Genomic DNA, 54407 nt, shown 5'->3' with positions numbered 1-54407 from the left:
CGCCCGGCGAATAGACCGGCGTGCCGGTCAGCGGCTGACCGGGAATGACGACGGGGCTGGCGGACGGCAGCGCCGTGGCATTTGCCGGCGTGCCCGGGCGCGGGCCGGTGAGGCAATTGGCCGCATCGTTCTCATGGCCCGGCAGCATGTGTCCCCGGGCGTATTTCACCTTTGGCCGGCCCCTGCCGTCCTTCGGGTCGTAGAGCACCACCAGCAGCACGCAGGCGTCGTCGGCATATTGCCAGACCTGGGCCGGCGGTTCCTTGCGCAGCAGCCGGGGCTGGCCGTAGCGGGCGCGCACCCCGTCCTCGTCCAGGTCCATCAGTTCCCTGGCGCGGGTTTCGATACTGGGAACGACAGGCTTTGCGGCGGCCGCGGAGGTCTGCTGGGCGGCCGGTGCCTGAGCCGCGTCCTTTTTCCTCCGGGCGTCCGCGGCGTCCGCCGTCATGGCGACGATCGCCGCCGCCAGCACCAGGGTCCTATGTCCTCGCAACCGTCGTCACTCCCTTGAACACGTGCACCATCAGCGCCGTTCCGACCAGCGGCGCCACCAGATTGAGCACCGGAACGCCAAACATGATCGCAATGAGGCAGCCGGCCAGGAAAATCCGCCCGGTGGAGCGTCGCCTGAGCGCCCGTTCCGATGCGGCATCCATATGCCGTGCCGCCACCATCCCGAAATATTCGCGTGAGAGCAACCATCCATTCAGCGCCAGGTAGAACGCCGCGGCAAGGGGCGTGAATGGCAGCAACACGAGATAGACCGGCAACGCCAGGAGATTGGCGGCGAGCAGCCGCAGGCCCGCCCGCACGCCCTGCCACGCCCCGGCGAGCAGCGGCAGCGCCCGGCCTGGCGGCTCGGCCGGATAATAGCGGCGCTCGGTGACCTCGGCGATGTCATCGGCGAACAGGCCGACCACCACGCTGGCCAGTGCCGGAAACAGCAGCAGGGCGCCGAACAGCGCCGCCGCCACGCCCGCCACGCGGATGATCCAGTCCAGCACCCGGTGACTGCTGCCCGGCAGCATGCCAGCCAGCTCGAGCCCGGCCCAGAATGCAAGGGCGGCCAGCGGCACGGTCAGCAGCAGAACCTTCAACGCCGTCGCCCAGAAGGCCGGCACGGCGAACAGGCCGAAGCTCTTGCGCAGCGCGTCGATCATGCTGGAAAGGACATGGCTGAAGGGACCCTTGCACCGTGCGGTTGCACGCCGGAGGGCCCAGCCTATACTCGGCCCAACGCAACCGCCAGAAAGTCCCCCCATGCACGAAATCGATGTTGTCGGCATCGGCAATGCCATCGTCGACGTTCTCTGCCAGGCCGATGACGCCTTCCTCGAGCGCCACGATCTGACCAAGGGCGCCATGATGCTGGTCGATGCCGAGCAGGCCAGCCGGCTCTATGCCGCCATGCCGCCGGGCGTCGAGGTCTCGGGCGGCTCGGCAGCCAACACCATGGCCGGCATCGCGGCGCTCGGCGGCAAGGGCGCGTTCATCGGCAAGGTGCGCGATGACCAGCTTGGCGAGGTATTCGCCCACGATATCCGTTCGATCGGCCTCAGCTTCATGACCCCGCCATTGCTGGAAGGCGCGCCGACCGGACGCTGCCTGATCGTGGTGACGCCGGATGCGCAGCGGACCATGAACACGTTCCTCGGCGCGGCGATCGACCTGACCGCCGAAGACATCAATCCCGAGGTGATCCGCGCTGCCAAGATCACCTATCTGGAAGGCTATCTCTGGGACCCGGAAGCCGCCAAGGCCGCCTTCCGCAAAGCGCTGGACGTGGCCCATGCCGGCGGCCGCAAGGTGGCCCTGACCCTGTCGGATTCTTTCTGCGTCGACCGGCACCGGGACGAGTTCCGCGCCCTGGTCGACCAGGTCGATATCGTGTTCGCCAACGAGGCGGAAATCCTGTCGCTTTATCAGGTCGCCACCTTCGACGAGGCGCTGCACGCGGTCCGGAAAGCCGGGACGCTGGCCGTGCTGACTCGCTCCGAGCAGGGTTCGGTGATCCTGGACGGCGACGACGTGCACGTGATCGGGGCCGAACGCGGCGTCAACGTCCTGGACACCACCGGCGCGGGCGATCTCTACGCCGCCGGTTTCCTGGCGGGCCTGACCAGCGGCAAGCCGCTGGCGCAATGCGGCCGCATGGGCGCCATCGCCGCCGCCGAGGCCATCAGCCACATGGGCGCCCGTCCGCAAGTCGACCTCGCGGCGCTGGTTGCGGAAAAGCTTGGATAGACGGTCTTAACCCCGGCCGCCTCAAGTGTAGTAGTCGGCACGCTGGTTCGCCGGCAACGGCCGCAGTTTCGGGTAAAGCGGATGACGGAGCGGGTCGCCGGCTTTCAGTTGCAGTGAAAGCCCCGGCGTTGCCGGTGCCGTCCTGCGCGAGGCAGGACGGGATGCATAGACTACATCATCGCCAAAGCATCGAACGGACAGTGTACGCCGCACCCGACCCTCATTCGTCTGGCCGCCACCGTGGAGCAGTCCCGGATGAAAGACGACCACATCGCCCGGCTCGATAGCCCACGACACAATGTCCCATTTGTCTCGCTGGGCCTCGATGTCCGGCAGCGGTGGGAATTCCTCGCCGTAATATGGCGCCGTCGGATCGTCCGCGACCGAAGGGTTGAATCCATCGAACAACGGTTTGCGATGCGAACCCACGACGAATTCCAGGGATTCGTGCTTGGGAATGGTGTCGAGGGTAATCCACATGGACGCAAGTTGATTGCCCGCGACCGGCCAATAGGTCAGATCCTGATGCCATGGTGTGCGGTTGCAATGTCCGCCTTCCTTGACAAAGACGTGATCGAACAACAGCCATACATTTTCCGAACCGATCATTCGCCCAAGCATGTCGACGATTGGCGAATCATAAAGCAACCGCTGGAACTCGGGCGTCACGCTGAAATTCCGGGTCGCATCGAGAAACTCGCCCGGCTCTCCGGCAAAGAACGTGAATTTGTGGGGACTGAAGTTTCCCAGGACCCGTTGAATGCCCAGTTCGATCAACGCCAGCCACTCCGGGTGGATGGCCTGACGCAGGAAGACCACGCCGTCGCGCTCGTACTGTGCCACCACCTCCGGCGTGATCTGACTTTTCCAGGCCTGCATCGGGTCATCCTTCACGGACATGTCTCTCTCCCTCAGTGAAAGCGATAGGTCAGCTGGAACATGACTTCCCGGCCACGCTGCACACCGACGGTGACGTCCGAGAAAGTCTGTCCGGGCGTGCCTGCCGGCAAGCCCGACGATCCGCCGGTGAGCGGCCTGCCGAGGCCGGTAAAGGCAATGGCCTCATTGGTCAGGTTGCGGCCGATGACCGCGAATTCCCAGTGATCCATGGCATCGCGCACCCGTACGCTGGCATCAAGCAACACAAAGGACTTCTGCATGGCGCCGGGTGAGGCCTTCTCGTCCAGCAGGTACTGGTCGGAGTACGCGGCATCTCCGGTCAGCGTCAGGTTCCAGTTATCATCAACCGGCATGTCGTAGCTGAAGCCCGCGCGGAATGTCCATTCCGGCGCCTTCAGCAGCTTCTCTCCTGAACGATCCTGCGAGGTAAAGCGACCATTGGACGGGTTTGGAACCCGGTTACAGCCTGCTTCAATGGACTGCCCGGAATAGCAGCCCACGAGAAAGTCCACGTAGTGTCCGTTGTTGTACGAAGCCGCCCCGCGCAAGGTCAGGCCGTCGGTGGCCAGCCAGGTGATCTCGGTTTCAATACCGGTGGTGCGGGCTTTACCGGCGTTGCGAATCTTGAACTGGGTGGTTTCCGTGTCCAACTCCTGCACCTGCAGGTTTTCGAAGGTGTAGCGGTAGGCCGTGGCGTTGAACTGCAGCGTGTCGTCCAGCAGGCTGGTCTTGGCGCCGATCTCGAAACCGTTGGAGGTTTCGCTCTTGAAGGTCAGGTCTTCCCGCTCGGCGCTCGAGTTGGTCAGCAGGAAACTGTTGTCGAAACCGCCTGACTTGAATCCCTGCCTGTAGGCGCCGAAGAACGTGAGTTCGCCGGTTGGCCTCCAGGTCAGTGTGGCTTGGGGCGACACGTTGGAATCCTTGAACGTGTTCTGCAGGCTCCGGTCCGTCAGCGCGCCGCGCAACAGGCTGTGCACGTAGGTCGACTGAAGGTCTGAATCCTTGGTCTCCCGCGTATATCGGGCACCGCCCGAGAATTCGATGCTTTCGGTGATATCCCAGGTGGCTTCCGCGAACGCCGACCAGGTTTTGCCGGTGGTCGTCGATATCTTGTCGTAGGACCAGTACCTGCCGGTGAGCGGATCGCGAGGAGCCGCAAAGATGCGCGCCGAGTTGCGGAACGAAAAATCGACGTCCTGGAAATATGCACCGAACAGGAAATTCACCGGCCCGTCGAACGTGGTGACGGCGCGCAGTTCCTGGCTGAAGGCGCCATGACGCTCATTCTCGTAGACGCCGACCTGGCCTTGCGCCGAGAACTCCGAATTGCCCATATACTGGTTGTCATACCATGTGTAAGCGGTGATCGAGGTGAGGACGACGTCCTCAAGCGTGTAGTCGGCCTGGAAGGCTGCCGAGAATGACTCGAATTCAGACCACTGCTCGCCGCCTTTCTTCCTGAATGCTTCCGGCTCACCAGAGAGCAGTTCATCCGGGAAATCGGCCAGTGACTGAGTGAAGTTCTGCTTGCAGTCGTCAAACGGGTCGTTCACGCCGAAGATCGGCTGCGGTTGCCCGTTGGGTCCGTAACAGACCTTCTGTTGCAGGGTGCTGTAGCGGCTGGCATCCGTATTGCGGGCAGCCGATACCTTCAGCTTGGCCTCGAAATTATCGTTGGGCGTGAACTTGAGGGTGACCCGGCCAAGATATTCCTTCTCATTGGGTAGCCGCTTGTTGAGCGCGCCGGGAATAACGAATCCCAACGGATCCTCACCGACGATCGGCTCGGCCTGATTGCGGATGAAGCCTCTGAGCTGGGAATAGCGAAACGCGATCCGAATGCCGAACGTATCCGAGACAGGCATGGAACTGACGACCTCGGTCACCAGCTCGCGGGCCTCGATCTCATAACCGACGCGGCCATAGCCTTCGAATTCCGAGCCCGGGTCGGCTGTCGTCAGCGAGATCAGACCGGCCGAATTGTTTTTGCCGAAATAGAGGGCCTGCGGACCCTTCAGCACTTCGACGCGGTCCACATCGAAATATCCCTGCTGGACCCAGCGGCCGCGCGCATACGAGACGCCGTCGACGACGATGCCAACCGCCGGATCGAAGCCGGCGCTGCCACCGTTGGTGCCGATGCCGCGCAAATGCAGGGTCGGACCGCTTCCGCTGATACCCCTGCCGACGATCAGATTGGGTGTCTCGGTGCTGACCTTCTCAAGGTCGTTGAGATTGTACATGTCCAACGCCGCTCGATTGAAGCCGGTGGCCGCAACGGGAACCGCCTGCAGCGATTCCGCGCGCTGACGGGCCGTGGTTACAACTTCCTCGATGCGTTTATGTGTCGAAACAGCGTCAGGCCCCGAACTCTGTGCGGCAACGCTGGTGGCAAATGTTGCCGAGCAAATCAGGGCTGCAATCGCCCCTGAAGGCAGGCGTTTCATCATGACTCTCCCCATTATTTGCACTGCGGCGTCTCCCCAGACTCGCGGCGCATCCAAATTTAGAATACATACTCGGGTTCTAATTTGGTAATAAAAAGCCGTCTGGCCGCTTCAGTTTGCCCGTAAATTGGCGCTGTGCATAACCGATCAACGTGCAACAGTAAGCAGGCGCCGCATTGACCCGCGATGCAGATGAGACGGAAAAACCACCTTCACATGAACTTAGGCCAGACAACAAAATGGAACCTCGACTCGAAATGGGTTGTTCCACCGCAGCAGGCCCGCAGCCGCAAAACGCTTGAGGACATCCTCGGCGCCGCGGAAAAATTATTCACCGCCAAAGGCTACGAAAACACCGCGATCAGCGACATCGGTACCCTGGCCGGCGTTTCCACTGGATCGATCTACAGCCGCTTTGCCGACAAGGATTCGATTCTGCAGGTCATCCACGACAGCTTTTCAAAGGCCCTGACCGATACCTCGGCCGATGCCTTTTCTCTGGAGGAGTGGCGCAACCACAGCGCGGCCGAGATCATCATGGCCATGGTGGACCGCTTCTTTTTCGCCTACCGCAACTATCCGGGCATCCTCTGCCTGATCGAGCGTCAGCGGCTGGTCAATCCAGCGGTCGATGAACGCGCGCGGAAGTGGAACAACCTGTCGATCGCCAGATTCCAGAGCCTGCTCACCGGCCATGCGGACGAAATTCCTCATCCGGACACCGACCATGCGGTTACGGTGGTCCATTATCTTCTGCATCAGACGCTCGCTATGACAGCCCTGTTCGAGCAGGAAAAGGCTTCACCGCCCTTCCGGCTGGCGGATGACCGGTTCGAGCGTGACATGATGCAGATGGCGCTGCGCTTTTTCGGATTGCCGGACGACACCGGCACCTGGACGCCGCATGCCTGGCAGCGTCTGATCGGGTGGTAAGATGCGGATCAGGATGATCTCTGTCCCAGCGCCCGCACCTTGATGCGCCAGATCGGACAGGCCTCAGTCGGCTTGACCGGCTTCGGGGCCCTCGCCGTCCAGCAATTGCTGGAGTTCGGATCGGGCGCGGCTGACGCGGCTCTTGATGGTGCCGATGGCACAGTCACAGATGCTGGCGGCCTCCTCGTAGGACATGCCCGCCGCTCCCACCAACATGAGCGCCTCGCGCCGCGACGGCGACAGCTTGTCCAGCGCATCGCGCACCGCCAGCAGGTCCATGTGGCCGGGTTGAGCGGCCGGGGCCACCATATCGGGTTCGTTGCCGGTGGATTCCTGCTCGAACTTCCGGCGGCGCAGGCCACTGAGAAACCTGTTGCGCAGGATGACGAAAATCCACGCCTTGAAGTTGGTGCCCGCCTGGAACCGGTCGCGCGCCGCCCATGCGCGCAGCAGTGCATCCTGGACAAGGTCATCGGCCTGGGACGGCGACCGGCACAGGCTGCGCGCATAGCCGCGCAGATGGGGCACCACGTCCTCAAGCAGACGCGCGAAGGCGCCGTCGGAATGCACGGAGACCTCGGCGGCACCGTGCCCAACCGTCTCCACTTCGTCCGCTGCTTCGGCCCTGCGCTTCATCAAACCCTCGACGCCCAACAACCCGTGGTTGTCCTTCACGGGTCGATAACGTCCGTGTGAGGGAAATGTGTCCGAAGAAGTTCGGGAAACGGAAAACGCCGGCCTTGAGCTCAGGCCCTGACCAGCATGGGTCCGAGTCGCTTGCCGCCAAAGATATGGATATGCAGATGCGGCACTTCCTGGTGCGAATCAGGGCCGTGATTGGCCAGAATCCGGTAGCCGGGCTCGGTCAGCTCCAGGTCGGCCGCGACCTTGCCGACGGCGCGGAAGAACCCCAGCGTCAGGTCGTCGGGCGCGTTGGCGGTAAAGTCCGCCATGGAGACGTAGGGCCCCTTGGGTATGACCAGAACGTGAATCGGCGCCTGGGGGTTGATGTCGTGGAACGCCAGGGCATGGTCGTCCTCGTAGACCTTCTTGCAGGGGATTTCACCGCGCAGGATCCGGGCGAAGATGTTGTTCTGGTCGTATGCCGTCATGTCGTCCTCGCCTTCTTTTCCTCGATGCCGGAAATGCCCTCGCGGCGCGCCAGCTCGGCGAACACCTCGTCGGGGGTAACCCCCTTGGCCGACCACAGCATCATCAGATGGAACAGCAAATCGGCGGATTCGGCCACGGTCTCGGTCTTGTCCTTGGCGACGGCGGCGACGATGGTCTCGATGGCTTCCTCGCCCATCTTCTCGGCGATCTTGTTCAGGCCCCGCTCGTGCAGCCGGGCCACATAGCTTTTCTCCGGATCGCCGCCCTTGCGGGACTGAATCGTCGTGAACAGCCGGTCGATCATGTGTTCCTGGGCCATGCCGAAACCTTATGGGTCGATGGGGCGGATGGCAACGCCCGCGGCCGCCATGTGCTGCTTGGCCTGGGCGACCGAATAGGTCCCGAAGTGAAAGATCGAGGCGGCCAGCACCGCGGTGGCGTGGCCGTCACGGATTCCCTCGACCATGTGATCGAGCGTGCCGACGCCGCCCGAGGCGATCACCGGAATGCGCACCGCATCGGCGACGGCACGGGTCAGCGGGATATTGAAGCCCTGGCCGGTGCCATCCCGGTCCATCGAGGTGAGCAGGATCTCGCCGGCGCCGTTGGCTTCCATATGGCGCGCGAAGGCGACCGCGTCGATGCCGGTGGCGGTGCGGCCGCCATGGGTGAAGATTTCCCAGCGGCCCGGCGCCACCTGCTTGGCGTCGATCGCGACGACAATGCACTGCGAGCCGAACTTCTCGGCCGCCTCGCGGACAAAATCAGGGTTGTTGACGGCGGCGGTGTTGATCGAGGCCTTGTCGGCCCCCGCCAGCAGCAGGTTGCGCACATCGTCGACGGTGCGGATGCCGCCGCCGACGGTCAGCGGCATGAAGCACTGCTCGGCGGTGCGGCGGACCACGTCCAGGATGATGCCCCGTTTCTCATGGCTGGCGGTGATGTCGAGAAAGCACAGTTCGTCGGCGCCGGCAGCGTCATAGATCTTGGCCTGCTCGACCGGATCGCCCGCGTCGCGCAGATCGACGAAGTTGACGCCCTTGACCACCCGGCCATCCTTGACGTCGAGGCAGGGAATGATGCGCGCCTTCAGCATGTAAAGAGCGCCCCCAAAACACCGGCGTCATCCCCGCGCACGCGGCAACGACGGGAACAGGTAAGGGCGAACCTCATCTCAGCAGCTCCAGCGCCGCACCGGGATCCAGCCTGCCGTCATACAGCGCGCGTCCCGAGATGACGCCCTCGAACGGCGCGCCCGTGGCCTTCAGCGCGGCCAGGTCATCCAGCGACGCGACGCCGCCCGAGGCGATCACCGGAATCTTCGTCGCTCGCGCCAATGCCGCGGTCTGTTCCACATTGACGCCGGTCAGCGCCCCGTCGCGGTCGATGTCGGTGTAGATGATGGCCGCGACGCCCGCATCCTCGAACTGGCGCGCCAGATCGACCACGGTGATGGTCGAGGTCTCCACCCAGCCTTCGACGGCCACCATGCCGCCGCGCGCGTCGATGCCGACGACGATGCGGCCGGGAAAGCGCTTGCAGGCCTGCTTCACCGTGGCCGGGTCGCGCAAGGCCATGGTGCCCAGGATCACCCGGCGCACACCCTTTTCCAGCCACATCTCGATGGTCGCCATATCGCGGATACCGCCGCCCAGCTGCACCGGCAGTGTGATCGCCTGCAGGATCGACTCGACGGCAGGCGCGTTGACGGGCTTGCCCTCGACCGCGCCGTTCAGGTCGACCAGGTGCAGCCACTGGAAACCGGCCGCCTGGAACTCGAGCGCCTGGGCGGCCGGGTTCTCGCCATAGACGGTCGCCTTGTCCATGTCGCCATAGAGCAGGCGCACGCACTTGCCGTCCTTCAGATCGATGGCTGGAAACAGGATCACGGTGTCCACCTCAGGAAGTTGGCGATCAGCCGCAGTCCCGCCGCCTGACTCTTTTCAGGGTGGAACTGGCTGCCGATCATGTTGGCCCGGCCGACCAGCGCCGTGACCGGTCCGCCATAATCGGCGGTGGCCAGCAGATCGCCCGGATCGGTGGGCCGGAAGGCATAGGAATGCACGAAATAGACATGTTCGCCGCTCTCGATGCCCTCGAGAACGGGATGAGCGCGGCACAGCGCCAGGTCGTTCCAGCCCATATGCGGGATTTTCAGCTCCGGATCCGCCGGCGCCAGCGGCTCGACCGCGCCGCGCAGCCAGCCAAGGCCGGGATGGCGGCCATGCTCGAGGCCCCATTCCGCCATCAGCTGCATGCCGACGCAGATGCCGAAGAAGGGCGCCTTGCGGCCATGTACGGCGGTCTCGAGCGCCTCGCCCATGCCGTCGATGGCAAGCAGGCCCCGGCGGCAGTCGGCAAAGGCGCCCACGCCGGGCAGCACCACGCGGGAGGCCGATGCGATCACCGCCGGATCGGCGGTGACGACAATGTCCTGTCCAGTGCCCGCCTCGGCGGCCGCACGGGCGAATGCCTTTTCGGCCGAGCGCAGATTGCCCGAGCCGTAGTCGATGATCGCGACGGTTTCAGCCGTAGCCATGGCCCTGTTCTCGCGGGGTTTGGTTGTTGGGGCATATGCCCGCATCAGGCGGGCGTGACAAGTTCAAACTACGCCGGGATCGCCGGCGCGGCGGAATGGAGCCCGGCCTCAGGGACTGCTGCCGGCGGCGCCGCGGCAAGCTGGTTGAGGCGTTTGCCGAAATAGCGGATCTCGGCCTCGTCGATGGACTCACCGGTGGCGACACCGGTCTCGACAAAGCCGCGCCGGGTCAGCGCCGCGCGGTAACAGTCCCGGCCGAAGATGCCGGCGCCGATGCCGATCACCACCTGGATGGCGATGTGGAGATATTCCGGCACGCCCAGCGCCGTCTGGCCGAAACCCAGCAGCAGGAACAGGCCCAGCACCGCGAATCCGGCCAGCCAGGCCCGGTGCGCCCACAGCCACAGGAAGGAGAACAGGAAGGCCCAGATGCTGAAGCCCTCGCGGACAAACTCGACCTCGCCCTCGACGCCGCCCTTTTCGTGAACGGTATAGAGCTTGGTGCCGGCCATCAGAGGCTCCCGCCGAGCACGCCCTTGGTCGAGGGCACGGCATCGGCCTTGCGCGGATCGACGGCAAGCGCCTGCTTCAGACTGCGGGCAATGCCCTTGAAGCAGCTTTCGACGATGTGGTGGTTGTTCTCGCCGTAAAGATTCTCGATGTGCAGCGTGCAGCCGGCCGACTGGGAGAACGCCTGGAACCATTCCTTGAACAGTTCGGTGTCCATGTCGCCCAGCTTGGGCTTGGAGAAGTCCACCTTCCAGATCAGGTAGGGACGGTTCGACATGTCCAGCGCCACGCGGGTGCAGGTTTCGTCCATGGGAATGATCGCCGAGCCGTAGCGCTCGATTCCCTTGCGGTCGCCCAGCGCCTGAGACACGGCCTCGCCGATGGCGATTCCGGTATCTTCGGTGGTGTGATGGAAGTCGATATGCAGGTCGCCCTCGGCGCGGACCGTGAGGTCCATCAGCGAGTGGCGCGACAGCTGCTCGAGCATGTGGTCGAGGAAGCCGATGCCGGTCTGGACGTCATAGCTGCCGGTCCCGTCGATGTTCACCTCGACGGATATCCGGGTTTCCTTGGTGTTTCGTTCGATCTTGGCTTTGCGCATGTCGCATTCTCATACCGGGAACCGCGGTTATTGTGTAGTTCTGTTTTCCGGCGGGACAAGGCTAACCGGTCGCCGGATCCCCTGTTGCAACCCCTGTTCAAGGTCCCTATGTAACCAGCCATGTCCGATAATACCTCCTGGCACGGAACCACCATCCTTTCGGTCCGCAAGGCCGGCACGCTCGTCATGGCGGGCGACGGCCAGGTCTCGATGGGCAACACCATCATCAAACCGAACGCCCGCAAGGTGCGGCGGATCGGCGACGGCGGCATCATCGCCGGCTTCGCGGGCGCCACCGCCGATGCCTTCACCTTGTTCGAGCGGCTCGAGGGCAAGCTGGAAAAGCACAGCGGCAATCTGACCCGCGCCTGCGTCGAACTGGCCAAGGACTGGCGGACCGACCGCTATTTGCGCCGGCTGGAAGCGCTGCTGGCCGTCGGCGACAAGGATACCAGCCTGCTGCTGACCGGCACCGGCGACGTGCTGGAGCCCGGCGACGGCATTATCGCCATCGGCTCGGGCGGCAATTACGCGCTGGCCGCGGCCAAGGCGCTCTATGACCTGGACCTGAGTGCCGAGGACATCGTGCGCCGGTCGATGAAGATCGCCGCCGAGATCTGCGTCTTCACCAACGAGAATCTCACCGTCGAAGTGCTGGAGGGCAAGTGAGCGCCTTTTCACCCCGCGAGATCGTCTCCGAGCTCGATCGCTACATCGTCGGCCAGAATGACGCCAAGCGCGCCGTGGCCGTGGCGCTGCGCAACCGCTGGCGCCGCCAGCAGCTGCCCGACAGCCTGCGCGACGAGGTGCTGCCCAAGAACATCCTGATGATCGGCCCGACCGGTGTCGGCAAGACCGAGATATCGCGCCGCCTGGCCAAGCTGGCGGAAGCGCCGTTCATGAAGGTGGAGGCCACCAAGTTCACCGAAGTGGGCTATGTGGGCCGTGATGTCGAATCGATCATCCGCGACCTGCTGGAGCTGGCCATCGTCATGGTGCGCGAAAAGAAGCGCAAGGAAGTACGCGCCCGCGCCGAACTGGCCGCCGAGGAACGCGTGCTCGACGCGCTGGTCGGTACCGATGCCCGGCCCGACACCCGCGAGAAATTCCGCCAGAAGCTGCGCGCCGGCGAAATGGACGACAAGGAAATCGTCGTCAAGGTGGCCGATAATGCCGGCGGCAACCTGCCGACCTTCGACATTCCGGGCATGCCCGGCGCCCAGATGGGCATGCTCAACCTGAACGACATGTTCGGCAAGATGATGGGCGGCCGTACCCGCGACAAGCGCACCACCGTGCTGGAAAGCCATCCCCTGCTGGTGGCCGAGGAAAGCGACAAGCTGCTGGACGACGAGGACGTCACCCGCGCGGCCATCGACGCGGTGGAGCAGACCGGCATCGTATTCCTGGACGAGATCGACAAGATCACCGCCCGTTCCGGCGAGCGCAGCGGCGCCGACGTGTCGCGCGAAGGCGTGCAGCGCGACCTGCTGCCGCTGATCGAAGGCACCACGGTCAGCACCAAATACGGCCCGGTCCGGACCGACCACGTGCTGTTCATCGCCTCCGGCGCGTTTTCGATCGCCAAGCCGTCCGACCTGTTGCCGGAACTGCAGGGCCGCCTCCCGATCCGGGTGGAACTCAAGGCATTGAGCCGCGACGATTTCCGGCGCATCCTGACAGAACCGGAAGCCTCGCTGATCAAGCAGTACAAGGCGCTGATGGAGACCGAAGGCGTGACCCTCGACTTCACCGATGACGGCATCGACGCGCTGGCGGAAACCGCCTACGAGGTGAATCTGTCGGTGGAAAACATCGGCGCCCGCCGGTTGCACACCATCCTGGAGATGGTGCTGGACGAAATCAGCTTCGACGCAACCGACAAGCCAGGCACCACGATCACCGTCGACGCCGCCTATGTCGATGCCCAGGTGGGCGAGCTGGTGCGCGACACCGACCTGTCGAAGCACATCCTGTAATGGCGGCCGCCCGCCACGGTACCGAAGCGGACCTGGCGGCGATCACCGAGATCTACAATTATTTCGTCGCCAATACGGTGATCACCTTCGACACCAGGCCGTTCCGCGCCTCGGACCGGATCGGCTGGTTCAACCAGTTCGCCCGGCAGGGCCCGCATCAGATATTCGTAGCCGCAAGCGCCGGCAACGTCATCCAGGGCTTCGCCTATTCAAGCCCGTTTCGTGACAAGCCGGCCTATGAAAAGACCGTAGAGGTGGCGATCTATCTGGCGCCCCATGCCGACGAGCAGGGCATCGGCAGCACGCTCTATGGCGCGCTGTTCTCGGCGCTCGACCGGGAGCCGGCATTGCACCGCGCCGTGGCGTTGATTTCCCAGCCCAATCCCGGATCGGCCGCGCTGCATGAGAAATTCGGCTTCAGGACCATCGGCGAACTCAGCGAGGCCGGGTTCAAGTTCGGCCGCTATATCGACATCCTGTTGATGGAACGGGCGTTTTCGGCCTGACACCCACCCTTCGGGGTGAGAGCCAATCAGCGGATTCGTCGCAGCACCACATAAAGCGCGCCATCACCGCCGTGCTGGGCACTGGCAGGATTCCAGGCCACGACCCGCGCCCGGTTGTCGCCCTCGGACAGCCATTGCGGGACAAGGTTGCGCAGGATGCCGGTGCGCGGCTCGGTCCAGGCGTGCTCGCCGTCGTCCTTCTTCGCGCCGCCCTTGCCGGTGACCACCAGCACCACCCGCTTGCCCGCTTCCTGCGACCGGGCAAGAAACGGCCCCAACGCGCGCCAGGCCTTTTCCTGGGTCATGCCGTGCAGGTCGAGCCGGCCCTCGACAGGCAGTTTGCCGCGCTGCAGCCGCTTGGCGCGGGCGCCGTCGAGACCGGCAAGCGATTGCGGTGCCGGCGCGGCGTGGCGCGGCGGCATGTCGAAGACGGGCTCGGCCGCCCAGCGGCGGGCCGGATGGTCGCGCACCGGAATGTCGCGCGGATGGCGCCACGCATCGAAGCGCACGGCCTTGCCGCCCTTCAGCGGCGCCACGTCCCGGGTCACCGCCGCCCAGAGTGCTGCGTCTTCCGGCCTGAGAGGCTTGCGGGTCATGGTCCCGGCTTTTGCCGGAGCGCCCGCGCGGCCGGCCCCTGGGGCAGCAGGATATAATAGCGGCCCCGGTCCTTCATGGCGCCCGCGGCTGACTCGGCCCTGTCACCCTCGCCCCAGTAGAAGTCGCCGCGGACAATGCCGCGAATGGCGCCGCCGGTATCCTGGGCGACCACCAGCCGGTTCAGCTTGCGCGCGCCGTCGTCGCTTTCCACGTCGAGCCACAGCGGTGCGCCGAGCGGCATATAAGTGCGGTCGACCGCCATGGACCGGCCACCGGTGAGAACCACGCCCTGCGCGCCAATGGCGCCTTCGGCATGCTGTTCCTCGAAAAACACATAGGAGGCGTTCTCGTCCATCAGCGCCTTGCCTGCACCGGGATGCTCGTTCACCCAGGCGCGAATGCTCTGCATGCTGGTCTCTTCCCGGGTCATCTCGCCGCGCTGCACGAGCAGCCTGCCAATTGCCGTATAGGGGTGTCCGTTCTGTCCGGCATAGCCGAGCCGGACCATGCCGCCGTCGGGCAGGCGCACAAGGCCCGAACCCTGGATTTGCAGGAAGAAGGCATCGACCGGGTCTTTCAGCCACATGATCTCGAGGCCGCGGTCCGCCAGCGCGCCGCCGACGATGTCGCCGCGCGAGGCGAACGGCACCAGCCTGTTTCCATCCAGCTTGCCGGCGATGCGCTCGCCCTTGAGGCCGGGGCGGAACAGGCCCAGATCGACCATCACCAACTCGGGCGGCACCGCGTGGAGCGGCACAGTGTAGGTTTCGTCGCGGCTGCGGCTGCCCTGCACCATGGGCGCGTAATAGCCCGTGAACAATCCCTTCGCCTCACCGCCGCTGCGCACCGCGAACGGGCGGAAGCGGTCTTCGAAAAAGCGCCGGGCGGCAATGGGGTCACCCGGCCTGAGCGCCTGGGCATCGCGGCAATCCCCCTGCCACTCGCCCACGGTGCCGGCAAAGCCAGCGCCGTCCATGGGCTTGCCGGGCGGTTGCCTGAGCAGGGTCTCGCACGATTTCAGGAAGGCGCGCAACGCGGCGGCCTGGTCGTCCCGGTCCCAGCCTTCAAGGTCGGCCCAGAAAACCTGCCTGAGTTCCATTGCCGGCTGCTCGCCGGGCGCAAGCGTCCCAGGGCGTGTCAGCAGCCAGATGCCCGCAGCGGTTATCGCAGCAAGCAGAAGCAGGACAAGAATGAAGGGAGATCTGGTTTGCACCGCCGGCCGGCCCTCGCGGCCCGGTCAGTCGCGGGAGTCGGTAGCGACAAGGGCCCAGTTCGGGTCGCGGGCCTTTACCTGGCGCGAGAACGTCCAGACGTCCGTCACCGTTTCGGTGTCCGACGGATTGCCCTCGATGATCCGGCCTTCGCTGTCGCGCACGACGCTGATCAACTCGGCCTTGATCATCACGGTCACATCCGCCGTGCCGTTTTCCAGCCTGGCGTCGGTGATCTCGCTCTGGAGGATATCGACGATCGTCGTCTGCATGGTCTGGTCCGCGGCCTCGCGCTCGGCGATGGCCGCCTCGAAATCACGCAGCACGTCGGGACTGAGCAGCGACCGCAGGGTTTCGCGGTCGCCTTCGGCAAATGCCGTCGTCACCATATCGTAGGCTGCGCGGGCCCCTTCGAGGAACCCGTCCGGATCGAAGCTGTGATCGGCAACCATGATCCGCGACAGCGACTTGCCAAGCGGGGTGTCACGGTCGAAACCGGTGGCGGCGCCCGCAGGCGGCGCCAGCGGCGCGCGGTCGCGGCCCGGAAGATCGACAGTCTTGGCCTCGGCCGGAGACGACGCGCGTTCGAGGCCCGCCGGATTCTCCTGGCGGTGCTCATTGCCGGTCCGGCGGCCGAGCACGCTCACCAGTCGCAGGATGATGAATCCCGCGAGCAGAGCCAGAAGTATGAGGTCGAGTCCGCCGCCCATGTTACTACGTATAGCCTTTCGCTTCGGCACGTCCGGTTGAAGGAACCCATATCCGATCCCAGGTGACAAGGTGTCGGTGGGCCGCCCGCAAGGCGCAGGGCCGTATCGACCATAGATAATTCGCAGTTGCCGAAAGAACAAGCATGCTGATTGCCCTCGTCCTGATATTCGTCGCGATCCCGGCGCTGGAGATCTACCTGTTCGTCCAGGTCGGCGACCTCATCGGCGCGGGTCCGACCGTGGCGCTGGCGTTCCTCGCGGTGGCTGTGGGCATGGCGGTTATCCGCATGCAGACGCCGCGGGCAATCGGCCGGGCGCAGGAGAGCCTGAGGCGTGGCGAGGCGCCGGTCACCGACGTGCTGGACGGCATCGCGCTGATCGGCGCCGGCGGCCTGTTGATCCTGCCGGGCTTCTTCACGGACGTGCTCGGCCTGTTGCTGCTGGTTCCCTGGGTCCGCCGGTCGCTGGGCTATGCCGTACTGCACCGGGCGCTCAAGCCCGCCCAGGCCCGCGCGGCAGCGGCGGGTGTCGTCGATGGCGAGTTCGTGGTGATGGACACCTCCCGTTCGCCGGATCCCTCGAGCAACCAGCCGCGACTGCCGCCAGCGCCATAAGCCGGTTGAAGCGCCACCGCGCCGCCGCTAAAGTCCGCGCGCTTCATTCCAGCGAGGATTACATGAACGACAAGAACGAGCAGGCGGAGAACCAGGGCGGCCAGGTCGTCCTGTTGACGCAATATGTGAAAGACCTGTCGTTCGAGAGCCCGAACACGCCAGCGATCTTCCAGACCAACGAGGAGCAGAAGCCCCGCATCGACGTCAACGTGTCGGTCCGCGTCAACCAGGTGGGTTCCGAGGGTTTCGAGGTTGTCATGACGGTCAACGTCAAGGCGACCAGCGGCGACATGGTCGCCTTCCTCGTCGAACTGGAATACGGCACGCTCTGGGGCATTCGCGGTGTCCCGGAAGAGCACCTGCCGCCGGTGCTGCTCGTGGAATGCCCGCGCCTGATGTTCCCGTTCGCCCGGCGCGTGCTGGCCGACGCCATCCGCGACGGCGGCTTTCCGCCGGTACTGTTGGAGCCCGTGGACTTCGCCGCGCTGTACCGCGCCCAGCACCTGGCCGATGCCGAAACCGGCAAGCCGAACTGAGCGCCGCCGCCTGAGTCGCCTCGCGGCCCGATCGCTATTCCTGAAGCCAGAGCGCGCCCTTGATCGTTGCGATGAACGCCGCGTGTGCGGCCAGTTCCTCAATCGTCGGCGCATGCGGGCGCGGCGGACGGATGTTGCGCTGGACGGCGACACTGATCTGCGCCGCCTGAACCGACAGCACAAGGCCCGGCTGACGGCCGCCGATCAGCTCCAGATAGACCTCGGCCAGCAATTCCGAGTCGAGCAAGGCGCCGTGCAGGGTGCGGCCACTGTTGTCGACGGCGAAGCGCCGGCACAGCGCATCGAGGCTGTTGTTGGCGCCGGGAAATTTCCGGCGCGCCAGCGCCAGCGTGTCGATCACCCGCTCGCCGGGAATGAGCGGCCGGCTGGCGCGCTGCAGTTCGGCGTTGAGAAAGGCCATGTCGAACGAGGCGTTGTGAGCGATCAGCGCGCCATCGTCGATGAAGGCAAGGAAGTCGTCCGCAACCTCGGGAAAGCGAGGCTTGTCGGCAAGAAAGTCCTCGGACAATCCGTGCACCTGAAAGGCGCCCGCCGGCATGTCCCGGTCCGGATTGAGATAGACGTGGAAGCTGCGCCCGGTGGGCATGTGGTTGACCAGCTCGAGACAGCCGATCTCGACCACACGGTGACCCTGCAGCGGATCGAAGCCGGTGGTTTCCGTATCGAGGACGATTTCGCGCATCTATCTCCGCCGTAGCAGGATTCGGCCCGGCCAGACCCGGGCGCGGCCGGTTTCCCGGATGGTGCGGAGGATACGCTCCACGGCCTGCCGTGCAAAGGCCTTGCCGAGGCCGGAATGCACCACGAAGTCCGCCTTCCGGCGCTTGACCCGGTCCGGAGTCTGCAAGGCGAGCACATGGTTGAGGCGATCCTCGGTCATGCCCGGCCGGGCGAGTACCCGGCGCCGCTGCACCTCGGCCGGTGCCGAGACGACCACGGAATAATCCACGTAGCGGTCGCCTCCGGTCTCGAACAATAGGGGAATATCGAGCACCACCACGGCCTCGCCGCGCGCCTGCGCCTGTTGCAGGAAGCGACGCTGGGCCCGGCCCACCAAGGGGTGGACGATGCGCTCGAGCTTGCGCAATTCCTCGGGCTTGCCGAATACCCGCTTGCCCAGTTCGGCCCGGTCGACGGCGCCATCCCGGACCACGCCCGGAAACGCCGCTTCGACCGGCTTCACCGCCGCGCCGCCTTTGCGCATCAGCGCATGGACCGCCGCGTCGGCGTCGTAGACGGGCACGCCCGCGCGCCGGAACATGCGGGCGGTCTCCGACTTGCCCATGCCGATGGAGCCGGTCAGTCCGATCAGGATCATTTTCCCCCCAGGTCGCTGACAATCAGGTTACGAAGCGCGGGTGTCACTTCCGGACGGACGCCGAACCAGGCCTCGAAGCCGGGCGCGGCCTGATGCAGCAGCATGCCCAGACCGTCCACCACGAGGTTGCCGCGCGCCCGCGCCGCGGCCAGCAGGTCGGTTTCCAGCGGCACATAGACGATGTCGTTGACCAGCGCGTCCGGAGGCAGGTCATCGAGCCGCAGCTCCAGCGGCTGCTGTCCCTGCATCCCCATGCTGGTGGTGTTGACCAGTAGCGCCGCGCCGGCCAGCGCCGCCTCGCGTTCATCCCACGCGACGACCTCGACCTTCCCCTGCCCCAGCACCCCGGCAAGTTCCTCGGCACGGCCGCGGGTCCGGTTGGCGAGGCGAATCTGCGGCACGCCCGCATCGAGCAGCGCCACCAGCACCGCCCGTGCCGCCCCGCCTGCGCCCAGCACCACGGCGGGTCCGGCCTCGAGGCGGAGCTCTGGCGCCTGGACCAGGAACCCGGCATGTCCGGCGCCCCTCGAATCCTCGGTGAATTGCGCACGCAGCGCGCTGTTGGCCCCGGCCGTCAGATTGGCAAGAAAGCCTTCGGCATCCGTATTGGTGGCATGGATAGCGCCGTCCCTGACGACCAGGGTGTTGGCCGCGCCGATGCGGCGGGCGAGGTCATCCACGACATCGGCGGCTTCGAGCGCCGCGTGCTTGTGCGGCACCGTGCAATTGCAACCCGCATAGCCCTGGCCCGGCAAAGCGCGGATGGCGGCGACCGCCTCCTCCGGCCGCACCGGCAACAGGCCGTAGCTGCCGGCAATGCCGTACAGCTCGAGCCAGTAGCCGTGAATAAGCGGCGAGCGGGAATGGGCGACAGGCCATCCCATGACGCCTGCCTTGATGGGTTCCGCGGATGACACTCAGGCCTCGATCAGTTGGCGGTGTCTCAGAAAAGCCAACAGCGGCAGCAAAGGCAAGCCCAGGATGGAGAAGAAATCGCCGCTGACCCGCTCGAACAGCTGCGCGCCCCGGCCTTCAAGCTGATAGGCGCCGACGCTCAGCAGGGCATCGTCGCCGACGGCCGACAGATAGGTCTCGATAAAGCAGTCGCTGAATGGCCGCATGACAAGCTCCGGGCGTTCACTATGCCGCCACAGCACCTCGCCGTCGCGAACCAGGGCCGTGGCGGTGCACAGATGGTGGGTCCGGCCGCGCAGGCGCCGCAGATGGCTGCGCGCCTCGTCGAGGTTGGCCGGCTTGTCGAACAGCGCGTCGCCGCAGACCAGCATCTGGTCCGCACCGATGACTACCGCGCCGGGATACGCCGGCGAGACGGCGACGGCCTTGATGGCGGCAAGCGCTTCGGCGACGGCCATGGGGTCGGCGCCTGCCATCTGCCGCTTGGTGACGAATTCATCGACATCTGCCGCGCACGTATCGAATTCCAGTCCGGCCTGGCGGAGCAACGCAGCGCGCACCCGGCTGCCCGACGCCAGCACCAGCCGGTTCATTCCCTGTCCAACTCTTCCTGCCGGCGCTGATAGAGACTGTAGATCGCGGCGGCGGTCTCCTCGATGGAGCGGCGGGTGACGTCGATGATCGGCCAGCCCCGTTTCAGATACAGGCGGCGCGCCGCGGTGATTTCCTCGGTCACCGCCTCAGGATCCGCATAGGCCGTATCCTCGGGCTCGGACAGGGCGCGCATCCGGGTGCGGCGGATATGCACCAGCCGATCGGGCGAGACCGTGAGCGCCACGATCAGCGGCCTTTTCAGCCCGTCCAGCTCCTCTGGCAGCGATACGCCTGGCACGATCGGAATATTCGCAACCTTCAGGCCCCGATTGGCCAGATAGATGCCGGTCGGCGTCTTCGATGTCCGGGACACGCCCAGCAGGATGATGTCGGCCTGATGCAGGTCGTCGGTTCGCAGACCATCGTCGTGGGCCATGGTGAACCCCATGGCCTCGATGCGGCCGAAATATTCGGCGTTCATCTCGTGCTGCTGGCCGGGACGGCCCGAACCCTCGGCACCGAGAAACCGGCCGAAGGCGTCCATCACCGGATCGAGCACGGCGATCGACAGCATACCCAGCGCGCGGCAGCCTTCCTCGAGTTGGGTGCGCAATTCGCGGTCGACCAGCGTGTAGAGCACCAGGCCGGGCGTGCGCTGGATCGCGGCAAGCGCCAGCTCCATCTGCTTGGTGCTTCTGAGCATGGCGTGCATGTGTTCCATGGCATCGAAGCCTTCGAACTGCGCGAGTGCAGCCTTGGCCACGGAACTCAGCGTTTCGCCGGTGGCGTCGGATACCAGATGGAGGTGAAATCGTTGCATGAACCGCCCAATTTTTCGCTGTGCACGAACTGTGCATAACCTGGCCGCGATGGCAACAATTGCAGCCCGGTCAGTGAGAACGGGGATAAACCGGTCAAAGAGTGAATCGGTTGAACAAGATTCGCGGTGGGCCTGTGAATCACGGTAAGGACGTCGCGCCGGGACTCTTTTATCCCCATGATTCACACCAGTGTGTCGGGCGGATTCATTCGATAGCCGTGGACTTGTCCACCATAGCGGCGAGCTGCCGAAAAACCGGGCATAAAGGTGGTCAGTATGCAGTCAAGTATTGTATGACTGCGCAACCCCCGTGACTCACAGGCATCCACTACAACTACTACCTTACCCCTATAAAAAATCTTTAAGGAAAGAGGCGCGTGAACAAGCCTTCCACCGGCAAGCGTCTGATCGACGCGCTGGCCCATCGTCCCGTGGACCGGCCACCTTTCTGGTTCATGCGTCAGGCTGGCCGATATCTGCCGGAATACCGCAAAATCAGGGCACAGGTCGGCGACTTCCTGGAGCTGTGCTACAGCCCCGAAGCCGCTGCGGAAGTGACGTTGCAGCCGATCCGCCGGTACGGCATGGACGCAGCGATCCTGTTCGCCGATATCCTGCTGATCCCCGACGCGCTGGGCCAGAAACTGGAATATCGGGAGGGTGAAGGTCCTGTACTCGAGCCGATCCGGACCGGGGCCGGCGTGGCCGCGCTTGACCCCGCCACCATCCATGAGCGGCTATCACCGGTTTATGAAACCGTCAGCCGGGTAGCCGGCGCGCTGCCGGACGGCACCGCGCTGATCGGGTTTGCGGGATCGCCCTGGACGGTAGCCTGCTACATGGTCGAAGGACACGGCTCGAAGGAATTCCAGGAAACCAGGTTGTGGGCCCTGCGCGATCCGCAGGTGTTCGGCGCCCTGATCGATGTTCTGGTTGAGGCAACGACAGCCTATCTGGGCCATCAGATCGAGGCCGGCGCGCATGCGGTGCAATTGTTTGACAGCTGGTCGGGCGTGTTGTCCGAGGATCAGTTCGCCCGCTGGTGCGTGGCGCCGACACAGGCCATCGTCAGCCAGCTGAAGCAGCGCTATCCCGATGTGCCGGTGATCGGATTTCCGCGCGGCGCCGGGTCAAAAACGGCGGATTATGTCGCCGCTACCGGTATCGACGGTGTCGGAATCGATACCTCCATGCCGGTGGGATGGGCAGCCCGGACGTTGCAGAGCACAGTCGCAATCCAGGGCAACCTGGATCCTCTGGCTGTCGTGACTGGCGGCAAGGCGATGGAAGACCAGGCACGGCACATTCTCGGTACATTGTCGAACGGACCTTTCATCTTCAACCTGGGCCATGGCATCGTGCCCCAGACGCCACCCGAACATGTGGCGGCGCTATCCGAGCTGATCAGGAACTGGCGCAACGCCTGATATTGCGGGAGACCATCGATGCCCCTGTTTCTGGCTGAAATTCAACCCTGGCTCCTGGCGCTGCACATCATTGCGGTGATCGCGTGGATGGCGGGCATGCTCTATCTGCCGCGGCTGTTCGTCTACCACTCGGGCACCATGCCGGGCTCGGAGGCATCCGAGATATTCAAGGTCATGGAACGCAGGCTGCTGAAGGCGATCATCAATCCGGCCATGATCGTGGCGTTCATCCTGGGCGTGCTGCTGCTTTGGGCCAGCGACTGGACCTTTCTGAAACACGGCTGGATGCATGGAAAACTTGCTCTCGTGTTCCTGATGTTTGGGGTGCATGGCGTGATGGCGGGCCATGTGCGGCGATTCCGCGAGGATCAGCGGGCCAGGACCGCCCGGTATTACCGGGTGATGAACGAAATTCCGACCGTGCTCATGATCGGGATTGTGCTACTGGTGGTAGTCGGCAGCCGGACGTGACGCCCTGTTCGAGCGCTTTCCGGGTGTCGCTATTTTTGCTGGACAAGGCTTGAACCATTGGCCATTGTGGCCATATCTCATGGCAGTAATCGCTGTCGCACCCCTTTCCGGGGTCTCTCGGAAAAACACTCCACAGAACCAGTACGACCAACCGGTGGGACGCAATGAGTTGGCATTTGCCACTTGATCCCGGGTCGGTCGCAACAGTTCCCTCCTTCCAGAAGGCAATCGGATATTCCGATGAATCTACAAGAACTTAAGGGCAAGTCGCCGCCTGACTTGCTGGCGTTCGCCGAAGAGCTCGAAATCGAGAACGCTTCGAACATGCGCAAACAGGACATGATGTTTGCGATCCTCAAGCAACTGGCGTTTCAGGGCGAAGAGATCACCGGTAGCGGTGTGCTCGAAGTGCTGCAGGACGGGTTCGGTTTCCTGCGGTCGCCCGAGGCGAACTATCTGCCCGGTCCCGACGACATCTATCTCAGTCCGACCCAGATCCGCCGTTTCGGAATGCGGACCGGCGACACCATCGAGGGTCCGATCCGGGCACCGAAGGACAGCGAGCGCTATTTCGCACTGCTCAAGGTCAACACCATCAATTTCGAGGATACGGAGAAGGCCCGGCACAAGGTCAACTTCGACAACCTCACGCCGCTCTATCCCGACGAACGGCTGGTGCTGGATCGCAGCGATGCCAAGGGCGATTCGAAAAACGAGGATCTGAGTTCCCGGATCATCGATATCATCTCGCCACTCGGCAAGGGCCAGCGCGCCCTGGTCGTGGCGCCGCCGCGTACCGGCAAGACCGTCTTGCTGCAGAATATCGCGCATTCCATCAGCGCCAATCACCCGGAAGTCTATCTGATCGTGCTGCTCATCGACGAGCGGCCCGAGGAAGTGACCGACATGGCGCGCTCGGTAAAGGGCGAGGTCATCAGTTCGACCTTCGACGAGCCGGCAACCCGGCACGTGGCTGTCACCGAGATGGTCATCGAGAAGGCCAAGCGCCTTGTCGAGCACAAGCGCGACGTGGTGATCCTGCTCGATTCGATCACCCGCCTGGCACGTGCCTACAATACCGTTGTGCCGTCGTCCGGCAAGGTGCTGACCGGCGGCGTGGACGCCAACGCCCTGCAGCGGCCCAAGCGTTTCTTCGGCGCTGCCCGTAACATCGAGGAAGGCGGTTCGCTGACCATCATCGCCACCGCGCTGATCGACACCGGCAGCCGCATGGACGAGGTGATCTTCGAGGAATTCAAGGGTACGGGTAACTCGGAAATCATTCTGGACCGCAAGGTTTCGGACAAGCGGGTGTTCCCGGCGATCGATATCCTGAAATCCGGCACCCGCAAGGAAGAGTTGCTGGTCGACAAGGGCACCTTGTCGAAGATGTGGGTGCTGCGCCGCATCCTCAACCCGATGGGTACGGTCGATGCCATCGAGTTCCTGCTGGGCAAGGTCAAGGACAGCAAGAACAACGCCGATTTCTTCGAGTCGATGAATACCTGATCTGATTGCCGTTCCCGTCACGCGGGGACGGCGTTCGGACACCTACGCCCCCCTGAGCGCCACGGATTCCATGGTGTGATCATTGCCCTTGCGCAGGATCAGGTCGGCGCGCTGGCGGGTGGGCAGGATATTGCGGCGCAGATTCACCAGATTGATGGTCTCCCAGATCGAGGTGGCGGTGTCCTGCGCCTCGGCCTCGGTCAGCATGGCATAGCGATGGAAATAGGATTGCGGATCGCGGAACGCGGTTTCCCGCAGGCGCAGGAAGCGTTCCACATACCATTGGTGCAGATCTGCCTCGGTGGCGTCGATATAGATCGAGAAATCGAAGAAATCCGACACATAGGGCATGGGCTCGGAGGCGGCCGGGCTGGTCTGCAGCACGTTGAGTCCCTCGACGATCAGGATGTCAGGCACATCGACCACCAACCGTCTGTCAGGCTGCACGTTGTAGACCAGGTGTGAATAGGTCGGTGCCGACACGTTGTGCTTGCCGGCCTTCACGTCGGCCATGAACGCCAGCATGGCATGGAGATCGTAGCTTTCGGGAAAGCCCTTGCGGTTCATGATGCCGCGGCGTTCCATTTCCTCGTTCGGCAGCAGAAAGCCATCGGTGGGCACCAGGTCCACCCGGGGATGATCCGGCCAGCGGCTAAGCAGTGTCCGCAGGATGCGGGCCGTGGTGCTCTTGCCAACCGAGACGCTGCCCGCCATGCCGATGATGTAGGGCACCTTGCGCGACTCGAGGCCGAGGAACCGGTTGGTGGCGCGAAACAGCTGCTGCGAGGCGGCGTAGTGCAGGTTGATCAGCCGCGACATGGGCAGATAGATGTCCACCACCTCGTCCATGGAGATGGGCTCGTTGAGGCCCTTCAGCTGGTCGAGTTCTTCAGGCGACAGGGTGAGCGGCGTATCTTCACGCAGCCGCGACCATTCGGCGCGGGTAAACGTCCGGTACGGCGAAACAATAGGTGGTGTCTTGCGATTCATTGGGCCTGCTTGGCCTGTACGGGGTCGGGCGGACGTCAGGCCGGCTCGTCAGGCAGGATGACGGTGGAACCGGTATGTTTGCGGCCTTCCGCGTCCCGATGCAACCGAACGATGTCGTCCAGCCGGTAGGTCTGATTGATTTCTATGCGGACGGCGCCCCGGCGGATGACATCGAACAGCGCGCTCACGGCCTTGTCGCGTTCGCCGGACTCTGCGATGTAGGCATTGATGCCGGGCCGCGTGACGTAGAGCGAGCCCTTTGCCGCGAGGATGCCCAGATTGACGCCGGTGACGGCGCCCGATGCATTGCCGAAGCTGACCATCAGGCCGCGTGGACGCAAGCAGTCGAGCGAGGCTTCCCAGGTGTCCTTGCCAATGGAATCGTAAACCACCGGTACGCCCTGCCCGCCGGTCAACTGCCGCACCCGGGCCGGGATGTCGTCGCGGCCGGTGATCAGGACGTGAGCGCAGCCATGTGCCAGGGCGATCTCGGCCTTGGCCTCGCTGCCGGCGGTGCCGATGACGGTGGCGCCGAGATGTCTTGCCCACTGGCAGGCGATGAGACCGACGCCGCCGGCGGCTGCATGGAACAGGATGGTGTCGCCGGGCTGGACCTCGTAGGTCCGGCGCAGCAGGTATTCAGCGGTCAGGCCTTTCAGCAGCGAAGCGGCGGCAACCTCGAAGGTAATGTCCGCGGGAAGACGGATCAGGGTGTCGGCCGGAACAATCCACTTCTCGGCATAGGCCCCGGGACCGGCGCTGATGGTCGCCACCCGATCACCGACCCGGAAATCGCTGACGCCGGCACCGACGGACTCGACGATGCCGGCCGCCTCGTTGCCCATGCGCGCCGGCATCTTCATGGGATAGACGCCCGCGCGCTGGTAGGTGTCGAGGAAGTTGAAGCCGATAGCCGCATTGCGCATGACGACCTCGCCTGGACCGGGTTCGGCCAGTGCGAGTTCGCGCAGTTCCATGACCTCGGGCGGGCCCTGACGGTCGATGATCACGGCCCGGACCATCGGGCTAGTCGAGATTGGCGGCGAAGAAGTCGAGTGTGCGCTTGTTGGCCAGGTCGGCATCCGCCTTGTCGTAATGCTCACCGCCGGTCCGGGCGAAGGCGTGATCACGGCCCGGATAATCGTGCAGGGTGACCCTGGCATTGGCGTCGAGGCCCGCATGCATGGCGGCCTGCGCCTCCTTGGGCACGAAGCCGTCCTCGGACGCCACATGCAGCAGCAGCGGCTTCCTGATGCCGGACGCCTCGGAAAGCCGGTCGTTGATCGAGACACCGTAATAGCCGACGGCCGCGTCGATGCTGGTTCGCGCCGCCGTCAGATAGGCGAGCAGACCGCCCAGGCAATAACCGACGGCGCCCACCTTGCCGGTGCATCCGTCCATGTTGCGCAGTGCGTCGATGGTGGCGGCGATATCCTCGATGCCCTTGTCGATGTTGAAGCCGTTGAACAGCTCGAATGCCTTGGCCCAGTCGGCCTCGGTCTTGTCGGTGAGTTGGATACCCGGTTCCTGCCGCCAGAACAGGTCGGGCGCCAGGGCGATGTAACCCTGGGAAGCGAGCCAGTCGGCGGTTTCGCGGACGAAGGAGTTCACGCCGAAAATCTCCTGGATCACGACGACGGCCGGTCCCCGGCCGCTTTCAGGTTTGGCGAGATAGCCCATGAAGGTGCCGCTGCCATCCGTGGCCTGGATATTGATCTCGCTCATCCGTGATCTCCTTCTGTCCTGTGGTGACGCGAACTCTAGTGGGACGGCTGAAGGGTCTCAAGACTATTGGACACGCGGTAGGTGCCGTGACCGGCAGCTTTGCCGGTGACCGACGCCCAGGGCGGACCAGAAGCGGCGGGATCAGGTCGGCTGCGGCGGGCAGACGGACCGGTGGATTTCGCCGATCAGCTTCTCCACCTTCTCGGTCAGATTCCGCACATCCTCGGTAAGTTGGGTGTTCTCGCGCATCATCTCGAGCAGCAGCGTGGTCTGCTGCGTGGAAAACAGCTGGCGCTCGGCGTTGGCGGTGTTCATGTCCTCACGGTGCTGCGCGTCGGCCTGGGCGTTGGCCTTGTCGCGGTCGGCCTGCCGGGTCTGGGCCAGCAGGATCAGCGGCGCGGCATAGGCGGCCTGGAGGCTGAACGCCAGGTTGAGCAGGATGAAGGGGTAAATGTCGAATTCGACGAGCCCCATTTCATTGGCGACGATCCAGCAAACGACGATCAGCGTCTGGCCGATAAGAAAGCCCGGCGTGCCGAAGAACCGGGCAAAGGCTTCCGCCCGGAGTGAAAACCAGTCGTCGCCAAAGACCGGGGCCAGATGGGCATGGGGAAGGTGAAACCGGAAATAATATTGCTCGCTGGATTTCTTGACCTTGGCGGCAGGTATTTCCTGGGAGATTTCGGCCATGGTGATCGACCCTTCTCATAAATTCGGGTGTGGCAAGCGGACAGGTTTTTCACCCTGCCTGATGGCAGCGCAGCAGTCGGGCGAAAGACGATGCGTGAATGTTAGGGCAGTGCGCGCTCGAGGCGCAGCAGGAACATTTTGGTTTCGGTGCCGCCCTCCCCCGAATATCCGCCAAGACCGCCGCCAGCGGCGAGAATCCGGTGGCACGGGATGAGGATCGGTATCGGGTTGGCGCCGCACGCGCCGCCGACAGCGCGGGAGGCCGACTGAAGCTGGCCGGCAACGCTTCCGTAAGTCTCTGTTTTCCCGTAGGGAATTTTGCGCATTGCCGTCCATACCCGGTGGCGGAAAGGCGTGCCGTGGGGACGCAGGTTCAGGTTGAACTGCGTCAGGTCGCCGTCGAAGTAGAGGTGCAATTGCCGCCGGGCTTCGAGCAATAACGGCGTTTCGGTCTGCACGGCGCCCCAGCCCCAGTCGAGGGAGACGATGGCGCCGTCATCCTCGCTTACCGTCAGATCGCCCACCGGACTATGGAGCGAAAGCTGGGTCATGGCGCACCTCCTGCCAGCTTTTCCCGCAGCGCCGAGTCATCGGTGATCGGCAGGGAACATGTCTGGCCATGGCAGATATAAGCGGTGGCCCTGCCGCCGGTCCGCGTCTTGCCGCTTGCCGGATGCGTAGGCGGCAACGCGGGGCCGTCCGGCACGACCTGCACGATCCTGTTGGGCAGCGAAACGCCGAAGACGACGCGAAGCATGGCCTGTGCATCGGGCGCATCCCGGTCGCCGACAATGACGATCTGGTCGGCGTTCAGCAGGAGATCGAACCCGCACAGCAGGGTCGCATGGGCCGGCGCCTGGTTGGCCACCGCCGCGGCAAAGCCGGATACCAGTTGCTCGGCCCGGTCGCGCCAGGCGGCGTCGCCGGTCAGCAATGCCAGTTTGGCGAACACTTCGACCATCACGCCGTTGCCGGCGGGCACGGCGTTGTCGGTGGCGTGACGCGACCGGACGATCAGCGCCTCGGCGTCGTCGGCGGTGAAATAATAGCCGCCGTTCCCGCGGTCGCGGAAACGTGCATCGACGGTCCGCGCCCAGGCCTCGGCGTGGCCGAGATAGGCCGGCTTCCCGGTTGTCTCGTACAGTTGGAGCGCGGCGCGCGCCATGTTGGCATAGTCGTCCAGCATGCCTTCATGCTGCGCTTTTGCTGCGCGGTAAGAGTGCAGCAAACGGCTGTTTCCCGCCGAATCCGTGCGGGTCTGATCCCGCATGATCGCGGCGAATGCGGTCTCGGCCAGCGCCATCCATGCGGGCTCGTCGAACGCCGCCGCCGCGCCGGCGAGCGCCGCGATCATCAGGCCGTTCCAGTCCGCGAGGACCTTGTCATCCCAGCCCGGATGGATTCGTGCGTCGCGCACGGTGAACAACAGGCCGCGCAGCCGGGTCATCAGCGTCTCGGTGTCCTCGTCCGGCTTCTCGCGCAGGTGCAGCCGGTTCAGGATGTTGCGGCCCTCGAAATTGCCGCGCGGGCTCACGTCGTAGATCTGGGCGAACAGGTCGGTGTTGGTTCCAAGGAATTCCTGCAGTTCGGTGGCCGACCAGACATAGAACTTGCCCTCCTCGCCCTCGCTGTCTGCATCTTGGCTAGCGGCGAAGGCGCCGTTTTCCGCAATCATCTCGCGTGCTGCCCAGGCAATGGTTTCGCGCAGCCGCTGCTCGAACAGCGGGTTGCGGTCGTCGAGCCACGCCGATGTCAGCAATTCGATGATCTGGGCGTTGTCGTAGAGCATCTTCTCGAAATGCGGCACCAGCCAGCGGTCGTCGACCGAATAGCGCGCATAGCCGCCGCCGATATGGTCGTAGATGCCGCCTTCCGACATGCGATCGAGCAGCAGGTCGACGGCGCGTTTGTAGCTGGGCTCGCCGGTCTTGCGGTAGGCCTGCCAGAACAACCGGAAAATCGGCGGATTGGGGAACTTGGGCGTGCCCGACAGGCCGCCGCGGCTGAAATCGACGCTGTTGATCAGCTTGGCGGCGAGCTGCTCGAGGGAATCCTCTCTCAGCGAACCGCCGTCGCTTTCCGCCGACGCCATGAGACCGAGCCGCTGGACCAGCGCCATGCGGTTCTGGTCGACGGTCTCGCGCTCCTCGCGCCAGACCTGGTCGATCCGCTTCATGATGTCGACAAAGCCGGGCTGACCCCAGCGCGATTCCGGCGGGAAATAGGTGCCGCCCCAGAACGGCTCGCCATCCGGCGTAAGGAACATGGTCAGCGGCCAGCCGCCCTGGCTGCCCAGCAACTGCAACGCCGACATGTAGATGGCGTCGATGTCGGGGCGCTCCTCGCGGTCGACCTTGATGCTGACGAACAGGTCGTTCATCACTGCGGCGATTTCCGGGTTCTCGAAGCTTTCGTGGGCCATGACATGGCACCAGTGGCAGGCCGCGTAGCCGATCGACAGCAGGATCGGCCTGTCGGCCGCCCGCGCCTCGTCCAGCGCTGCCGGTCCCCACGGCCGCCAGTGCACGGGATTGTCCTTGTGCTGCAGCAGGTAGGGGCTTGTTTCCTGGTCGAGTAGGTTGCGGGTCATTGGGTTTCCGGGCCCGATTGGTGTACGGTTTCGGTCTGCACCACCCGCCCAGTCAAGCCGCGAGAGGTTACACCGATGAAGGTGACGATAGACATAGACTGCACGCCTGAGGAAGCCCGAACCTTTCTTGGCCTGCCCGACGTCAAGCCGTTTCAGGACTCCATGATGGCCCGGATGCAGGATCAGGTGCAAAAGGGCATCGATACGCTCGGTCCCGAGGCGATGATGAAGACGTTCTTTCCCTCCGGTCTTGCCGGCCTGGAGGAGATGCAGGGCATGTTCTGGCGCATGGCGACGGGCGGCGCGCGGGCGAAATCAGAAAAAGACAAGGAAACAAAGTAGGTTATGCAGACAGATCCACCGCTTTACTTCGCCGGGCATGTGTTCTGCTGCACCAATGAGCGGGCCGAAGGCCATCCGCGCGGGTCGTGCAAGGCCAAGGGGGCCGAGAGATTGCGCGACTATATGAAAAAGCGCGCCAAGGAAATGAAGGTCCGGGGCGTGCGGATTAATGCCAGCGGCTGCCTGGATCGCTGTGAGTTGGGCCCGACCCTGGTGATCTATCCGGAAGGCGTGTGGTACCACTACGACACCGAAGCGGATGTGGACGAGATTCTGGAGCGTCACCTGATCCGGGGCGAGAGGGTCGAGCGGCTGATGCTGCAGCCCGGCCAGACCAGGCTGTCCGAAACGGCCGGAAAATGACCACGATCTATGCGCTGGCCTCGGCGAAGGGCCGTGCCGGCGTCGCGGTGATGCGCCTGTCGGGAGAGGATTCGGGCATTGCGCTGGCCAGCCTGTCCGGCAGGGACGTCCCGCCCCCGCGGCAGGCCGCGCTGCGTTCCTTCGTCGATCCCCATAGCGGCATGACGATCGATCGCGGTCTGGCGATCTGGTTCCCTGGCCCGGCCAGCTTTACCGGTGAGGATGTGGCCGAGCTGCACCTGCATGGCGGGCCATCGGTGATTGCCGCGATGGCGGCAGCCCTCGACCGGCTCGGGCTGCTTCCGGCCGAGCCGGGAGAGTTCAGCCGCCGGGCGTTCGAGCACGGCAAGCTGGACCTGACCGAGGCGGAGGGAATTGCCGACCTTGTGAACGCGGAAACCGAAGCGCAGCGCCTCCAGGCCCTGCGGCAGATGGACGGGGCGCTGGGCGCGGTCTATGAGGGCTGGCGCGGTGATCTGATCCGCGCCCTTGCCTTCCTCGAGGCTGATCTGGATTTTCCCGACGAAGATTTGCCGGGAGGGCTGGCCGCCCGGGTCATGCCCGATCTCCAGCGATTGAGTGCTGAAATCCGCAATCACCTGGCCGATGAGCGGCGCGGCGAGGCGTTGCGGGACGGGTTCCAGATCGTCATCACCGGTGCGCCAAACGTTGGAAAATCCAGTCTTCTCAATGCATTGGCGCGGCGTGACGTGGCAATTGTGTCGGAGATCGCCGGCACCACACGGGACATCATCGAGGTGCGGCTCGATCTGGGCGGTTATCCTGTGACGCTGGTCGATACGGCGGGACTGCGGGATTCCGATGACATTATCGAGCAAGAGGGCGTACGCCGTGCCCGCGCCCGGGCGCAGAATGCGGATCTGCGGTTGCAGCTCCACGAAGCGGGCGGGGCGCTTGGCCTGGGCGAGCCAGATGATCTCATCGTCATCAACAAGGTGGATATTGCGCGACCGTCCGACCGGCCCGGCGCGTTCCTGATTTCGGTCCGGACCGGGGAAGGAATCGATGCGCTGCTTGCCGCCATTGAGGACCGGGTCGTTGGCATGATGGGGCTACGCGATGTTCCCAGTTTGACGCGCGCGCGCCATCGCCGCGCGCTGGAGGCGGCAGCGGGTCATCTTGACCGGGCATGCGCTGCCGTTGCCGGCATGCTGGAGCCGGAGCTGGTTGCAGAGGATGTGCGCCTCGCGGCTCGGGCGCTTGGGCGGATTACCGGGCGTGTCGATGTCGAGGATCTTCTCGATGTGGTGTTCGGCGAGTTCTGCATTGGCAAGTAATCGATCCCGTTCAAGTGATGTTTCACGTGAAACATCCCTGTCTCTTGCCCTGAGGCCGCAGCGCGCCTAGATTGCGCGCAACCTGGAGCAGGCATGTACGATGTTATCGTCATCGGTGGTGGTCATGCGGGGTGCGAGGCGGCGGCCGCCTCTGCACGCGTCGGCGCGCGCACCTTACTGCTCACTCACAAGCTTGAAACCATCGGCCAGATGTCGTGCAATCCGGCCATTGGCGGTTTGGGCAAAGGCCATCTGGTGCGCGAGATCGATGCGCTGGACGGCGTCATGGGACTGGTGGCGGATGCTGCCGGCATCCAGTTCCGTCTGCTGAACAGGGGCAAGGGGCCAGCGGTGCGCGGTCCTCGAGCACAGGCCGACCGCAAGCTTTACCGGAACGCCATGCAGGCCTTGCTGTTTGAGTATCCCAATCTCACGGTGATGGCGGGCGCCGTAGAGGACCTGTTACTGAAAGAACTTGCGGGTTCCGGCGACGAAACGGCGCGCGTCGTGGGCATCGTCACCGGCGACGGCGTGGAAATCCGTGCCGGCCGGGTTATTCTCACCACCGGCACTTTCCTCAGCGGCGTCATCCATATGGGACAGGAACAGACCGCGGGCGGCCGGATCGGTGAAGCGCCGTCGGTGGGATTGTCGAAGACGCTGCGGCGCAGGGGCTTCGCCGTTGGCCGGTTGAAGACCGGGACACCGGCCCGGCTCGACGGCCGGACGATTGACTGGGCTGGCCTGGAGGTGCAACCCGGCGACAAGCCGCCGGTGCCGTTCTCGTTTCTGACCAAGGCCATCACGACGCCGCAGATCGACTGCCACATTACCCACACCAATCAGGCGACTCATGAGGTCATCCGCGCCAATCTCCATCGGGCGCCCATGTATTCCGGCCAGATTGAATCCAGTGGACCGCGCTATTGCCCGTCCATCGAGGACAAGGTTGTACGGTTCGGCGGGCGCGATCGGCATCAGATCTTCCTTGAACCGGAAGGCCTTGACGACCATACGGTCTATCCAAACGGCATCTCCACTTCACTGCCCCGCGAGGTTCAGGCCGAATTGTTGAAGACCATAGAAGGCCTGGAACATGCGGTGATGCTGCAGCCGGGATACGCCATCGAATACGACTACGTGGACCCTCGGGAGTTGCGGCCCACCCTGGAAACCCGAAGAGTTTCAGGGCTTTACTTTGCCGGACAGATCAACGGCACAACCGGCTACGAGGAGGCTGCGGCGCAAGGTCTGATGGCCGGAATGAACGCCGCATTGTCTGCGGGAGACGGGGATTCCGTCGTTCTCGACCGGGCGGAAGCCTATATCGGAGTGATGATCGACGATCTGGTGACGCGGGGAACGCAGGAACCGTACCGTATGTTCACCTCTCGCGCCGAATACCGGCTGCGGCTTCGTGCCGACAATGCGGATTTGCGTCTGACCGGCCGCGGCATCGAAATTGGCTGTGTCGGCCCGGCGCGTTCGGCAGCGTTCACCGAGAAAACGGCAGCGCTGGCCCGGGCGCGGGTGCTTGCCCAGTCGCTTGCGCTGACCCCGAACGAGGCTGCGCCCCATGGTATTGTGATCAATCACGATGGCAAACGCAGAACCGTGCATGAATTGCTTGGTTATGCTGATGTGACAATCGAGCGTCTGGGCAATATCTGGCCGGAACTGCTGGAGTTTTCACCTGCGGTGCGCGAGCAGCTGGAAATCGACGGGCGGTATGCCGGCTATATGGATCGGCAGGAAGCGGACGTGGTTGCCTTTCGCAAGGATGAGTCGCTGGCCCTGCCCGGCGATCTGGATTATTCGGCCATCGGCGGCCTGTCCAATGAAGTGCGGGACAAACTGATACGGGCGCGGCCCGCCACGCTGGGCGCCGCTTCGCGGATTTCCGGTGTGACGCCAGCGGCATTGACCGCGTTGCTGGGATTCGTGCGCCGGTCCAGCGAGCGGCAGAAGCGGCGGGCGTGAGCGGCGAATTCGATGCCGCCGCGTTCGGGCGCGCCACGCATGTTTCACGTGAAACATTAGATAAGCTCGGCGCCTATGCGGCGCTGCTCGAGAAATGGCAACGCTCCATCAATCTGGTGTCCACTGCTACCCTGCCGGATCTCTGGCGCCGGCATTTCCTTGATTCGGCACAGCTCGCGCCGCTGATCCGGGCCGCGCACGGCAGGCCGCGCTGCGCCGATCTCGGCGCCGGTGGTGGATTTCCCGGCATGGTGCTTGCAATCATGGGCGTCGGCACTTGGACATTGATCGACAGCGACCGGCGCAAGCTCACTTTTCTGCAAGAAGCCGCCCGCGTCACAGGTGTTTCTGTTAAGCTTGTGCCGTCCCGTCTCGAAGCAGTGGAGGGCACCATCGTGGACATCATCACGGCACGGGCGCTGGCGCCTCTCGACAGGCTGCTGGGCTATGCGGCGCCGTTGCTTGCGGCGGATGGACGCGCCTTCTTCCTGAAGGGACGTGATGCCGAAGCCGAGATGGCGGCCGCGCGCAAGCACTGGACCTTTCGCGCTGAAACCTTTCCCAGCGTCACCGATGACGAGGCGAAAATCATTCAAATTCAGGAAGTTGCCCGTGTCGCTGAAGGGAACTGAAGGCAAGCGCGGGAAGCCGAGCGGCGGCCGGATCATCGCCGTCGCCAACCAGAAGGGCGGCGTCGGCAAGACCACGACAGCCATCAACCTGGCGACCGCGCTGGCGGCTACCCGCAAATCGGTGCTGATGATCGACCTTGACCCGCAGGGCAACGCCAGCACCGGCCTGGGTATCAACCGTGCCGCGCGCAAGATCAGCATCTATGACGTGTTGATGCGGGATCATGATCTTGGCGACGCGCTGATCGATACGGCCATTCCGGGGCTGAAGCTGATCTGCTCCACGGTCGACCTCGCCGGCGCCGAACTGGAGCTGGTCAGCGCCGAGGAGCGTGCACAGCGGCTGCGCCAGGCGCTCCGCAACGGAGAGTCTGGCGAGGTGCTCGAGGCATTCGATTATGTATTGATCGATTCGCCGCCGTCGCTGGGGCTTCTGACGCTAAACGCGCTGGTGGCGGCCGACACGGTGCTGGTGCCGCTGCAGACCGAATTCTTCGCCCTGGAAGGGCTCAGCCTGCTGATGAAGACCATCGAGCGGGTCCGGGGTTCGTTCAACCCCGAGCTTGGCCTGGAAGGCATCGTTCTTACCATGTACGACCGGCGCAACCGGCTGTCGGGACAGGTCGAGGAGGATGTGCGTGACTTCATGGGCGACAGGGTGTTCAAGACCGTAATCCCCCGCAATGTGCGTTTGTCCGAGGCGCCCAGCCACGGCAAACCCGCCATCGTCTATGATATGCGCTGCCCGGGCAGCATGGCCTATATCAAGCTGGCGTCCGAACTGCTCAAGCGGGAAAAGAAACTGGTTAGCGCATGAAATCAGGGATTTAGCGTATCATGGCATCCGACGACAAACACGCGAAACGCCGTCCGGGCGGCCTTGGCCGGGGCCTGTCGGCATTGCTGGGCGACGATCCGGTGGTTGCCGATTCGGCGCCGCGCGGCACCCGCGAATTGCCGATCGAGACACTGCACCCCAACCGCTACCAGCCGCGCACCAGGTTCGACGATGCCGCCATCGAGGATCTGGCGTCATCGATCAGGACGCGGGGCATTTTGCAGCCGATCCTGGTGCGCCCATCCTCGGTTCGCCCCGGCGAATACGAGATCGTCGCCGGGGAGCGCCGCTGGCGTGCAGCGCAGCGGGCACAACTCCATGCCGTTCCGGTCATAGAGCGGGCCTTGAGCGACGATGAGTCGCTCGAGATCGCCATTGTCGAGAATGTCCAGCGGCAGGATCTGTCGCCCATCGACGAGGCGCGCGGTTACCGGCGGCTGATCGACGAGTTCGGTCACAACCAGCAGGAAGTGGCCGAGGTGGTGGGCAAGAGCCGCCCCCATGTGGCCAATATGGTTCGGCTGCTCACCCTGCCCGACAGGGTGCAGACACTGCTCGACGCGGGCGAGCTGTCCATGGGCCACGCGCGCGCGCTGGTCACCTCGGACAACGCCGAATGGCTGGCGCAGGAGATCGTCGAGCGCGGGCTCAACGTGCGCCAGGCGGAAGACCTGGCGAGGGAGACGCCGCGCTCGAAGGGACGCGGCCCGTTGCGGCCTTCGAAGGATGCCGACACGCGCGCACTGGAGCGGCAGCTTTCCGAAGCGCTGGGGCTGCGGGTTGCCATCGATCACAAGGGTCCCGGCGGTACGGTGTCCATCAAGTACGGCACGCTCGACCAGCTCGACGATGTGACAGCGAGGCTGTCGGGCCGGCACTAACCACCTGTTTTTATGGTATCTTTCGGCCCGGTCGGGATCTTTTCTCCGGACCAGTCACGCGGTGTCGCCGGGTGCGCCGTGTCTGTGGCCACGACTGGAACGCGGTTTCCCCGCCACCGGCAAATGTGTGAATCATGATTATGTAAAATCAAGGATGCCCGCCCGGACGCTTACGATCGCGCGGCTGCAACCAGGCGCATCATGGCGCGGGCGGTGATGGATTCCGCGGGCATGCCCGTTGTCTTGCACGCCATCTCGGCTTCGAGCAGCAAGGCTAGCGCCGTCGCCAGTTTTCTGGTCGTCCAGCGGCCAAGCAGCTGGCGCATCTCGTTGCCTTCGCTCTGGAACGCGGGCGGCCGCAGCATCTTGAAGGCCGCGTCGAGCGGCGTGCCCCGTTCGGCAAGGCTGGCAACCAGGTGCAGCCGCTGCAGGCGTCGCGAGGTGAGGCGCAGCAGCCCCACGGCGCTCTCCCCTGTTTCGTGGGCCTTTGCCAGTGCGGCGATCAGCGCCTTCATGTCGCCCCGGGCCGCGGCCTTGCCCACCGCATCGAACGCCTCGGCGGCGCTGTCGCCGACGCAGGCGCGGGCATCCTCCAGGCTGACCACGCCGTCGCCGCCCATCTTGTAGAGCGTCAGCTTGTTCAGTTCCTGCCTGCTGATCATGCGGTCGCCGCCCAGGCTGCCGCGCAGGTGCAGGCGGGCATCCTCGGAGACGGTCAGTCCCTCGCCCGCAAGGATATGGTCGATCAGGCTGTCGACGGTCTCGGCGCTGTCATAGCCGCACTCGACCGCTGCCGCGTGCGGTGATTCCTCGAACGCCTTGCGCAGGCTGCTCGAGCGACCCAGCTCGTCTCCGTTGACCAGCACGAAGCCGTCGCCGGGCGGTGCGGCAAGGAATTCCTTGAACAGTGCCGCGTGCCGGTCACCGGCACGCCCGACCCTGACAAGGCGCCGGCCGCCCAGCATGGAAATTGCGGCGGCCTCGTCGGCGAGACGCGCAGGATCGGTCAGCAATGCCGCCGCGTCCAGGTCGGCGACGCAGAACGGATCCTTTGGATCGTCGACGATGGCGGCGGCCACGGCGCTCGCCCGTTCGCGCACCAGGCCTTCATCGGCGCCGAAAATCAGCAAGGCGCGCAGGCTGGTGTCCGGCCGGTCGATGAAGCGTTTGAGCTGGGTGGGTGTAAACTTCATGGCACAAGAGGTGGTAGGAGCAGGCGCTGACTATACCACGAATCGGCAGTGCGCCGGCCTATTTGCCCTTGTCGAAAAACACCGCGATACGGGTCCTGATTTCCTCGGCAAGTTCGGCGGCCAGCTTTCGGCGCGCGTCCTGCTGGGCGATCACGGTGGGATAATCCTGCTGCACGATGTCGAAGGCCGTCTCTGCCCAGGTGGTGCCGCTCAGCGCCACCTTGTCGGTGGCAATCTCGCGCAGCTCGAACCGGGCGCTCATCCGGTAATTGGCGCGGGTGGCCGAGGCATTCTGCCGGATGGCAACGTCTTCCCGTTCCTCGCCGACCTTCAGCGCCAGCTCATAGACCGGCGCACCCGCGATGCCGCCGGGATTGATCGAATCCACAAGTTCATTGCGGACGATCTGCCCCAGGCGATCGGGGATGGGACGGATGTCGATGGTCGCCATCCTGTCCATCACCGAAGCCGACGTGGCCGAGGCGTTGGCGCCGTACATGGGTTTGAATCCGCATCCTGGCAGGGCGAGGGTAAGCATCAGGATGACGAGGGTGCGGCGCATGGCGCCACTATGCCACGATATTGACGATACGTCCCGGCACGACGATCACCTTGCGGATCTCCTTGCCGGCGATCGCCTCGCGGATTTTCGGTTCGGCGAAGGCCGCGGCCTCGGCCTCGGCCTTGCCGGCATCCCGGGGCAGGTCGATGGTGGCGCGCAGCTTGCCGTTGACCTGCACGGCAATCTTCACGGTCTGGTCGACCACCAGCGCCGGATTGGCCTCGGGCCAGGCGGTCTCGAACAGGGGCACGGTGTGGCCCAGCTCGGCCCAGGCTTCCTCTGCCAGATGCGGCATCATCGGCTCCGACAGACGCACCAGCGTCTCCAGTGCCTCGCGCAGCGCCCAGCCATCGGCAGGTCCGGGAGCCTTGAAGCTATTGATTGCATTGGTCAATTCGTAGATCTGCGCGACCGCCGTATTGAACCGGAAATTGTCAATACCCTCGGTCACCGCCTTGATCGCCTTGTGGGTCGAGCGCCGCAGCGCAACGGCGGATTCGCTCAGGCCGCCGGGCACGGGCGTATCCGCGCCAGGCAGGCCGGTCGCCTCGCTGACCAGGCGCCAGACACGCTGGGCATGGCGCCAGGCGCCCTCGATGCCGCTTTCGGACCAGTCCAGATCGCGCTCGGGCGGGCTGTCCGACAGCATGTACCAGCGGGCCGTGTCGGCGCCGTAGGTTGCGATGATGTCGGTTGGATCGACCGTGTTCCTCTTGGACTTGCTCATTTTTTCCGAGCGTCCGATGGTCACCGGCTGGCCGTCCCGCGTGGCCAGGCTGTCGCCGGTCCGCACGATGTCCTCGGGCGACAGCCACTTGCCGTCAGGACCCTTGTAGGTTTCGTGGTTGACCATGCCCTGGGTGAAAAGGCCCTGGAACGGCTCGGCCAGCGAGACCAGACCGCATTTTTCCAGTGCGCGGGTGAAGAACCGGGCATAGAGCAGGTGCAGCACCGCGTGCTCGACGCCGCCGATATACTGATCGACCGGCATCCAGCGGTCGACGGCCTCGCGGTCGAGCGGCCGGTCCGGATCCAGCCCGCAGAAGCGCAGGAAGTACCACGACGAATCGACGAAGGTATCGCAGGTGTCGGTCTCGCGCCGCGCCGGTTTGCCGCAGGCCGGGCAGTCCACATGCTTCCAGGTTGGATGCCGCTCGAGCGGGTTGCCGGGCACATCGAAGGTCACGTCATCGGGCAACAGCACGGGCAGCTGGCCGCGTGGCACCGGCACCGCGCCGCAATCGCCGCAGTGGATGACCGGAATCGGGCAGCCCCAGTAGCGCTGGCGCGACACGCCCCAATCGCGCAGCCGGTAGTTTACTTCTCGGGTGCCGGCTTCAAGCTTTTCGAGTTCGTCCAGCACGCGCTTCTTGGCCTCGGGCACGGCCAGGCCGTCCATGAAGCGGGAATTGCCCAGCCTGCCGTCGCCGTCATAGGCCTTGTCGGCGACGCTGAAGCTGTCGGGCGTCTCGCCCTCGGGAAACACGACCGGCGTTACCGGCAGACCATATTTGCGGGCGAAGTCCAGGTCGCGCTGGTCATGGGCCGGACAGCCGAAGATGGCGCCCGTGCCGTATTCCATCAGCACGAAATTGGCGATGTAGACCGGCAGCGTCCAGTCGGGGTCGAACGGATGCGTGACCTTGAGGCCCGTGTCGAATCCCATCTTCTCGGCGGTTTCGATCTCGGCTTCGCTGGTGCCGTTTCGCTTGCAGGCCTCGATGAAGGCAGCTGCGTCGGCATTCTGCTTCGCCGCCTGCTGGGCGATGGGGTGATCGGCGGCGATGGCGCAGAAACTGGCGCCGAACAACGTGTCGGGACGGGTGGTGTAGACCTCGATCGTCTCGTTGGTCCCGGCGATCCGGAAATGGACGCGGGCGCCCTCCGACCGACCGATCCAGTTGCGCTGCATGATGCGCACCTTCTCGGGCCACCGGTCCAGGGTATCGAGCCCGGCCAGCAGGTCCTCGGCGAAGTCGGTGATCTTGAAGAACCACTGGGACAGCTTGCGCCGCTCGACCGGTGCGCCCGAACGCCAGCCCTTGCCGTCGATCACCTGCTCATTGGCCAGCACCGTGTGATCGACCGGATCCCAGTTGACGTAGCTTTCCTTGCGCTCGACCAGGCCATTTTCCAGGAAGGACAGGAACAGCGCCTGCTCGTGCCGGTAATAGTCCGGGCTACAGGTCGCGAATTCGCGCGCCCAGTCGATGGCGAGACCGAGGCTTTTCAGCTGGCCGCGCATGGTGTCGATGTTCTGCCAGGTCCAGGCCGCCGGATGCACCTTGCGCTCCATGGCGGCGTTCTCGGCCGGCATGCCGAAGGCGTCCCAACCCATGGGATGCAGCACATTGAAGCCGCGGGCGCGCTTGTAGCGCGCCACCACGTCGCCCATGGTGTAGTTGCGGACGTGGCCCATATGAATACGGCCCGACGGATAGGGGAACATCTCCAGCACGTAGTATCTGGGCTTATCCGCGTCCTCGCGGGTGGCGAAGCTGTCTTGCTCCGTCCAGATGTCCTGCCATTTCCGCTCGGCGGCCTTGGCGTTATAGCGGCTCATGAACCCGTTTCTTGATCAGGAAGTCAGTCGTCTTTTTCGGTCACGGTGCCGATGCGAATTTGCCGGGCACGGACCAGGATGGCATCCTCGACGCCGGCCACGGTCGCCTGCTGCACCGGCTGTTCGGTCCATTCGCCGCTCCGGTCGCGGGCCTGGCGGTTGATCGCGATCCTGAGCGCGTCGGCGCGCAGGCGCGAATCCATCACCGCCACGCGCATCTTCACCCGTTCATTGGGCGCCGACGGATCGGTGTACCAGTCGGTGACGATCACGCCGCCGGTCGCGTCCGTCGACGCGATGGGCATGAAATGCAGGGTCTCGAGCGTCGCCTGCCACAGGTAGCCATTGACCCGCATACTGGCGGCCTGCTCCAGCTGGACCGGCCGGTAACGGTCGGCCACTTCCTTGCTGCCGCCGCCGCACGCGGCCAGAATGGCCGTGCCTGTCAGCACGATGACTCGAAACGCTATCCTCGGCATATGTTCGCCTCAGTCTGATAAAGGGGTCGCGGGGCGCGCCGCCGGCACTTTATACAGGCCGCGCCGCCGGTAGAACAACCGGTTTAAGGGCGAATGCCAAGCCCCGGCAGCGCGATGCCGCCCGGAATCGACCGATTCGCTGTGGATAACCATAAAATTGCTCGTATTTTCATGGTGCTCGCCTGTGAGTCTTCTTGATTTGCCGGACGGGTAGGAGCGAGTATATATAAGATTGAAGATCAGATATGTTGAGCGTGAGGCGGGTTTGGTCTAGATCACTCCGCGTCCACGCACGAGGAAACGAACAAGGAGCACGGCGCTTCCCGACGGGATTGCACCGCGAGCAAGATGGGGCGGCTGGTTAAAGGCATATTGGTATCGGTAGCGGCGCTGGCCTTCGGGCTTCAAGCGGCCGCGCAGGATTCCATAAGGTTTGTCGACGGCGGCGACCTGCAATTGCTCGAGCCGACGCGCCCCGCTCCGCAGCCATGGCAGTCGCTGGCCAAGGACAAGGCCGGCACGGCAGCAACCATCACCACCCCGGCACCGGGCGCCGAGACCGCCCTGTTCAATCTGCGCGCCAAGCCCAAACTCGATGGCATGCGCATCGGCGCCGACATCAAGCTGGACGAATCCGACAAGATCGAATTGCGGGAAGCCAGCCGGCTGTCGTTCCAGGCCGACATCGGCAACATGCCGGCATTCTCGTCCGGCGCCGTCCAGGGGGCGTTCGGGGCGCCGGGCACGACCGCCATGACCCGTACCGGGTTTGACGACCGGGCGCTGTTCACCAGGTCGGCATCGGTCAATCTCAGCAAGCCGCTCACCGTCGCCATGCTGCGGGATCCGCAGGTCATGGTGCCGCACTATGCGGGCCTTCGCATCGGCTACGCCACCGGCTATTCCGCCGACGATCCGCTGGGTCTCGACCCGGCCAGGCGCGGCTTCGAGGTCTATCTGAGTTCGGCGGCCATGAGCACCGGGCTCGACGCGGCCAGTCTGGCCTATACCAGCGTGCCGCCCTTCGCCCGGCCCGAATCCGCCTACAATGTGGGCGTCAATCTGGGTTATCGCGGCTTCACGCTGGCCGCGTCCTATCTGCGCGGCGCGGCCGAGGATGCACCCGGCTACGAAAGCTACGATCTGGGCCTGAGCTACGATTTCGGCAGCTGGGTGACCAGCATCGCCGTGGGCGGCTATTTCGCCGACCACAACCCTCTCAGCCTGCTGCACGCGACGGATATCGACCAGCTGTATAGCGTCGAGATCGGCGCCGCCTACGAGCTTCGCCCGGGCATCCATCTGCTTGGCCGCCTGAAGTTCTTCGACTCGCGCACGGTCTTCCGTGAAACCGCCCTCGACGGATTGGGCGGCAGCTTCTACGTCGGCACCAGCTTCGGTTTCTGATCGCTTTGGCGCCCTGCCTGGCTTGAATGCCGCGGAGGGCGTGTCTATCTGTGTCTGACGCCAACACCCCGCGAATAGGTGCCCCATGGATTTCTACCTGACAGCAATGCCCGTTCATCTTGCTGCCGGAGATATCCATGCCTGCATCCATCACCATATCCGGTCTTTCCTGGTCAACGCCTGACGGCCGGCTGCTTCTTGAGGATCTGAACCTCGCATTCGGCGCCGAACGGGTTGGTCTTGTCGGCCGCAACGGCGCCGGCAAATCCACGCTCCTGGGGCTGATAGCCCGTGACGTTCCCATTCAATCGGGCACCGTTCGCGTGACCGGACGTATCGGTATGCTGCGCCAATCCGTCCAGCCTGGCGCTGATGACACCATCGCGGATCTTTTCGGCGTGGCGGGCGCAATGGACCTGCTCCGGCGGGCCGAACGCGGCGCCGCTGCCGGCGAGGAGCTGGCCGATGCGGACTGGAGCATCGACGCGCGCCTTGCGGGGGCCCTTGCGCGGGTTGGGCTGGACGCGGCTCCGGATACCCGGCTGCTGGCGCTGTCGGGCGGGCAACGGACCCGGGCCGGCCTTGCCGCCCTGTTGTTCTCCGAGCCTGACTTCCTGCTGCTGGACGAGCCGACGAACAATCTGGACCGTGAGGGACGCCGTGCCGTTTCAGATCTTCTGCGCGGCTGGCGGGCGGGTGCTGTCGTCGTCAGTCACGACCGCGAATTGCTGGACGAGATGGACGCCATCGTCGAGTTGACGTCGCTGGGCGCCACCCGCCATGGCGGCAATTGGAGCCGGTTCCGCGAGTGGCGGGCTCTGGAGCTTGCGGCGGCACGGCGGGACCTCGCCGACGCGGAAAGCCATCTCGGCGACGTGGTATCCCGCGCCCAGGCGACCGCACAGCGCAAGGCCCGCAAGGACGGCGCGGGGCATCGGCGCCGGTCCCAGGGCGGTACGCCGCGCATCCTGCTCAATGGGCAGAAAAACCGCTGCGAGAACACCACCGGCGCCAACGCACGCCTGGCCGAGCGACGCCATGCCCAGGCAACAGAGGCTGCCGCCGAGGCCCGCCGCCGCATTGAAATATTCGAGCCGTTTTCCGTGACCCTCGCGCCTACCGGCCTTGGCGCGGCTAGGATCGTGCTGGTGCTCGAGGCCGTATCCGCAGGCTATGAGCCGGGAAAGCCGCTGATCGATGGGATGTCGTTCGATGTCACCGGCCCGGAGCGGATTGCCGTTACCGGACCTAACGGTGCCGGCAAGTCGTCGCTGCTCGCCCTGGTGACCGGGCAATTGCAGGCCTGGACGGGCAGCGTCCGGCGCATGACGCCTTTCGGCTTGCTCGACCAGCGGGTCGGTTGCCTCGATCCGGGCCGCTCGATTCGAGACAATTTCCTGCGTCTCAATCCGGATGCGGACGAGAATGCCTGCCGCGCCGCCCTGGCTCGTTTCAGGTTCCGCGCCGATTCCGCGCTGCAGACAGTGTCGACGCTGAGCGGCGGCGAGATGCTGCGCGTGGGCCTGGCGTGTACGCTGGGCGGGACCACGCCGCCTCCCCTTCTCCTGCTCGATGAACCGACCAACCATCTGGATCTGGACTCGGTCGAGGTTCTCGAGGCCGGCTTGCGGGCCTTTGACGGCGCATTGCTGATTGTCAGCCACGACGAATCGTTTCTGGAGGCGGTGGGGATCACACGGCGGTTGCCACTCTGATCCCTAGGCGGCGATTCCGCCAATGGCGGCGGCTCCCGCTGCCCCCGTGGCGCGCAGCCGTGCAATGGATTGAGCATTCACGCCGCCCAGCGCATAGACCGGCACGTCTGCCGAGCGGACCAGCGCCGCGAAGCGCAGGACGCCCAGACACGGCGCATCCGGATGACTGCGTGTCGGGAACACGGGAGACACGAACACCGCATCCGCGCCCGCCAGCGCCGCGCGGCGAAGCGCCGTCCGGCCATGGGCGGCAGCGGTGACAAGCCAGGAAGGGTGGCGGCGCCGGATCGCCCGAATCCGTCCCGCCAGCCATTCCGGCAGGTGAATGCCGTCTGCACCGGATGCGGCAGCCAGGGCCTCGTCGCCCGCCACCAGGAACAGCAGGCCGCGGCGGCGGGCAATGCCGGCCAGCGCATGGGCCAGTTCGGCCCGGCCCGGCGCATCGTAGTCGCGCAGGATGATGCCGGCGCCCCTGGGCAAAGTCAGCGCCACTGCCCCGGGATCGGCGACGCGCGCGCGGTCGGTCATGAACCACAGCGGCGGCAGCCCGCGCGCGCGGGCGTCGCGGCTCTGCGCGGCCTTCGACAGGCGCCAAAGGGTGTCAAGCTTGGGACTGGCCATCAGGATGGGACGCTAATATACAGGCAACGGAAATGACAGGCACAACCATGACCCCTACCGCCTCGCAGATCGCCGCCCACCTGGCCGAAGTGCGCGCCCGTATCGACAAGGCCGCGCGGGCAGGCGGGCGCAGCGGCGCCGACGTGACCCTGATCGCGGTGTCCAAGACCCATCCGGCCGAGGTGATCGAACTGGCGCTCGCCGCCGGCCAGCGTCATTTCGGCGAGAACCGGGTACAGGAAGCCGAGGCCAAGTGGCCGGCGCTGAAGGCGAAATATCCCGACGTGGTGCTTCATCTGATCGGCGGGCTGCAGACCAACAAGGTGAAGGACGCGCTTTCCCTGTTCGACGTCATTCACACAATCGACCGGCCAAGGCTGGCCGAGGCCATTGCCCGGCACGGCGCCGAAACCGGCGCCCTCCCCGTGTGTTTCGTTCAGGTCAATACGGGCGAGGAAGACCAGAAGGGCGGCGTCATGCCGCTGGACACGGATGCCTTTGTCGCCGAATGCCGCGATGTGCATGGCCTGACCCTGGCGGGGCTGATGTGCATCCCGCCGGTCGGGGATCCGCCCGCGCCCCATTTCGCGCTGCTGAAGAAATTCGCCCGCCGCAACGGCCTTGCCGGCCTCAGCATGGGCATGAGCAGCGATTATGAAAAAGCTGCCGAGATGGGCGCGACCCATGTGCGCGTGGGCTCGGCCATCTTCGGCGCCCGCGGCTGAGACGGCCGCGTGATCGGTCAGTACGCCAGCCGCCCGCGCAGTTCCTCGAACGACACCATGACGTGCTCACGGTAGGCGGGCCTTTTCTGCAACTGGTTGTCCGGCGGTGAGGGCCGCAGGAACCGCGGCAGCCACATGACCTTGAATACGTTCTGGGATGTCTTGCGGCTCCATACGGTAATCATGGTTACAGGACCTCGATCTCCGCGCCCTTGCGCGCCTCGCGCAATATGTCCATCAGGTCTTCGATGGCGACGGCGACGCAGCCTTCCGTAGGGCAGTAGCCGGGCGCCGCCACATGCAGGAATATGGCGCTGCCGGCGCCCGGCACCACCGGCGCGTCGTTATGTCCCAGCACCACGATGATGTCGTAGAGGTGGTCGTCGCGCCACAGGGTCTCGGTGCGGGCCGGATAGGGTGTGACAACCTTGCTGTTGTAGGTGGGGTAATCCGGATCGTCGCACCAGGCATCGTCGGGAAACAGCTGGATGATGGGCAACCGAGTCACGGGCGTCTCCAGCCGGTCGGGACGGTAATAGACCCGCCGCATCACGAACCGCCCCACGGGCGTGGCGCCGTCGCCTTCCTTCTTGTCGGCCCGGACGCCGCCCTTGCCCAGTGCGCAGCGCACCTGCCGGTCGCCCCACGACAGCCAGCCCTCACGCTCGACACGGATCAGCAGGCTCAGCTCTTGCTCCGGGCTTTCAGGCCCGGCCCCGACAGGTAATGCCCGCTGCGCCGGGCCTTGGTCGCCAGATACAGTTCGTTGTGGGCGTTGGACGGGAACTCGTGCGGCACCCGCTCCACCACCTCGATCCCAAAACGGGCGAGCGAGTCGACCTTGTCCGGATTGTTGGTCATCAGCCGCACCTGGTCGAAGCCCAGGCTGCGCAGCATCTCGGCGGCTGGCAGGAACAGGCGTTCATCGGCATCGAAACCGAGGCGTTCGTTGGCCTCGACCGTATCGAAGCCGTCGTCCTGCAGGTGATAGGCGCGCAGCTTGTTGATCAGGCCGATGCCCCGGCCCTCCTGCGCCAGATACAGCAGAATGCCGCTGCCAGCCTCGCCGATGGCGTCGATGGCGCCGCGCAGTTGTTCGCCGCAGTCGCATTTGAGCGAACCCAGCAGGTCGCCGGTGAAGCATTCGGAATGAAGCCGGATCAGCACCGGCTGGTCGGGATTGGGATCGCCGATGACGATGGCCAGATGCTCGACGCCGCCATCCTCGGGCCGGAAGGCGATCACCCGCGACGCTTCGGCGCCGCGCAGCGGCACGCGGGCCGAGGAGACCGGATGCAGGCTGACGGCTGCAACCTCGTCATAGGCCTCGATATCCGCGACCGACACGGCCGGGATCGATTCGTTGGGCGCGCCGTCCACCTGCACGCCGACGACCGCGGGGAGCAATTGACCCAGCTTGCACAACTTGATGGCGGCGCGCGTGGTATCCGGCACCGGGTCCCACGAACGGGCGAACGGTCCGCGCATGGGATTGTCCAGATCATGGGTCGGATCGGCCAGCGACCGGACCAGCCTGGCATTGAAGTGCGAGGCAAGCGGCACGCGGATGATATCCGCGCCTGTCGGGTTGATCCGCAGCACGGCGGCCCGGTGGGCGGTCAGCGCCACCATGGGCGTCGCCTTCGACCGGCGCTTCAGATCGCCCATGGTCTCCGGCGATACGGTCTCCGCCGCCAGGCACAAGGTGGCGCCCTGCTCGCCCGTCACCGTGACCAGCCGGCCGCGCCGCAGGGCCGCGAACGCCTCTTCCACGCGGCGCAGCAGGGCATGCCGTGCGTCGGGATCACGCGCCAGTGACGGGTTCCAGTTCATCGGACTTATATACGGCGGCAAGAAGCCGTATAACAGTGGAAAGCATTTCGGCGTTCAGGAGGGGGTCTCCATGTCGATACACAAGCATGTGCTGCTGATCGACGACGATGTCGATCTGCGGCGCTCGCTCGCTGATCAGCTTTCGCTGATCGATGACTTCACCGTCGAGGAAGCCTCGACGGGGACCGACGGGCTGAAGCGCGCCCGTGCGAGCGACTACAATCTTATCCTGCTCGACATCGGCCTGCCCGATCTGGACGGCCGCGAGGTCTGCCGCCAGCTGCGCAAGTCCGGCCTCAAGATGCCGGTCATCCTGCTGACTGCCGCCGCAAGTGACGCCGACACCATTCTGGGTCTGGACTCGGGCGCCAATGATTACGTGGTGAAGCCGTTCAACTTTGCCGTGCTGCTTGCCCGCATGCGCGCGCAAATCCGCCAGTTCGAACAATCCGAGGATGCCGTGTTCCGGATGGGGCCCTATACGTTCCGTCCCAGCCAGAAGGTGCTGGTCGACGAGGAGCGCGGCAGCCAGAAAATACGGCTGACCGGCAAGGAAACCGACATCCTGAAATATCTCTACCGCGCCGCAGGCGCGGTCAGCCGCGACGTGCTGCTCGATCAGGTATGGGGCTACAACGCCAGCGTCAGCACCCACACCCTGGAAACGCATATTTACCGGCTGCGACAGAAGATCGAGCGGGACCCGGCAAATGCCGAGATCCTGGTGACCGAGGGCGGCGGCTACCGGTTGCGGCCCTGACATGGCGGACGAGTTCACCGTCCGCTTCTGGGGCGTGCGCGGGTCGATTCCCTGCTCCGGTCCCGATACCGCCAAATATGGCGGCAATTCGTCCTGCGTCGAAATGCGCTGCGGCGGCCGCTTGCTGGTCTTCGACGCGGGCTCCGGCATCAGGCCGCTCGCGGCCACCTTGCAGGGGCCGCAGGATTTCGACCTGCTGTTCAGCCACTTCCATTATGACCATGTGATCGGCCTGCCGGCGTGCGGGCCGCTCTACAACCCGAAGACGACCTGCCGTATCTGGGCCGGCCGCGCCGGCACCGGTGCCGGTGTGAGGCAGGTGCTGTCGGATTTCATGAGCGCGCCGCGCTTCCCGCTCACCCTTGATTTCTTCCGCGGCAACCTGAGCTTTCACGACTTCACGCCGGGGGATGTACTGGATCCGGGCAACGGTATCCGGATACGAACGGCGCCGCTTAACCATCAGGATGGGGCAACCGGGTACCGTGTGGAGTTCGGTGGCCGCGCGGTCTGCTACGTGACCGACACGGAGCAGGTCGAGGACGGGCTGGACCGGACCATCCTGGACCTGATCGACGGCGCAGACCTGTTCATTTACGACTGCACCTACACCGACGCCGAGTACCCGGCTCACAAGGGCTGGAGTCACTCCACCTGGCAGGAAGGCATGCGCCTTGCCGACGCCGCCGGGGTGAAGACCTTCGTGATCTTCCACCACGACCCGAGCCACGACGATGCGTTCATGGACAGGGTTGCCGTTGACGCCGAGGCGGCGCGGCCGGGCACCATCGTGTCCCGCGACGGGATGCAGCTGGCAATCTAGCCCGCCACCGGCCAGCCGCTGCTGCTGGTCAGTCCTCCAGGTCCACCGTTACCGGCACATGGTCGGACGGCTTTTCCCAGCTGCGCGCTTCGTCCATGATGTGCACCGAGCGCAGATACGGCTTCAGCGGCGGCGTCACCCAGATGTGATCAAGACGCCGGCCCCGGTTCGACGTGCGCCAGTCCGGCGACCGGTAGCTCCACCAGGAAAACAGCTTCTCCGGCTCGGGATGGAATTCGCGGATCGCGTCGACCCAGCCGGTGTTGTACAGCCGGGTCAGTTTCTCGACCTCGACCGGCGTGTGCGACACCACGCGCAGAAGCTGCTTGTGGGACCAGACGTCGAATTCCGATGGCGCCACGTTCAGGTCGCCGACCAGGATCATCCTGCCCTCCGGCCGGCACCGGCCGGTAAACCACTCGGTTGCCTCGTCGAGGAACTTCAGCTTGTGTTCGAACTTCTCGTTCACCGCCGGGTCCGGGATATCGCCGCCGGCGGGAATGTAGAAATTGTGCACTTCGATGCCGCCTTGCAGCGTGGCGTGAACATGGCGGGCGTCATCCTTGCCGCACCAGTTGCGGCGCTCGCCGCTCTCGAACGGCCGGCGGGACAGAATGGCGACGCCGTGATAGCCCTTCTGCCCGGCGATGACGTGATGCACATAGCCCAGCTTCTCGAATGCCTTCAGCGGAAAGAACGGGTCCGGCGTCTTGGTTTCCTGCAGGCAGATCACATCCGGCTGCATGCGTTCGAGGAACGCCGTCACCAGATCGATCCGCAAGCGCACGGAATTGATGTTCCAGGTCGACAACCGCAGGCTCATGGGGATTCCTGAATGAGAGGCACTAGAAGATGTTGAACGACCGGCCGCTCAGTCCCACCGGCCAGCGGCCCAGCTCGAACAGCCGGAACCTGAGGGCGAAGGGGTGCTCTTCCACCGCCTGGGCGGCCAACACCAGCGCGGCCTGATAGCAGGCCTGCACGGCGGCGCCGGTGGCGGCCTCGATCACCGCATCGTCCTCGACCGGCCACAGCGATGCGGCGCTGGCGATCGCCTCGACGACGACCGGACCGGCGGCTTCGGTGACAAAGCCCAGCGTGTCGGCCAGGGTGTCTTCGTCGAAATAGTCCAGCGCGGCGCGGCTCAGGTCGGCGCGCAACTGCTCCTCCACCTCCCAGCCCTCGCTGTTGAGGTCGATGCTGTCGGCGGCATCGCCGGCCTCGGTCCAGTCCTCGAGCGGTACGGGCGCCGCGTCGGGAAACCCCAGCATGTCGAGATAGCGCTGCGCCAGGTCCCGTTCCTCGTCGCTGAGCGGCTGGCCGATCCGGCTGAACCAGGGAATCCGGGCCACGACATCGCCCAGCCGTCTTACCGCGGTGAGGGCGGCAACCTGATCGTCGTCGAAATCGCCGTCGAAATCGTCATCGTCGTCCATGAGCACCTCCGCGGCCCTTTTTAGGGGGCCGGGGCGATCAGGTCGAGAACGGATGCTGGCCCCCTGAAAAGCGTAAGCCCGGCCAAGATAAAATTCCTGACCGGGCTCTGCGCTGTTACGCATGGTACCAGGAGGGGGGTCCGGTACCGACGACGCCAGATGCAGAACACCAAGGGAGGGGATGTGATACTGCACCGCGAAGGGCGTCGCTGGCCTGTATTTGGTTGCCCGGTCACAAAATTTCAACAATCTTTTTGCCTAAAATTGCATCACAGATATGCAATTCAATTCGGTTTTTGGTATCAAGACCTTACGGGTGCACACCAAATGCGCGGCCCTGCCCATAAAGCAAGCGCTAAACAACTTTCGCTTTTCATAAAGCGCGAATCACTGACGAAAAAACCGGTTTTTATAGTTGGCGCTAGTTTTTGGTCGGCGGACCACGGCGTTTCGGACGCGGATCTTTCCAGGACCAAAGCGACTTCTCGAGCGGCACATTGGTCTGCAGGTCATCCAGGGTGACGATGGTCGTTTGCCCCCGCTCGTCGAGCACCTGCCATTCGGTCAGCGTCAGTGGGTTGCGTGAGAAGGTCAGCAGCATGCTGCCCTCATCGCGCTTTTTCGGATCGCTGATCGCGACATTGATCCACTGGGCGTTGCGCTTGATGCCCAGCACCTCGACATCCTCGCCGAACATGAAATCGCTGCGCACCAGCGGCCGGAGCGGCGTGTCGTTGATCGGCCAGCGGGTGACCTGCTTCAGATCATAGTCGATCAGGGTGATGACGGTTCCGTCGCTCACCACCAGGATCGGGGTGGGCGGCGTGTATTCGAAGCGCAGCTTGCCGGGCTTCTGCAGCGACATGGTGCCGGCGCTGACCTGACGGTTCGGCGCCACCTGCTGGAAGCGGGCACGCAGCGTGGTGATACCTTTCAGGTAGGACTGCACGGCGGCCAGATCCTGCGCCTCGGTGGTCGGCAGCTTCTCGGCGGCTTCCCTGGGCGCGGGCGCGGCGCCGGCCGGGGCCGCGGATGCCAGGAGGACGGCGGCGAAAATGGATGCGATCATTCTGTTCATGGCCGCACCCTAGACCCTGAAACCTGACTTTTCCATGAATGAAGCGGCAACCCGCGCGGGGAAAACGACGGTCCGTGCGGGCATCCCGGCATGACCTTCACGGCTGTGCCAGCTCGACGGATATCGCCACCTTGCGGCAGTCGCAGTTCTGCGAGGTGGTCATGAATGCGATATCGGCGGCATCCCGGCCGCAGGCGATGCGCACGATCCCCTCGACGGGCGACAGGCGCGTCGGATCGACCAGCCACCATTGTCCGCCGAGATAGACTTCGAAAATGGCGTGAAAGTCGGGCGGCGCGAGTTTCCAGGCATAGGCGCTGACCGCCCGGGCCGGAATGTTGAGGCTGCGGCACAGCGTGATGCCCAGATGGGTGAAGTCGCGGCAAACACCGGCGCGGTCGACAAAGGTCCGCTCGGCCGTCGTCTCGGCCGTGCTTACGCCCGCCACATAATCGACATGCTCGTGCAGCCAGTCGAGTACGGCGTGCACCTTGGCGCCGCCATCGCTCAGTCCCGAAAATTCCCGCTGCGCGAACCGCATGAACTTGTCCGACGGACAGAACCGGCTGGGCAGGAGATAGGGCAGGCAGTCCAGCGGCAGCTCGGACCAGAGATGTTCGCGGGCACCATGCGGCAGCGGCGCTCTCTCGCCATTGTCGACGACCGCTTCGTAGATGATCGCGGCTTCGCCGGACAGGCTGGTCCTGAACTGGCGCTGGCCGGTGGCCTCGTCGAAGTCGCGGACGAGCGGTTGATCGCCGCCAGCCGTGAGCGATTCCGAGATAACGGTCTGGTCGGCCGACAGGGCGGCTTCGATTGACGCCCGCACCTGTGTTGCCGCCTGAAAGCCATAGACAAGTTCTGCGCGCACCCGAAGCTGCATTCCCGATACCCCTGTTGGAAGACAGCCTTAAAGAATCCTGGCCGACAAAGTTCCATGCGGCGGGGAGAGGGGCATAATTTACGGGGCGGCGATCCTGCCCGGGGTCCGTCCTCAGGCGCTGTGGTCGCCGACCAGCACTTCGCGCTTGCCCACATGGTTGGCGCCGCTCACCACGCCTTCCTTTTCCATGCGCTCGATGATGCGCGCGGCGCGGTTGTAGCCGATCTGCAGGTGACGCTGGACGAAGCTGGTCGAGGCCTTGCCTTCGCGCGCCACCAACGCCACGGCCTGGTCGTAGAGCAATTCCTCGCCGCTGGCCTCGCCGTCACCGCCGGCCATGTCGAGAATGGTCTCGAAGCCGCCCTCGGGCTCCTCGGTGACACTCGACATGTATTCGGGCGCGCCCTGGGCTTTCAGGAAACGCACCACATCCTCGACCTCGGCGTCGGTGACGAACGGTCCGTGGACGCGTGTGACCTTGCCGCCTGCCGCCATGTAGAGCATGTCGCCCCGGCCCAGCAGCTGCTCGGCGCCCTGCTCGCCCAGGATGGTTCGGCTGTCGATCTTCGACGTGACCTGGAAGCTGATCCGGGTGGGGAAATTGGCCTTGATGGTGCCGGTGATGACATCGACCGACGGACGCTGGGTGGCCATGATCAGGTGCAGGCCGGCGGCGCGGGCCATCTGCGCCAGGCGCTGGATCGACCCTTCCACGTCCTTGCCGGCCACCATCATCAGGTCGGCCATTTCGTCGACGATGATCACGATCAGCGGCAGTGGCCGCATCTCCAGAGGCTGCTCCTCGTAGATCGGCCGCCCGGATTCGGGGTCGAAGCCGGTCTGCACTGTCCGCACCAGGGCCTCGCCCTTCCGCTCGGCCTCGATGATGCGCTCGTTGTAGGCCGCCAGGTTGCGCACACCCAGCTTGGACATGGCCTTGTAGCGGTCCTCCATCTCGCGCACCGCCCATTTGAGCGCGACCACCGCCTTGCGCGGGTCGGTCACCACCGGTGTCAGCAGGTGCGGAATGTCGTCATAGACCGACAGTTCGAGCATCTTCGGGTCGATCATGATGAACCGGCAGTCCTGCGGCGGCAGCTTGTAGAGCAGCGACAGGATCATGGTGTTGATGGCGACCGACTTGCCCGAACCGGTGGTGCCGGCGATCAGCAGATGCGGCATGGCCGCGAGGTCGGCGACGACCGGGGTGCCGCCGATATCCTTGCCCAGCGCCAGCGGCAGCCGCGTCCTGGTCTTCTCGTAGGAGATGTCGCCCAGCAGCTCGCGCAGCAGCACGGTCTCGCGGCCGACATTGGGCAGCTCGATGCCGATGGCGTTGCGGCCCGGCACCACGGCGACGCGGGCCGACACGGCGCTCATCGACCGGGCGATGTCGTCGGCCAGGCCGATCACGCGGGAAGACTTGGTGCCCGGCGCCGGCTCGAGTTCGTAGAGCGTGACGACGGGGCCGGGACGGACCTGGCT

The 54407-nt window shown here is 64.7% G+C and carries 61 protein-coding genes (2 of these 61 only partly in view); 22 read left to right on the top strand and 39 right to left on the bottom strand.

Annotated features, from left to right (window positions below):
- Together WJU21_RS09705 and WJU21_RS09700 are read right to left on the bottom strand one after the other, a co-directional pair.
- On the bottom strand, window positions 1-493 hold the 5' portion of the coding sequence (locus tag WJU21_RS09705; RefSeq protein ID WP_346323207.1) for a hypothetical protein. It extends 26 nt beyond the left edge of the window; 493 of the gene's 519 nt are visible here — the first part of the coding sequence; its start codon is at window positions 491-493; its stop codon lies off the left edge, out of view.
- The gene (locus tag WJU21_RS09700) at window positions 480-1160 is read right to left on the bottom strand and encodes an EI24 domain-containing protein (RefSeq protein ID WP_346323206.1); all 681 of its coding nucleotides are present in this window, start codon (window positions 1158-1160) and stop codon (window positions 480-482) included. Before WJU21_RS09700 ends, WJU21_RS09705 begins: the two co-directional genes overlap by 14 nt.
- A gap of 100 nt (window positions 1161-1260) precedes the next feature.
- Here WJU21_RS09700 and WJU21_RS09695 point away from each other — a divergent pair, with 100 nt between their 5' ends.
- Complete coding sequence (locus WJU21_RS09695) at window positions 1261-2244, top strand: adenosine kinase (RefSeq protein WP_346323205.1); 984 nt, start codon at window positions 1261-1263, stop codon at window positions 2242-2244.
- A 21-nt stretch (window positions 2245-2265) separates the two neighbouring features.
- Here WJU21_RS09695 and WJU21_RS09690 read toward each other — a convergent pair whose 3' ends face one another.
- The gene (locus tag WJU21_RS09690; protein WP_346323204.1) at window positions 2266-3144 is read right to left on the bottom strand and encodes a phytanoyl-CoA dioxygenase family protein; all 879 of its coding nucleotides are present in this window, start codon (window positions 3142-3144) and stop codon (window positions 2266-2268) included.
- An 11-nt stretch (window positions 3145-3155) separates the two neighbouring features.
- Entirely contained in the window at window positions 3156-5591 is a 2436-nt protein-coding gene (locus WJU21_RS09685) for a TonB-dependent receptor (protein ID WP_346323203.1), read from the bottom strand.
- 216 nt (window positions 5592-5807) lie between these two features.
- On the opposite strand from WJU21_RS09685, the gene WJU21_RS09680 reads away from it, so the two are divergent.
- The gene (locus tag WJU21_RS09680) at window positions 5808-6524 is read left to right on the top strand and encodes a TetR/AcrR family transcriptional regulator (protein WP_346323202.1); all 717 of its coding nucleotides are present in this window, start codon (window positions 5808-5810) and stop codon (window positions 6522-6524) included.
- 63 nt (window positions 6525-6587) lie between these two features.
- On the opposite strand, the gene WJU21_RS09675 is transcribed toward WJU21_RS09680, so the two are convergent.
- The 8 genes from WJU21_RS09675 to hisB all read right to left on the bottom strand — a co-directional run bounded on the left by WJU21_RS09675 (window position 6588) and on the right by hisB (window position 11287).
- On the bottom strand, window positions 6588-7160 hold the full coding sequence (locus WJU21_RS09675) for a sigma-70 family RNA polymerase sigma factor (protein WP_346323201.1): 573 nt from the start codon (window positions 7158-7160) through the stop codon (window positions 6588-6590).
- Window positions 7161-7270: 110 nt separating this feature from the next.
- Window positions 7271-7636 carry a histidine triad nucleotide-binding protein gene (locus WJU21_RS09670; RefSeq protein ID WP_346323200.1) on the bottom strand — a complete coding sequence of 122 codons (366 nt, stop codon included), beginning with the start codon at window positions 7634-7636 and terminating at the stop codon, window positions 7271-7273.
- Window positions 7633-7956, bottom strand: a complete 324-nt coding sequence (locus WJU21_RS09665; RefSeq protein WP_346323199.1) for a phosphoribosyl-ATP diphosphatase — start codon at window positions 7954-7956, stop codon at window positions 7633-7635. The genes WJU21_RS09670 and WJU21_RS09665 overlap by 4 nt, the downstream gene beginning before the upstream one ends.
- 9 nt (window positions 7957-7965) lie before the next feature.
- Window positions 7966-8733 (bottom strand): imidazole glycerol phosphate synthase subunit HisF, encoded by a 768-nt coding sequence (gene hisF, locus WJU21_RS09660; protein WP_346323198.1) that lies wholly within the window; start codon window positions 8731-8733, stop codon window positions 7966-7968.
- A 73-nt stretch (window positions 8734-8806) separates the two neighbouring features.
- Window positions 8807-9526: a 1-(5-phosphoribosyl)-5-[(5-phosphoribosylamino)methylideneamino]imidazole-4-carboxamide isomerase gene (gene hisA, locus WJU21_RS09655; protein ID WP_346323197.1), complete on the bottom strand. Its 720-nt coding sequence runs from the start codon at window positions 9524-9526 to the stop codon at window positions 8807-8809.
- Window positions 9523-10176 carry an imidazole glycerol phosphate synthase subunit HisH gene (gene hisH, locus WJU21_RS09650; protein WP_346323196.1) on the bottom strand — a complete coding sequence of 218 codons (654 nt, stop codon included), beginning with the start codon at window positions 10174-10176 and terminating at the stop codon, window positions 9523-9525. Before hisH ends, hisA begins: the two co-directional genes overlap by 4 nt.
- Window positions 10177-10244: 68 nt before the next feature.
- Window positions 10245-10688, bottom strand: a complete 444-nt coding sequence (locus tag WJU21_RS09645; protein ID WP_346323195.1) for a DUF2628 domain-containing protein — start codon at window positions 10686-10688, stop codon at window positions 10245-10247.
- Entirely contained in the window at window positions 10688-11287 is a 600-nt protein-coding gene (gene hisB, locus WJU21_RS09640) for an imidazoleglycerol-phosphate dehydratase HisB (protein WP_346323194.1), read from the bottom strand. Before hisB ends, WJU21_RS09645 begins: the two co-directional genes overlap by 1 nt.
- A gap of 120 nt (window positions 11288-11407) precedes the next feature.
- Here hisB and hslV point away from each other — a divergent pair, with 120 nt between their 5' ends.
- Genes hslV through WJU21_RS09625 form a run of 3 tightly spaced genes read left to right on the top strand, consistent with a single transcriptional unit; the run spans window position 11408 to window position 13772 of the window.
- The gene (gene hslV / locus WJU21_RS09635) at window positions 11408-11956 is read left to right on the top strand and encodes an ATP-dependent protease subunit HslV (protein ID WP_346323193.1); all 549 of its coding nucleotides are present in this window, start codon (window positions 11408-11410) and stop codon (window positions 11954-11956) included.
- Window positions 11953-13266 carry an ATP-dependent protease ATPase subunit HslU gene (gene hslU, locus WJU21_RS09630; RefSeq protein ID WP_346323192.1) on the top strand — a complete coding sequence of 438 codons (1314 nt, stop codon included), beginning with the start codon at window positions 11953-11955 and terminating at the stop codon, window positions 13264-13266. Before hslV ends, hslU begins: the two co-directional genes overlap by 4 nt.
- Window positions 13266-13772 (top strand): N-acetyltransferase family protein, encoded by a 507-nt coding sequence (locus WJU21_RS09625; protein ID WP_346323191.1) that lies wholly within the window; start codon window positions 13266-13268, stop codon window positions 13770-13772. Before hslU ends, WJU21_RS09625 begins: the two co-directional genes overlap by 1 nt.
- Before the next feature lie 26 nt (window positions 13773-13798).
- Here WJU21_RS09625 and WJU21_RS09620 read toward each other — a convergent pair whose 3' ends face one another.
- The 3 genes from WJU21_RS09620 to WJU21_RS09610 form a co-directional block, all read right to left on the bottom strand.
- A complete protein-coding gene (locus WJU21_RS09620) occupies window positions 13799-14368 on the bottom strand; it encodes a Smr/MutS family protein (protein WP_346323190.1) in 570 nt (189 codons plus the stop codon).
- Window positions 14365-15468, bottom strand: a complete 1104-nt coding sequence (locus WJU21_RS09615) for a murein transglycosylase A (protein WP_346323189.1) — start codon at window positions 15466-15468, stop codon at window positions 14365-14367. The genes WJU21_RS09620 and WJU21_RS09615 overlap by 4 nt, the downstream gene beginning before the upstream one ends.
- 138 nt (window positions 15469-15606) lie before the next feature.
- Window positions 15607-16290: a Tim44/TimA family putative adaptor protein gene (locus tag WJU21_RS09610; RefSeq protein WP_346323188.1), complete on the bottom strand. Its 684-nt coding sequence runs from the start codon at window positions 16288-16290 to the stop codon at window positions 15607-15609.
- 143 nt (window positions 16291-16433) lie between these two features.
- Between WJU21_RS09610 and WJU21_RS09605 the strand changes: the two genes are divergently transcribed.
- Together WJU21_RS09605 and secB are read left to right on the top strand one after the other, a co-directional pair.
- On the top strand, window positions 16434-16904 hold the full coding sequence (locus WJU21_RS09605; protein WP_346323187.1) for an FxsA family protein: 471 nt from the start codon (window positions 16434-16436) through the stop codon (window positions 16902-16904).
- Between the two features lie 62 nt (window positions 16905-16966).
- Window positions 16967-17440, top strand: coding sequence for a protein-export chaperone SecB (gene secB / locus WJU21_RS09600; protein WP_346323186.1), 474 nt, complete (start codon window positions 16967-16969; stop codon window positions 17438-17440).
- Window positions 17441-17474: 34 nt separating this feature from the next.
- On the opposite strand, the gene dnaQ is transcribed toward secB, so the two are convergent.
- Genes dnaQ through WJU21_RS09575 form a run of 5 tightly spaced genes read right to left on the bottom strand, consistent with a single transcriptional unit; the run spans window position 17475 to window position 21108 of the window.
- Window positions 17475-18143: a DNA polymerase III subunit epsilon gene (gene dnaQ / locus WJU21_RS09595; protein ID WP_346323185.1), complete on the bottom strand. Its 669-nt coding sequence runs from the start codon at window positions 18141-18143 to the stop codon at window positions 17475-17477.
- Window positions 18144-18779: a dephospho-CoA kinase gene (gene coaE / locus WJU21_RS09590; protein WP_346323184.1), complete on the bottom strand. Its 636-nt coding sequence runs from the start codon at window positions 18777-18779 to the stop codon at window positions 18144-18146.
- Window positions 18776-19663, bottom strand: a complete 888-nt coding sequence (locus tag WJU21_RS09585) for a shikimate dehydrogenase (RefSeq protein WP_346323183.1) — start codon at window positions 19661-19663, stop codon at window positions 18776-18778. The genes coaE and WJU21_RS09585 overlap by 4 nt, the downstream gene beginning before the upstream one ends.
- A gap of 33 nt (window positions 19664-19696) precedes the next feature.
- Entirely contained in the window at window positions 19697-20287 is a 591-nt protein-coding gene (locus WJU21_RS09580) for a Maf family nucleotide pyrophosphatase (RefSeq protein ID WP_346323182.1), read from the bottom strand.
- A complete protein-coding gene (locus tag WJU21_RS09575) occupies window positions 20284-21108 on the bottom strand; it encodes a pyruvate, water dikinase regulatory protein (RefSeq protein ID WP_346323181.1) in 825 nt (274 codons plus the stop codon). Before WJU21_RS09575 ends, WJU21_RS09580 begins: the two co-directional genes overlap by 4 nt.
- Window positions 21109-21485: 377 nt before the next feature.
- Here WJU21_RS09575 and hemE point away from each other — a divergent pair, with 377 nt between their 5' ends.
- From hemE to rho, 3 genes are all read left to right on the top strand, one after another.
- On the top strand, window positions 21486-22535 hold the full coding sequence (gene hemE, locus WJU21_RS09570) for a uroporphyrinogen decarboxylase (RefSeq protein ID WP_346323180.1): 1050 nt from the start codon (window positions 21486-21488) through the stop codon (window positions 22533-22535).
- An 18-nt stretch (window positions 22536-22553) separates the two neighbouring features.
- Window positions 22554-23006, top strand: coding sequence for a protoporphyrinogen oxidase HemJ (gene hemJ / locus WJU21_RS09565; RefSeq protein WP_346323179.1), 453 nt, complete (start codon window positions 22554-22556; stop codon window positions 23004-23006).
- Between the two features lie 240 nt (window positions 23007-23246).
- A complete protein-coding gene (gene rho, locus WJU21_RS09560) occupies window positions 23247-24515 on the top strand; it encodes a transcription termination factor Rho (protein ID WP_346323178.1) in 1269 nt (422 codons plus the stop codon).
- 42 nt (window positions 24516-24557) lie between these two features.
- Here rho and coaA read toward each other — a convergent pair whose 3' ends face one another.
- The 6 genes from coaA to WJU21_RS09530 all read right to left on the bottom strand — a co-directional run bounded on the left by coaA (window position 24558) and on the right by WJU21_RS09530 (window position 30510).
- Window positions 24558-25505: a type I pantothenate kinase gene (coaA, locus tag WJU21_RS09555; protein WP_346323177.1), complete on the bottom strand. Its 948-nt coding sequence runs from the start codon at window positions 25503-25505 to the stop codon at window positions 24558-24560.
- A 35-nt stretch (window positions 25506-25540) separates the two neighbouring features.
- Window positions 25541-26527 carry a quinone oxidoreductase gene (locus WJU21_RS09550; RefSeq protein ID WP_346323176.1) on the bottom strand — a complete coding sequence of 329 codons (987 nt, stop codon included), beginning with the start codon at window positions 26525-26527 and terminating at the stop codon, window positions 25541-25543.
- Window positions 26528-26531: 4 nt separating this feature from the next.
- A complete protein-coding gene (locus WJU21_RS09545; RefSeq protein WP_346323175.1) occupies window positions 26532-27230 on the bottom strand; it encodes a dienelactone hydrolase family protein in 699 nt (232 codons plus the stop codon).
- A 141-nt stretch (window positions 27231-27371) separates the two neighbouring features.
- Window positions 27372-27920 carry a DUF1003 domain-containing protein gene (locus WJU21_RS09540; protein WP_346323174.1) on the bottom strand — a complete coding sequence of 183 codons (549 nt, stop codon included), beginning with the start codon at window positions 27918-27920 and terminating at the stop codon, window positions 27372-27374.
- A gap of 101 nt (window positions 27921-28021) precedes the next feature.
- Entirely contained in the window at window positions 28022-28471 is a 450-nt protein-coding gene (locus WJU21_RS09535; RefSeq protein ID WP_346323173.1) for a methylated-DNA--[protein]-cysteine S-methyltransferase, read from the bottom strand.
- On the bottom strand, window positions 28468-30510 hold the full coding sequence (locus WJU21_RS09530; RefSeq protein WP_346323172.1) for a thioredoxin domain-containing protein: 2043 nt from the start codon (window positions 30508-30510) through the stop codon (window positions 28468-28470). Before WJU21_RS09530 ends, WJU21_RS09535 begins: the two co-directional genes overlap by 4 nt.
- Window positions 30511-30585: 75 nt before the next feature.
- Here WJU21_RS09530 and WJU21_RS09525 point away from each other — a divergent pair, with 75 nt between their 5' ends.
- The 7 genes from WJU21_RS09525 to WJU21_RS09495 all read left to right on the top strand — a co-directional run bounded on the left by WJU21_RS09525 (window position 30586) and on the right by WJU21_RS09495 (window position 36844).
- Window positions 30586-30852 carry a DUF6489 family protein gene (locus tag WJU21_RS09525; protein WP_346323171.1) on the top strand — a complete coding sequence of 89 codons (267 nt, stop codon included), beginning with the start codon at window positions 30586-30588 and terminating at the stop codon, window positions 30850-30852.
- A 3-nt stretch (window positions 30853-30855) separates the two neighbouring features.
- Entirely contained in the window at window positions 30856-31215 is a 360-nt protein-coding gene (locus WJU21_RS09520) for a (2Fe-2S) ferredoxin domain-containing protein (RefSeq protein ID WP_346323170.1), read from the top strand.
- Window positions 31212-32513, top strand: coding sequence for a tRNA uridine-5-carboxymethylaminomethyl(34) synthesis GTPase MnmE (gene mnmE / locus WJU21_RS09515; RefSeq protein WP_346323169.1), 1302 nt, complete (start codon window positions 31212-31214; stop codon window positions 32511-32513). The genes WJU21_RS09520 and mnmE overlap by 4 nt, the downstream gene beginning before the upstream one ends.
- Before the next feature lie 93 nt (window positions 32514-32606).
- The gene (gene mnmG / locus WJU21_RS09510) at window positions 32607-34493 is read left to right on the top strand and encodes a tRNA uridine-5-carboxymethylaminomethyl(34) synthesis enzyme MnmG (protein ID WP_346323168.1); all 1887 of its coding nucleotides are present in this window, start codon (window positions 32607-32609) and stop codon (window positions 34491-34493) included.
- Complete coding sequence (gene rsmG / locus WJU21_RS09505; RefSeq protein ID WP_346323167.1) at window positions 34490-35125, top strand: 16S rRNA (guanine(527)-N(7))-methyltransferase RsmG; 636 nt, start codon at window positions 34490-34492, stop codon at window positions 35123-35125. The genes mnmG and rsmG overlap by 4 nt, the downstream gene beginning before the upstream one ends.
- The gene (locus WJU21_RS09500; protein WP_346323166.1) at window positions 35106-35942 is read left to right on the top strand and encodes a ParA family protein; all 837 of its coding nucleotides are present in this window, start codon (window positions 35106-35108) and stop codon (window positions 35940-35942) included. Before rsmG ends, WJU21_RS09500 begins: the two co-directional genes overlap by 20 nt.
- A gap of 20 nt (window positions 35943-35962) precedes the next feature.
- Complete coding sequence (locus WJU21_RS09495; RefSeq protein ID WP_346323165.1) at window positions 35963-36844, top strand: ParB/RepB/Spo0J family partition protein; 882 nt, start codon at window positions 35963-35965, stop codon at window positions 36842-36844.
- A gap of 170 nt (window positions 36845-37014) precedes the next feature.
- On the opposite strand, the gene holA is transcribed toward WJU21_RS09495, so the two are convergent.
- From holA to WJU21_RS09475, 4 genes are read right to left on the bottom strand one after another with little or no spacing between them, the layout of a single operon-like run.
- A complete protein-coding gene (holA, locus tag WJU21_RS09490; RefSeq protein ID WP_346323164.1) occupies window positions 37015-38037 on the bottom strand; it encodes a DNA polymerase III subunit delta in 1023 nt (340 codons plus the stop codon).
- Between the two features lie 58 nt (window positions 38038-38095).
- Window positions 38096-38599 carry an LPS assembly lipoprotein LptE gene (gene lptE, locus WJU21_RS09485; protein WP_346323163.1) on the bottom strand — a complete coding sequence of 168 codons (504 nt, stop codon included), beginning with the start codon at window positions 38597-38599 and terminating at the stop codon, window positions 38096-38098.
- 7 nt (window positions 38600-38606) lie between these two features.
- Window positions 38607-41162 (bottom strand): leucine--tRNA ligase, encoded by a 2556-nt coding sequence (gene leuS, locus WJU21_RS09480; RefSeq protein WP_346323162.1) that lies wholly within the window; start codon window positions 41160-41162, stop codon window positions 38607-38609.
- A gap of 23 nt (window positions 41163-41185) precedes the next feature.
- A complete protein-coding gene (locus WJU21_RS09475; protein WP_346323161.1) occupies window positions 41186-41641 on the bottom strand; it encodes a DUF3576 domain-containing protein in 456 nt (151 codons plus the stop codon).
- 348 nt (window positions 41642-41989) lie between these two features.
- Here WJU21_RS09475 and WJU21_RS09470 point away from each other — a divergent pair, with 348 nt between their 5' ends.
- A complete protein-coding gene (locus WJU21_RS09470; protein WP_346323160.1) occupies window positions 41990-43048 on the top strand; it encodes a porin in 1059 nt (352 codons plus the stop codon).
- Window positions 43049-43185: 137 nt separating this feature from the next.
- Window positions 43186-44763, top strand: coding sequence for an ABC-F family ATP-binding cassette domain-containing protein (locus WJU21_RS09465; protein ID WP_346323159.1), 1578 nt, complete (start codon window positions 43186-43188; stop codon window positions 44761-44763).
- Between the two features lie 3 nt (window positions 44764-44766).
- On the opposite strand, the gene WJU21_RS09460 is transcribed toward WJU21_RS09465, so the two are convergent.
- On the bottom strand, window positions 44767-45384 hold the full coding sequence (locus WJU21_RS09460; RefSeq protein WP_346323158.1) for a thiamine phosphate synthase: 618 nt from the start codon (window positions 45382-45384) through the stop codon (window positions 44767-44769).
- A gap of 47 nt (window positions 45385-45431) precedes the next feature.
- Here WJU21_RS09460 and WJU21_RS09455 point away from each other — a divergent pair, with 47 nt between their 5' ends.
- Complete coding sequence (locus WJU21_RS09455; RefSeq protein WP_346323157.1) at window positions 45432-46109, top strand: YggS family pyridoxal phosphate-dependent enzyme; 678 nt, start codon at window positions 45432-45434, stop codon at window positions 46107-46109.
- Window positions 46110-46126: 17 nt separating this feature from the next.
- On the opposite strand, the gene WJU21_RS09450 is transcribed toward WJU21_RS09455, so the two are convergent.
- Genes WJU21_RS09450 through ribA form a run of 3 tightly spaced genes read right to left on the bottom strand, consistent with a single transcriptional unit; the run spans window position 46127 to window position 47942 of the window.
- Window positions 46127-46294 carry a hypothetical protein gene (locus tag WJU21_RS09450; protein WP_346323156.1) on the bottom strand — a complete coding sequence of 56 codons (168 nt, stop codon included), beginning with the start codon at window positions 46292-46294 and terminating at the stop codon, window positions 46127-46129.
- Window positions 46295-46296: 2 nt separating this feature from the next.
- Entirely contained in the window at window positions 46297-46740 is a 444-nt protein-coding gene (locus WJU21_RS09445; protein ID WP_346323155.1) for a L,D-transpeptidase family protein, read from the bottom strand.
- A 53-nt stretch (window positions 46741-46793) separates the two neighbouring features.
- Window positions 46794-47942 carry a GTP cyclohydrolase II gene (gene ribA / locus WJU21_RS09440; RefSeq protein ID WP_346323154.1) on the bottom strand — a complete coding sequence of 383 codons (1149 nt, stop codon included), beginning with the start codon at window positions 47940-47942 and terminating at the stop codon, window positions 46794-46796.
- A gap of 70 nt (window positions 47943-48012) precedes the next feature.
- On the opposite strand from ribA, the gene WJU21_RS09435 reads away from it, so the two are divergent.
- A complete protein-coding gene (locus WJU21_RS09435; protein WP_346323153.1) occupies window positions 48013-48702 on the top strand; it encodes a response regulator transcription factor in 690 nt (229 codons plus the stop codon).
- A gap of 1 nt (window position 48703) precedes the next feature.
- A complete protein-coding gene (locus WJU21_RS09430; RefSeq protein ID WP_346323152.1) occupies window positions 48704-49525 on the top strand; it encodes an MBL fold metallo-hydrolase in 822 nt (273 codons plus the stop codon).
- Between the two features lie 28 nt (window positions 49526-49553).
- On the opposite strand, the gene xth is transcribed toward WJU21_RS09430, so the two are convergent.
- From xth to WJU21_RS09405, 5 genes are all read right to left on the bottom strand, one after another.
- Window positions 49554-50348 (bottom strand): exodeoxyribonuclease III, encoded by a 795-nt coding sequence (gene xth / locus WJU21_RS09425; protein WP_346323151.1) that lies wholly within the window; start codon window positions 50346-50348, stop codon window positions 49554-49556.
- A 22-nt stretch (window positions 50349-50370) separates the two neighbouring features.
- Entirely contained in the window at window positions 50371-50961 is a 591-nt protein-coding gene (locus WJU21_RS09420) for a hypothetical protein (protein WP_346323150.1), read from the bottom strand.
- Window positions 50962-51382: 421 nt separating this feature from the next.
- Window positions 51383-52039: an outer membrane lipoprotein carrier protein LolA gene (locus tag WJU21_RS09415; protein ID WP_346323149.1), complete on the bottom strand. Its 657-nt coding sequence runs from the start codon at window positions 52037-52039 to the stop codon at window positions 51383-51385.
- A gap of 97 nt (window positions 52040-52136) precedes the next feature.
- On the bottom strand, window positions 52137-52922 hold the full coding sequence (locus tag WJU21_RS09410; protein ID WP_346323148.1) for a transglutaminase family protein: 786 nt from the start codon (window positions 52920-52922) through the stop codon (window positions 52137-52139).
- Between the two features lie 111 nt (window positions 52923-53033).
- Window positions 53034-54407, bottom strand: the 3' portion of a protein-coding gene (locus tag WJU21_RS09405) for a DNA translocase FtsK 4TM domain-containing protein (protein ID WP_346323147.1). Its footprint extends 1020 nt past the window's final position; 1374 of the gene's 2394 nt are visible here — the last part of the coding sequence; its start codon lies beyond the right edge, outside the window; the stop codon is at window positions 53034-53036.

This window comes from Emcibacter sp. SYSU 3D8, assembly GCF_039655875.1.
In the GTDB taxonomy this organism is placed as follows: Bacteria; Pseudomonadota; Alphaproteobacteria; order SMXS01; family SMXS01; genus RI-34.
Note: the sequence above shows the minus strand (reverse complement) of the source record. Positions and strands in the feature narration are given on the sequence as shown.

Bases quoted from the DNA above. Each gene is read 5' to 3' on its own strand.
- WJU21_RS09700 (WP_346323206.1), bottom strand. From the start codon at position 1,160: ATGATCGACGCGCTGCGCAAGAGCTTCGGCCTGTTCGCCGTGCCGGCC.
- WJU21_RS09695 (WP_346323205.1), top strand. From the start codon at position 1,261: ATGCACGAAATCGATGTTGTCGGCATCGGCAATGCCATCGTCGACGTT.
- WJU21_RS09690 (WP_346323204.1), bottom strand. From the start codon at position 3,144: ATGTCCGTGAAGGATGACCCGATGCAGGCCTGGAAAAGTCAGATCACG.
- WJU21_RS09685 (WP_346323203.1), bottom strand. From the start codon at position 5,591: ATGAAACGCCTGCCTTCAGGGGCGATTGCAGCCCTGATTTGCTCGGCA.
- WJU21_RS09680 (WP_346323202.1), top strand. From the start codon at position 5,808: ATGAACTTAGGCCAGACAACAAAATGGAACCTCGACTCGAAATGGGTT.
- WJU21_RS09675 (WP_346323201.1), bottom strand. From the start codon at position 7,160: ATGAAGCGCAGGGCCGAAGCAGCGGACGAAGTGGAGACGGTTGGGCAC.
- WJU21_RS09670 (WP_346323200.1), bottom strand. From the start codon at position 7,636: ATGACGGCATACGACCAGAACAACATCTTCGCCCGGATCCTGCGCGGT.
- WJU21_RS09665 (WP_346323199.1), bottom strand. From the start codon at position 7,956: ATGGCCCAGGAACACATGATCGACCGGCTGTTCACGACGATTCAGTCC.
- hisF (WP_346323198.1), bottom strand. From the start codon at position 8,733: ATGCTGAAGGCGCGCATCATTCCCTGCCTCGACGTCAAGGATGGCCGG.
- hisH (WP_346323196.1), bottom strand. From the start codon at position 10,176: ATGGCTACGGCTGAAACCGTCGCGATCATCGACTACGGCTCGGGCAAT.
- WJU21_RS09645 (WP_346323195.1), bottom strand. From the start codon at position 10,688: ATGGCCGGCACCAAGCTCTATACCGTTCACGAAAAGGGCGGCGTCGAG.
- hisB (WP_346323194.1), bottom strand. From the start codon at position 11,287: ATGCGCAAAGCCAAGATCGAACGAAACACCAAGGAAACCCGGATATCC.
- hslV (WP_346323193.1), top strand. From the start codon at position 11,408: ATGTCCGATAATACCTCCTGGCACGGAACCACCATCCTTTCGGTCCGC.
- WJU21_RS09625 (WP_346323191.1), top strand. From the start codon at position 13,266: ATGGCGGCCGCCCGCCACGGTACCGAAGCGGACCTGGCGGCGATCACC.
- WJU21_RS09620 (WP_346323190.1), bottom strand. From the start codon at position 14,368: ATGACCCGCAAGCCTCTCAGGCCGGAAGACGCAGCACTCTGGGCGGCG.
- WJU21_RS09615 (WP_346323189.1), bottom strand. From the start codon at position 15,468: ATGGAACTCAGGCAGGTTTTCTGGGCCGACCTTGAAGGCTGGGACCGG.
- WJU21_RS09610 (WP_346323188.1), bottom strand. From the start codon at position 16,290: ATGGGCGGCGGACTCGACCTCATACTTCTGGCTCTGCTCGCGGGATTC.
- WJU21_RS09605 (WP_346323187.1), top strand. From the start codon at position 16,434: ATGCTGATTGCCCTCGTCCTGATATTCGTCGCGATCCCGGCGCTGGAG.
- secB (WP_346323186.1), top strand. From the start codon at position 16,967: ATGAACGACAAGAACGAGCAGGCGGAGAACCAGGGCGGCCAGGTCGTC.
- dnaQ (WP_346323185.1), bottom strand. From the start codon at position 18,143: ATGCGCGAAATCGTCCTCGATACGGAAACCACCGGCTTCGATCCGCTG.
- coaE (WP_346323184.1), bottom strand. From the start codon at position 18,779: ATGATCCTGATCGGACTGACCGGCTCCATCGGCATGGGCAAGTCGGAG.
- WJU21_RS09585 (WP_346323183.1), bottom strand. From the start codon at position 19,663: ATGGGATGGCCTGTCGCCCATTCCCGCTCGCCGCTTATTCACGGCTAC.
- WJU21_RS09580 (WP_346323182.1), bottom strand. From the start codon at position 20,287: ATGAACCGGCTGGTGCTGGCGTCGGGCAGCCGGGTGCGCGCTGCGTTG.
- WJU21_RS09575 (WP_346323181.1), bottom strand. From the start codon at position 21,108: ATGCAACGATTTCACCTCCATCTGGTATCCGACGCCACCGGCGAAACG.
- hemJ (WP_346323179.1), top strand. From the start codon at position 22,554: ATGCCCCTGTTTCTGGCTGAAATTCAACCCTGGCTCCTGGCGCTGCAC.
- rho (WP_346323178.1), top strand. From the start codon at position 23,247: ATGAATCTACAAGAACTTAAGGGCAAGTCGCCGCCTGACTTGCTGGCG.
- coaA (WP_346323177.1), bottom strand. From the start codon at position 25,505: ATGAATCGCAAGACACCACCTATTGTTTCGCCGTACCGGACGTTTACC.
- WJU21_RS09550 (WP_346323176.1), bottom strand. From the start codon at position 26,527: ATGGTCCGGGCCGTGATCATCGACCGTCAGGGCCCGCCCGAGGTCATG.
- WJU21_RS09545 (WP_346323175.1), bottom strand. From the start codon at position 27,230: ATGAGCGAGATCAATATCCAGGCCACGGATGGCAGCGGCACCTTCATG.
- WJU21_RS09540 (WP_346323174.1), bottom strand. From the start codon at position 27,920: ATGGCCGAAATCTCCCAGGAAATACCTGCCGCCAAGGTCAAGAAATCC.
- WJU21_RS09535 (WP_346323173.1), bottom strand. From the start codon at position 28,471: ATGACCCAGCTTTCGCTCCATAGTCCGGTGGGCGATCTGACGGTAAGC.
- WJU21_RS09530 (WP_346323172.1), bottom strand. From the start codon at position 30,510: ATGACCCGCAACCTACTCGACCAGGAAACAAGCCCCTACCTGCTGCAG.
- WJU21_RS09525 (WP_346323171.1), top strand. From the start codon at position 30,586: ATGAAGGTGACGATAGACATAGACTGCACGCCTGAGGAAGCCCGAACC.
- WJU21_RS09520 (WP_346323170.1), top strand. From the start codon at position 30,856: ATGCAGACAGATCCACCGCTTTACTTCGCCGGGCATGTGTTCTGCTGC.
- mnmE (WP_346323169.1), top strand. From the start codon at position 31,212: ATGACCACGATCTATGCGCTGGCCTCGGCGAAGGGCCGTGCCGGCGTC.
- mnmG (WP_346323168.1), top strand. From the start codon at position 32,607: ATGTACGATGTTATCGTCATCGGTGGTGGTCATGCGGGGTGCGAGGCG.
- WJU21_RS09495 (WP_346323165.1), top strand. From the start codon at position 35,963: ATGGCATCCGACGACAAACACGCGAAACGCCGTCCGGGCGGCCTTGGC.
- holA (WP_346323164.1), bottom strand. From the start codon at position 38,037: ATGAAGTTTACACCCACCCAGCTCAAACGCTTCATCGACCGGCCGGAC.
- lptE (WP_346323163.1), bottom strand. From the start codon at position 38,599: ATGCGCCGCACCCTCGTCATCCTGATGCTTACCCTCGCCCTGCCAGGA.
- leuS (WP_346323162.1), bottom strand. From the start codon at position 41,162: ATGAGCCGCTATAACGCCAAGGCCGCCGAGCGGAAATGGCAGGACATC.
- WJU21_RS09475 (WP_346323161.1), bottom strand. From the start codon at position 41,641: ATGCCGAGGATAGCGTTTCGAGTCATCGTGCTGACAGGCACGGCCATT.
- WJU21_RS09470 (WP_346323160.1), top strand. From the start codon at position 41,990: ATGGGGCGGCTGGTTAAAGGCATATTGGTATCGGTAGCGGCGCTGGCC.
- WJU21_RS09465 (WP_346323159.1), top strand. From the start codon at position 43,186: ATGCCTGCATCCATCACCATATCCGGTCTTTCCTGGTCAACGCCTGAC.
- WJU21_RS09460 (WP_346323158.1), bottom strand. From the start codon at position 45,384: ATGGCCAGTCCCAAGCTTGACACCCTTTGGCGCCTGTCGAAGGCCGCG.
- WJU21_RS09455 (WP_346323157.1), top strand. From the start codon at position 45,432: ATGACCCCTACCGCCTCGCAGATCGCCGCCCACCTGGCCGAAGTGCGC.
- WJU21_RS09450 (WP_346323156.1), bottom strand. From the start codon at position 46,294: ATGATTACCGTATGGAGCCGCAAGACATCCCAGAACGTATTCAAGGTC.
- ribA (WP_346323154.1), bottom strand. From the start codon at position 47,942: ATGAACTGGAACCCGTCACTGGCGCGTGATCCCGACGCACGGCATGCC.
- WJU21_RS09435 (WP_346323153.1), top strand. From the start codon at position 48,013: ATGTCGATACACAAGCATGTGCTGCTGATCGACGACGATGTCGATCTG.
- WJU21_RS09430 (WP_346323152.1), top strand. From the start codon at position 48,704: ATGGCGGACGAGTTCACCGTCCGCTTCTGGGGCGTGCGCGGGTCGATT.
- xth (WP_346323151.1), bottom strand. From the start codon at position 50,348: ATGAGCCTGCGGTTGTCGACCTGGAACATCAATTCCGTGCGCTTGCGG.
- WJU21_RS09420 (WP_346323150.1), bottom strand. From the start codon at position 50,961: ATGGACGACGATGACGATTTCGACGGCGATTTCGACGACGATCAGGTT.
- WJU21_RS09415 (WP_346323149.1), bottom strand. From the start codon at position 52,039: ATGAACAGAATGATCGCATCCATTTTCGCCGCCGTCCTCCTGGCATCC.
- WJU21_RS09410 (WP_346323148.1), bottom strand. From the start codon at position 52,922: ATGCAGCTTCGGGTGCGCGCAGAACTTGTCTATGGCTTTCAGGCGGCA.